General features: G+C 63.9%; 60 protein-coding genes and 1 tRNA gene (2 of these 61 only partly in view). 16 read left to right on the top strand and 45 right to left on the bottom strand.

Features of this window, described 5'->3' with window-relative positions; all coding sequences use genetic code 11:
* Positions 1-2,291, top strand: the 3' portion of a protein-coding gene (locus NZK81_RS12040; RefSeq protein ID WP_260046330.1) for a phosphoenolpyruvate carboxylase. It extends 496 nt beyond the left edge of the window; only the last 2,291 of its 2,787 coding nucleotides appear in the window; the start codon falls outside the window, past its left edge; its stop codon occupies positions 2,289-2,291.
* A gap of 156 nt (positions 2,292-2,447) precedes the next feature.
* Here NZK81_RS12040 and NZK81_RS12045 read toward each other — a convergent pair whose 3' ends face one another.
* Positions 2,448-3,479 carry a glycosyl hydrolase gene (locus NZK81_RS12045; RefSeq protein WP_260046331.1) on the bottom strand — a complete coding sequence of 344 codons (1,032 nt, stop codon included), beginning with the start codon at positions 3,477-3,479 and terminating at the stop codon, positions 2,448-2,450.
* A gap of 1,218 nt (positions 3,480-4,697) precedes the next feature.
* Entirely contained in the window at positions 4,698-5,501 is an 804-nt protein-coding gene (locus NZK81_RS12050; protein WP_260046332.1) for an NAD(P)-dependent oxidoreductase, read from the bottom strand.
* 220 nt (positions 5,502-5,721) lie between these two features.
* Here NZK81_RS12050 and NZK81_RS12055 point away from each other — a divergent pair, with 220 nt between their 5' ends.
* The 6 genes from NZK81_RS12055 (at position 5,722) to NZK81_RS12080 (ending at position 14,473) form a co-directional block, all read left to right on the top strand.
* On the top strand, positions 5,722-6,753 hold the full coding sequence (locus NZK81_RS12055; RefSeq protein WP_260046333.1) for a 2-oxoadipate dioxygenase/decarboxylase family protein: 1,032 nt from the start codon (positions 5,722-5,724) through the stop codon (positions 6,751-6,753).
* The gene (gene astD, locus NZK81_RS12060; protein WP_260046334.1) at positions 6,753-8,168 is read left to right on the top strand and encodes a succinylglutamate-semialdehyde dehydrogenase; all 1,416 of its coding nucleotides are present in this window, start codon (positions 6,753-6,755) and stop codon (positions 8,166-8,168) included. Before NZK81_RS12055 ends, astD begins: the two co-directional genes overlap by 1 nt.
* Before the next feature lie 136 nt (positions 8,169-8,304).
* Positions 8,305-9,513 carry a hydrolase gene (locus NZK81_RS12065; RefSeq protein ID WP_260046335.1) on the top strand — a complete coding sequence of 403 codons (1,209 nt, stop codon included), beginning with the start codon at positions 8,305-8,307 and terminating at the stop codon, positions 9,511-9,513.
* Positions 9,510-10,529: an arginine N-succinyltransferase gene (locus tag NZK81_RS12070; protein WP_260046336.1), complete on the top strand. Its 1,020-nt coding sequence runs from the start codon at positions 9,510-9,512 to the stop codon at positions 10,527-10,529. Before NZK81_RS12065 ends, NZK81_RS12070 begins: the two co-directional genes overlap by 4 nt.
* A gap of 406 nt (positions 10,530-10,935) precedes the next feature.
* Entirely contained in the window at positions 10,936-12,960 is a 2,025-nt protein-coding gene (locus NZK81_RS12075; RefSeq protein WP_260046337.1) for a TonB-dependent receptor, read from the top strand.
* Positions 12,961-13,210: 250 nt separating this feature from the next.
* Positions 13,211-14,473, top strand: coding sequence for an N-succinylarginine dihydrolase (locus NZK81_RS12080; protein WP_260046338.1), 1,263 nt, complete (start codon positions 13,211-13,213; stop codon positions 14,471-14,473).
* Between the two features lie 140 nt (positions 14,474-14,613).
* Here the strand turns inward: NZK81_RS12080 and nifA are convergent, their stop codons facing one another.
* The 11 genes from nifA to NZK81_RS12135 all read right to left on the bottom strand — a co-directional run bounded on the left by nifA (position 14,614) and on the right by NZK81_RS12135 (position 24,967).
* The gene (nifA, locus tag NZK81_RS12085) at positions 14,614-16,314 is read right to left on the bottom strand and encodes a nif-specific transcriptional activator NifA (RefSeq protein WP_260046339.1); all 1,701 of its coding nucleotides are present in this window, start codon (positions 16,312-16,314) and stop codon (positions 14,614-14,616) included.
* A gap of 238 nt (positions 16,315-16,552) precedes the next feature.
* Positions 16,553-16,858 carry a ferredoxin family protein gene (locus NZK81_RS12090; RefSeq protein ID WP_260046340.1) on the bottom strand — a complete coding sequence of 102 codons (306 nt, stop codon included), beginning with the start codon at positions 16,856-16,858 and terminating at the stop codon, positions 16,553-16,555.
* Positions 16,859-16,894: 36 nt separating this feature from the next.
* Positions 16,895-18,208, bottom strand: coding sequence for an FAD-dependent oxidoreductase (locus tag NZK81_RS12095; RefSeq protein WP_260046341.1), 1,314 nt, complete (start codon positions 18,206-18,208; stop codon positions 16,895-16,897).
* Between the two features lie 10 nt (positions 18,209-18,218).
* A complete protein-coding gene (locus tag NZK81_RS12100) occupies positions 18,219-19,319 on the bottom strand; it encodes an electron transfer flavoprotein subunit alpha/FixB family protein (RefSeq protein WP_260046342.1) in 1,101 nt (366 codons plus the stop codon).
* 14 nt (positions 19,320-19,333) lie between these two features.
* Positions 19,334-20,191 (bottom strand): electron transfer flavoprotein subunit beta/FixA family protein, encoded by an 858-nt coding sequence (locus NZK81_RS12105; RefSeq protein WP_260046343.1) that lies wholly within the window; start codon positions 20,189-20,191, stop codon positions 19,334-19,336.
* 2 nt (positions 20,192-20,193) lie between these two features.
* Positions 20,194-20,535 carry a nitrogenase stabilizing/protective protein NifW gene (gene nifW, locus NZK81_RS12110; protein ID WP_260046344.1) on the bottom strand — a complete coding sequence of 114 codons (342 nt, stop codon included), beginning with the start codon at positions 20,533-20,535 and terminating at the stop codon, positions 20,194-20,196.
* On the bottom strand, positions 20,532-21,230 hold the full coding sequence (gene cysE / locus NZK81_RS12115) for a serine O-acetyltransferase (RefSeq protein ID WP_473087538.1): 699 nt from the start codon (positions 21,228-21,230) through the stop codon (positions 20,532-20,534). The genes nifW and cysE overlap by 4 nt, the downstream gene beginning before the upstream one ends.
* A 68-nt stretch (positions 21,231-21,298) precedes the next feature.
* Complete coding sequence (nifV, locus tag NZK81_RS12120) at positions 21,299-22,441, bottom strand: homocitrate synthase (RefSeq protein ID WP_260046345.1); 1,143 nt, start codon at positions 22,439-22,441, stop codon at positions 21,299-21,301.
* 15 nt (positions 22,442-22,456) lie between these two features.
* Positions 22,457-23,677 carry a cysteine desulfurase NifS gene (gene nifS, locus NZK81_RS12125; RefSeq protein WP_260046346.1) on the bottom strand — a complete coding sequence of 407 codons (1,221 nt, stop codon included), beginning with the start codon at positions 23,675-23,677 and terminating at the stop codon, positions 22,457-22,459.
* 38 nt (positions 23,678-23,715) lie between these two features.
* Positions 23,716-24,633 (bottom strand): Fe-S cluster assembly protein NifU, encoded by a 918-nt coding sequence (gene nifU, locus NZK81_RS12130; RefSeq protein WP_260046347.1) that lies wholly within the window; start codon positions 24,631-24,633, stop codon positions 23,716-23,718.
* 13 nt (positions 24,634-24,646) lie between these two features.
* Positions 24,647-24,967, bottom strand: a complete 321-nt coding sequence (locus NZK81_RS12135) for a HesB/IscA family protein (RefSeq protein WP_260046348.1) — start codon at positions 24,965-24,967, stop codon at positions 24,647-24,649.
* 263 nt (positions 24,968-25,230) lie between these two features.
* Here NZK81_RS12135 and NZK81_RS12140 point away from each other — a divergent pair, with 263 nt between their 5' ends.
* The gene (locus tag NZK81_RS12140; RefSeq protein ID WP_260046350.1) at positions 25,231-25,839 is read left to right on the top strand and encodes a hypothetical protein; all 609 of its coding nucleotides are present in this window, start codon (positions 25,231-25,233) and stop codon (positions 25,837-25,839) included.
* 21 nt (positions 25,840-25,860) lie between these two features.
* On the opposite strand, the gene NZK81_RS12145 is transcribed toward NZK81_RS12140, so the two are convergent.
* The 13 genes from NZK81_RS12145 to nifH all read right to left on the bottom strand — a co-directional run bounded on the left by NZK81_RS12145 (position 25,861) and on the right by nifH (position 36,499).
* Positions 25,861-26,436, bottom strand: a complete 576-nt coding sequence (locus NZK81_RS12145; protein ID WP_260046351.1) for an NAD(P)H-dependent oxidoreductase — start codon at positions 26,434-26,436, stop codon at positions 25,861-25,863.
* A gap of 67 nt (positions 26,437-26,503) precedes the next feature.
* A complete protein-coding gene (locus NZK81_RS12150) occupies positions 26,504-26,914 on the bottom strand; it encodes a Rieske (2Fe-2S) protein (RefSeq protein WP_260046353.1) in 411 nt (136 codons plus the stop codon).
* Positions 26,911-27,333, bottom strand: coding sequence for a group III truncated hemoglobin (locus tag NZK81_RS12155; protein ID WP_260046354.1), 423 nt, complete (start codon positions 27,331-27,333; stop codon positions 26,911-26,913). The genes NZK81_RS12150 and NZK81_RS12155 overlap by 4 nt, the downstream gene beginning before the upstream one ends.
* On the bottom strand, positions 27,330-27,953 hold the full coding sequence (locus NZK81_RS12160; RefSeq protein ID WP_260046355.1) for a nitrogen fixation protein NifQ: 624 nt from the start codon (positions 27,951-27,953) through the stop codon (positions 27,330-27,332). Before NZK81_RS12160 ends, NZK81_RS12155 begins: the two co-directional genes overlap by 4 nt.
* A gap of 73 nt (positions 27,954-28,026) precedes the next feature.
* Positions 28,027-28,329, bottom strand: a complete 303-nt coding sequence (gene fdxB / locus NZK81_RS12165; protein WP_260046356.1) for a ferredoxin III, nif-specific — start codon at positions 28,327-28,329, stop codon at positions 28,027-28,029.
* A complete protein-coding gene (locus tag NZK81_RS12170; protein WP_260046357.1) occupies positions 28,326-28,529 on the bottom strand; it encodes a CCE_0567 family metalloprotein in 204 nt (67 codons plus the stop codon). Before NZK81_RS12170 ends, fdxB begins: the two co-directional genes overlap by 4 nt.
* Positions 28,530-28,544: 15 nt before the next feature.
* Entirely contained in the window at positions 28,545-29,003 is a 459-nt protein-coding gene (locus tag NZK81_RS12175) for a NifX-associated nitrogen fixation protein (RefSeq protein WP_260046358.1), read from the bottom strand.
* 1 nt (position 29,004) lies between these two features.
* Entirely contained in the window at positions 29,005-29,409 is a 405-nt protein-coding gene (gene nifX / locus NZK81_RS12180; RefSeq protein WP_260046359.1) for a nitrogen fixation protein NifX, read from the bottom strand.
* Positions 29,406-30,791 (bottom strand): nitrogenase iron-molybdenum cofactor biosynthesis protein NifN, encoded by a 1,386-nt coding sequence (gene nifN / locus NZK81_RS12185; RefSeq protein WP_260046360.1) that lies wholly within the window; start codon positions 30,789-30,791, stop codon positions 29,406-29,408. Before nifN ends, nifX begins: the two co-directional genes overlap by 4 nt.
* A gap of 2 nt (positions 30,792-30,793) precedes the next feature.
* Positions 30,794-32,296, bottom strand: coding sequence for a nitrogenase iron-molybdenum cofactor biosynthesis protein NifE (gene nifE, locus NZK81_RS12190; RefSeq protein ID WP_260046361.1), 1,503 nt, complete (start codon positions 32,294-32,296; stop codon positions 30,794-30,796).
* A gap of 142 nt (positions 32,297-32,438) precedes the next feature.
* Positions 32,439-33,998: a nitrogenase molybdenum-iron protein subunit beta gene (nifK, locus tag NZK81_RS12195; protein WP_260046362.1), complete on the bottom strand. Its 1,560-nt coding sequence runs from the start codon at positions 33,996-33,998 to the stop codon at positions 32,439-32,441.
* Between the two features lie 35 nt (positions 33,999-34,033).
* Entirely contained in the window at positions 34,034-35,536 is a 1,503-nt protein-coding gene (nifD, locus tag NZK81_RS12200; RefSeq protein ID WP_260046363.1) for a nitrogenase molybdenum-iron protein alpha chain, read from the bottom strand.
* A gap of 81 nt (positions 35,537-35,617) precedes the next feature.
* Positions 35,618-36,499, bottom strand: a complete 882-nt coding sequence (gene nifH, locus NZK81_RS12205) for a nitrogenase iron protein (protein ID WP_260046364.1) — start codon at positions 36,497-36,499, stop codon at positions 35,618-35,620.
* Between the two features lie 366 nt (positions 36,500-36,865).
* Between nifH and NZK81_RS12210 the strand changes: the two genes are divergently transcribed.
* Positions 36,866-37,297 (top strand): response regulator, encoded by a 432-nt coding sequence (locus tag NZK81_RS12210; RefSeq protein WP_260046365.1) that lies wholly within the window; start codon positions 36,866-36,868, stop codon positions 37,295-37,297.
* Positions 37,298-37,359: 62 nt separating this feature from the next.
* A complete protein-coding gene (locus tag NZK81_RS12215) occupies positions 37,360-37,566 on the top strand; it encodes a TOBE domain-containing protein (RefSeq protein WP_260046366.1) in 207 nt (68 codons plus the stop codon).
* Between the two features lie 33 nt (positions 37,567-37,599).
* Here NZK81_RS12215 and NZK81_RS12220 read toward each other — a convergent pair whose 3' ends face one another.
* The 16 genes from NZK81_RS12220 to NZK81_RS12295 form a co-directional block, all read right to left on the bottom strand.
* Positions 37,600-38,070, bottom strand: coding sequence for a TOBE domain-containing protein (locus tag NZK81_RS12220; RefSeq protein ID WP_260046367.1), 471 nt, complete (start codon positions 38,068-38,070; stop codon positions 37,600-37,602).
* A 2-nt stretch (positions 38,071-38,072) separates the two neighbouring features.
* On the bottom strand, positions 38,073-38,387 hold the full coding sequence (grxD, locus tag NZK81_RS12225; protein ID WP_260046368.1) for a Grx4 family monothiol glutaredoxin: 315 nt from the start codon (positions 38,385-38,387) through the stop codon (positions 38,073-38,075).
* Between the two features lie 2 nt (positions 38,388-38,389).
* The gene (locus NZK81_RS12230; RefSeq protein WP_260046369.1) at positions 38,390-38,638 is read right to left on the bottom strand and encodes a BolA family protein; all 249 of its coding nucleotides are present in this window, start codon (positions 38,636-38,638) and stop codon (positions 38,390-38,392) included.
* Positions 38,639-38,650: 12 nt separating this feature from the next.
* Entirely contained in the window at positions 38,651-38,932 is a 282-nt protein-coding gene (locus NZK81_RS12235) for a 2Fe-2S iron-sulfur cluster-binding protein (protein ID WP_260046370.1), read from the bottom strand.
* 19 nt (positions 38,933-38,951) lie between these two features.
* Entirely contained in the window at positions 38,952-40,130 is a 1,179-nt protein-coding gene (locus NZK81_RS12240) for a DegT/DnrJ/EryC1/StrS family aminotransferase (protein WP_260046371.1), read from the bottom strand.
* Positions 40,127-40,402, bottom strand: coding sequence for a hypothetical protein (locus NZK81_RS12245; protein ID WP_260046372.1), 276 nt, complete (start codon positions 40,400-40,402; stop codon positions 40,127-40,129). Before NZK81_RS12245 ends, NZK81_RS12240 begins: the two co-directional genes overlap by 4 nt.
* A gap of 15 nt (positions 40,403-40,417) precedes the next feature.
* Complete coding sequence (locus tag NZK81_RS12250) at positions 40,418-40,786, bottom strand: DUF3024 domain-containing protein (protein ID WP_260046373.1); 369 nt, start codon at positions 40,784-40,786, stop codon at positions 40,418-40,420.
* 14 nt (positions 40,787-40,800) lie between these two features.
* Positions 40,801-41,058, bottom strand: coding sequence for a nitrogen fixation protein NifZ (locus tag NZK81_RS12255; protein WP_260046374.1), 258 nt, complete (start codon positions 41,056-41,058; stop codon positions 40,801-40,803).
* The gene (locus NZK81_RS12260) at positions 41,055-41,384 is read right to left on the bottom strand and encodes a nitrogen fixation protein NifZ (RefSeq protein ID WP_260046375.1); all 330 of its coding nucleotides are present in this window, start codon (positions 41,382-41,384) and stop codon (positions 41,055-41,057) included. Before NZK81_RS12260 ends, NZK81_RS12255 begins: the two co-directional genes overlap by 4 nt.
* A complete protein-coding gene (locus tag NZK81_RS12265) occupies positions 41,377-41,919 on the bottom strand; it encodes a hypothetical protein (RefSeq protein WP_260046376.1) in 543 nt (180 codons plus the stop codon). The genes NZK81_RS12260 and NZK81_RS12265 overlap by 8 nt, the downstream gene beginning before the upstream one ends.
* A gap of 7 nt (positions 41,920-41,926) precedes the next feature.
* Positions 41,927-42,145 (bottom strand): 4Fe-4S dicluster domain-containing protein, encoded by a 219-nt coding sequence (locus NZK81_RS12270; protein WP_260046377.1) that lies wholly within the window; start codon positions 42,143-42,145, stop codon positions 41,927-41,929.
* Between the two features lie 6 nt (positions 42,146-42,151).
* A complete protein-coding gene (gene nifB, locus NZK81_RS12275; RefSeq protein WP_260046378.1) occupies positions 42,152-43,741 on the bottom strand; it encodes a nitrogenase cofactor biosynthesis protein NifB in 1,590 nt (529 codons plus the stop codon).
* Positions 43,742-44,047: 306 nt separating this feature from the next.
* Complete coding sequence (locus NZK81_RS12280) at positions 44,048-44,890, bottom strand: SIR2 family protein (protein WP_260046379.1); 843 nt, start codon at positions 44,888-44,890, stop codon at positions 44,048-44,050.
* 4 nt (positions 44,891-44,894) lie between these two features.
* Positions 44,895-45,110 carry a putative nitrogen fixation protein NifT gene (gene nifT, locus NZK81_RS12285; RefSeq protein ID WP_260046380.1) on the bottom strand — a complete coding sequence of 72 codons (216 nt, stop codon included), beginning with the start codon at positions 45,108-45,110 and terminating at the stop codon, positions 44,895-44,897.
* The gene (locus NZK81_RS12290; protein WP_260046381.1) at positions 45,107-45,967 is read right to left on the bottom strand and encodes a 4Fe4S-binding leucine-rich repeat protein; all 861 of its coding nucleotides are present in this window, start codon (positions 45,965-45,967) and stop codon (positions 45,107-45,109) included. Before NZK81_RS12290 ends, nifT begins: the two co-directional genes overlap by 4 nt.
* Positions 45,968-45,994: 27 nt before the next feature.
* On the bottom strand, positions 45,995-46,189 hold the full coding sequence (locus NZK81_RS12295) for a 4Fe-4S dicluster domain-containing protein (RefSeq protein WP_260046382.1): 195 nt from the start codon (positions 46,187-46,189) through the stop codon (positions 45,995-45,997).
* A gap of 266 nt (positions 46,190-46,455) precedes the next feature.
* On the opposite strand from NZK81_RS12295, the gene NZK81_RS12300 reads away from it, so the two are divergent.
* Together NZK81_RS12300 and NZK81_RS12305 are read left to right on the top strand one after the other, a co-directional pair.
* A complete protein-coding gene (locus NZK81_RS12300; protein WP_260046383.1) occupies positions 46,456-48,342 on the top strand; it encodes a bifunctional diguanylate cyclase/phosphodiesterase in 1,887 nt (628 codons plus the stop codon).
* Between the two features lie 129 nt (positions 48,343-48,471).
* Positions 48,472-48,858: a DUF302 domain-containing protein gene (locus tag NZK81_RS12305; RefSeq protein ID WP_260046384.1), complete on the top strand. Its 387-nt coding sequence runs from the start codon at positions 48,472-48,474 to the stop codon at positions 48,856-48,858.
* An 83-nt stretch (positions 48,859-48,941) separates the two neighbouring features.
* On the opposite strand, the gene NZK81_RS12310 is transcribed toward NZK81_RS12305, so the two are convergent.
* Together NZK81_RS12310 and NZK81_RS12315 are read right to left on the bottom strand one after the other, a co-directional pair.
* A tRNA-Leu gene (locus NZK81_RS12310) sits at positions 48,942-49,028 on the bottom strand.
* A 185-nt stretch (positions 49,029-49,213) separates the two neighbouring features.
* Positions 49,214-50,098 carry an MJ0042-type zinc finger domain-containing protein gene (locus tag NZK81_RS12315; protein WP_260046385.1) on the bottom strand — a complete coding sequence of 295 codons (885 nt, stop codon included), beginning with the start codon at positions 50,096-50,098 and terminating at the stop codon, positions 49,214-49,216.
* A 149-nt stretch (positions 50,099-50,247) separates the two neighbouring features.
* On the opposite strand from NZK81_RS12315, the gene ftsE reads away from it, so the two are divergent.
* Genes ftsE through NZK81_RS12335 form a run of 4 tightly spaced genes read left to right on the top strand, consistent with a single transcriptional unit; the run spans position 50,248 to position 53,120 of the window.
* On the top strand, positions 50,248-50,961 hold the full coding sequence (gene ftsE, locus NZK81_RS12320; protein ID WP_260046386.1) for a cell division ATP-binding protein FtsE: 714 nt from the start codon (positions 50,248-50,250) through the stop codon (positions 50,959-50,961).
* On the top strand, positions 50,961-51,863 hold the full coding sequence (locus NZK81_RS12325) for a cell division protein FtsX (protein ID WP_260046387.1): 903 nt from the start codon (positions 50,961-50,963) through the stop codon (positions 51,861-51,863). Before ftsE ends, NZK81_RS12325 begins: the two co-directional genes overlap by 1 nt.
* Before the next feature lie 28 nt (positions 51,864-51,891).
* Positions 51,892-52,425 carry a YdcF family protein gene (locus NZK81_RS12330; protein WP_260046388.1) on the top strand — a complete coding sequence of 178 codons (534 nt, stop codon included), beginning with the start codon at positions 51,892-51,894 and terminating at the stop codon, positions 52,423-52,425.
* A complete protein-coding gene (locus tag NZK81_RS12335; RefSeq protein WP_260046389.1) occupies positions 52,425-53,120 on the top strand; it encodes a lysophospholipid acyltransferase family protein in 696 nt (231 codons plus the stop codon). Before NZK81_RS12330 ends, NZK81_RS12335 begins: the two co-directional genes overlap by 1 nt.
* Positions 53,121-53,124: 4 nt before the next feature.
* Here NZK81_RS12335 and NZK81_RS12340 read toward each other — a convergent pair whose 3' ends face one another.
* Positions 53,125-53,989 carry the 3' portion of a prephenate/arogenate dehydrogenase family protein gene (locus NZK81_RS12340; protein WP_260046390.1) on the bottom strand. 56 nt of this gene lie beyond the right edge of the window, so 865 of the gene's 921 nt are visible here — the last part of the coding sequence; its start codon lies beyond the right edge, outside the window; the stop codon is at positions 53,125-53,127.

Here is a 53,989-nt window from a genome sequence, read left to right on the forward strand (position 1 = left end):
TCGCCCGTGGCCACAAGGCGCGAGACCGCATCTGCGCGCGCCTGCTCGACATTGCCGCCATCCGCTGGCCCAAGCGCTGGAAGAGCCTGCAACCGATGCCGGTGCGCTTCGCCAGCTGGGTCGGGTACGACATGGACGGACGCACCGACATCTCGTGGTCGACCTCGATCCGCTACCGCCTGCAGGAAAAGGCGATGCGCCTCGAAGGCTATGCCGCGAGCCTGGCGGAGCTGGAGCCGGAGATCGCCGAAAGGCTGGAACGCGCCGCCGCGCATACCAGCGAAATGGCCGTCAATTTCAGCAAGGACCTTTCGGAACCCGAAGCGCTTTCCGAGGCGGCCAACGCGCTGACCACCGATCATCCCGACAAGCTGATCAGCCTGTCGGGCATCATCGCGGAACTGGAAGAGGAAGCCCGGTACGGCGGGAAGGATGCGGCCCGGCAATTGCTCGTCGTAGCCGCCGCGATGCGCGCCGATGGCCTTGGCATGGGCTGGATTCACTTCCGCGTGAACTCCTCGCAGCTCCAGAACGCGATCCGCCGCCGCATCGATCCGGACGGCAAGCTCAACCTTGCCAGCCAGGCCGCGCTGGTGCGCATGCGCGAACTGCTCGCCGAGGTGAAGCCGCTCAAGTCCAACTTCGCGGCCCTCGCCATCGAGAACAGCACCGCCGTGCGCCAGTTTCTCGCCATGGCGCAGATCCTCGGCCATATCGACGCCGATGCGCCGATCCGCATGCTGGTGGCCGAATGCGAACAGCCGACCACGGTGCTCGCCGCGCTCTATTTCGCCAAGATGTTCGGGATCGAGGACAAGGTCGACGTCTCGCCCCTGTTCGAAACCGAAAGCGCTCTCGAACACGGCGGCCGCTTCCTCGATGCGGTGCTGTCCGAGCCCGCCTATCGCGAATATGCGAAGAAGCGTGGCCGCGTCTCGATCCAGACCGGCTATTCGGACGCCGGCCGCTTCGTCGGCCAGATTCCCGCTGCCCTCGCGATCGAACGCCTGCATGGCCGGCTGGCCGAGGCCATGGCCGCCAACGGCCTCACCGATGTCGCCGCACTGATCTTCAACACCGGCGGTGAATCGATGGGCCGCGGCTGCCATCCCTCCAGCATCGACGACCGCTTCAACTGGCAGATGCCCCCCTGGGCACGCCGCCGCTTCCTGCGCGCGGGCATCCGGCTGGAACCCGAAGTGAGCTTCCAGGGCGGTGACGGCTACCTGTGGTTCGGTTCGGACGAACTGGCGCTGGCAACGCTGACCCGCATGGCCGAAAAGCCGATGTGGGGCGCCGATCCCAAGGCGCCGACCGATGTCTTCTATCGCCGCACCGACCTCAGCCTCGACTTCTACCGCGCGATCCGCCGGGTTCAGCACGAGCACCTCGAAAGCGCGACCTACAGCCGGGCCATTACCGCCTTCGGCCTCGGCCTGCTCAACGATACCGGCAGCCGCAAGTCGCGCCGCCAGTCGGACCTTGCCGCCGACCGGACGATGAGCCTGCGCCAGATCCGCGCGATCCCGCACAATGCGATCCTGCAGCAGCTCGGCTACCCTGTGAACGTGATAGCCGGCGTGGGCAGCGCATCGGACGGCAACCGCGAGGAAATCGCCGAGATGCTGAGTGGCAGTTTCCGCGGGCGCCAGCTCATCCGGCTGGTGCGCGCAGCCAATGCGCTCGCCTCGATCAAGACGGTGGCGGCCTATGGCGAACTGTTCAACTCGGCCTACTGGGCCAGCCGCCCTTATCGCGGGCACGAGCAGCACATTTCGGACGCCTGCCTGAAACTGGCAGAATACCTCACCAAGGACGATCGCACGGGCGTGTTCCGCCGCCTCGCCTCGCGGCTGCGCGTGGATGCGATGAAGCTGTACAAGCTGCTCGAACTGATCCCCGACGAGGCCCCGCTCGACGACCGCGAACACACCCGCCGCAGCCTGGGCGCGCTGCAGAGCCTGCGCATCGCCTTGTTCAAGCACATGTTCCTGCGTGCGGTGATGGTCCCGCCCTTCAGCCGCGCCAACGACATCAGCCGCGACGACGTGCTGGAGATGTTCTTCAGCCTGCGCGTGGAGGACGGGCTTGCGCAGCTACGCCGCGCCTTCCCCATCCACTTCCCCTCGATCGGCGACTTCGCCGTGGACGAGCCCAGCGACTATCCTGATTCCAGCGCGGCGGGCTATGCCCAGATCCACAAGGACTACATCGACCCGATCGCGCGATCACATGCCCTCAGCCTGCGGATCACGACGGCACTGGCAAACGAGTTCGGCGCGCACGGGTAAAGTTGCCCCCTCCTTTCCGAAGGAGGGGGCCAGCGCCGGCACGGGATGGCGGCTTTTTCGGACAAGCAGCCTTTCCTGTCGTTCGGCGAGCATTCGCCGCTATCCCATAGCGGTTAGTCGTTCACGTTTGAATTTGTCTATATGCCTAAGTCGATTTCACAATAAACCAACCACAATTGCACTGTTTGGCACTTTAAGCGTTCCATTTTTCAGATCTCCCAAATCGCCATATGGAATTGCTTCAAGGGAGCGAAAACGCCAATTAGTCGGCAGCTTCACAATAGCATCACCAAACTCAGGCCACATCACTACGAAATTTTTCTTATTTTTTCTTAGGAGAATAAAATAAACTCCCTTTTCAATATAACTCTTTGAAATCACGGATCCAGAAAGCAAATTTACCACTTTTGCATATTCCTGCCCAACAGGAGATAGCGATAAATAATTTGGTTCGGACAACGATATTGGAGCCTGAGGAAGGCGGCGCTCCCAATTATAAAAACTCATATTTTTTACCCCCTTCGCAGCAGAAAGGAATATTGCTTTTAATATATTGAGTTCGGCTGTCTGCTCCTCTTTGGTGGATTTAGCGCATGACGCAGGCCTTTGGGGACAGTTTATGCCGAATTCCGTGATCCATATGGGGATATCACCGATTTCATGCCCCCTAATGACAGAACGCACATTATCTAATATTGGCAATAAATCACTTATTTTATTTTCATTAATATAATAATGAAATGATATATATTGAAGGTATTTTGACTGAGGATGGGACAGAAACCTGTCAAGAAAATTAATACCACGAGGGGTAATTGCAGGACCGATTAGAACACTATTTAAATTCCGCGCATGAATTTCTTCTGATGCTATTTTTGCCATGTCGGCCAGCATTTCAGGAGAGCCCCGCCAAAAGCCAGAATAATCAGGCTCATTCCATAACTCCCAGTAACGGACCTGCGCCCCATACCGCTCAACAAGCTTTCTCACATAGGCGCGCCATAGACGAAGATCGCTAGGTTGCGAACAACCTGATCCATAAGTACATGCTGCATGAGGATATTTGGCCGCCCAAGACGGCGTCTGACCCAAAGTGAAGATGATGTCGGCATTGTGTTGCCTAGCGTACTTTACGTAGTAATCGGCCCTCTTAAAATCCCATTCATTTGGAGCAGGCTCTAGGTCCATCCATCGCGTGCCTGTATCCCAAAGCCGAATAACGCCTGTGTGAAGACCGGGCCAGTTGTTGTGGAAACCTAACTTATTTATAGTCATACCGAAAAAGGTAGGGGGGACTGAAAGCAACGAATTTGAATATGTTAGGGGTGGCAAGTTCACCTCTCGCAACGAACCTCCAGCTAACTCAACCGGATTTGCTGACTGCGTTAGCATAAGCTTGATGTTTGCTGCCTGGTCCGCGAACGGCGACCGCCCTTCAACGTATATGTCTTGCCACTTTCTCCCTAAAGTGACTGTTGTCGATCCGAAGTATTGATAACCACGGGTACCTTGCAATGCGAAAGTAGCCGTCACCGCCCCGTTTGGTGCTCGAGCACGAGCGCGAAAGCTGTAACGGCGTCCAAATTTTGCGGCGAACGCGTGCGCCAATTCAGCATTCCCGCTGCCCCTAGCGATGATGGAGAAAACTTGCACCGAACCCGACGCGGGGGACGGCAATTTTATGGTCTTGATCGCATATTTCGTGGGGACCCCCCCCCAGGCAATTACGCTCCAACCGCGGGCTGGGCCGTCGTGCGTCGCTTCCTCGATGTCAGAAAATACGACGCGCGGATTTGATGAAACTTCAATGGAAGCGGTCTGATTTTGAACTGATGAATTTGAATTATCGGCCGCAGCACATTGCACATGCGATAGAAAGAAACACAAAATACAAAAAAATGCAGAAAATATCACTCCAAATCGGAGCGATGGAGAGGGTGAAAATCCCAAATTTTGCAGCATTCTACACTACCTTGCCGTCATCATATTATATAATATCACCCTAAAATCACTCATCGATGTGTCACTTATTTCTACTATTTCCACATATACTTCCAAACAGGACAAGAGATCCAGCATTTAGTCAGCAGGCGCGCTTCCACCAATGAAGGAAATGAGACAAACGTCATGCCTCCCCAAGGATGTGTGCGAGCGGCTCTCGGTGAGCCCGTATGCCATGCCTTGATCTTGGCCGGTGGTAAGCCTTTATCGACGAGCAGGCGATCCATCACTTCGCAACCTGCTCCCCTTGATTCCCTGATCAATCTCGAAGCTATGCGCAGACTAAGCCCGACGCAAGCCGATGACAGCCACCGTGGTTTTCTCAGCCCAGGCTTCCGCCCATAAATCGCCTCTACGCCCTGCCATCCGAGCCCTGATCCGCCCCTCCGAAAAGGGCGAGCCCGCTCACCCCTCCGTCGCCAGCAGCAGGAAGGACTTGGCGGCATTCTCCAGCATGGTGGTGTCCGCACTGTCCGGCAGGATTGCCGCCAGCAGGTTGGTATCCTTGAGCAGCATCTTCGCGCCGTGTTCGAACATGCGCGGTTCGGGGATGCGGGCATAGACCTCGAAGCCAAAGCTTCGGCCCGAGCTCGCGTTGACGAGTTCGGCCAGCGCCTTGCGGTCGACGCCCAGCGCCTCGCCCGCCTGCAGCGCCGCCTGTGCCAGCCCCATGTTGGCGGCCATCAGCGTGTTGTTGACGATCTTGGCTTTCTGTCCCGCGCCGGCTTCGCCCAGAAGGACGATCAGCTTGCCGAAGCTGTCGAACACCGGCCGGGCCTGATCGAAGGCCGCCTGCGATCCCCCGCACATCACCGTCATCGTGCCCGCCTCGGCACCCGGCGCACCTCCGCTGACCGGTGCATCGACCATGGCGACACCGTGCTTCGCACAGAGCGTCTCGACCTGCGCGGCGGTTTCGGGCAGGATCGTGGAATGAAGAGCCAGCAGACTGCCCGCCTTCATCGCCGGCACCAGTCTGCCGCAGATTTCCAGCACGTCCGCATCGTTGACGACGCACAGCCCGACGTGATCGCAGGCCGCGCCCAGATCCTCGACACTCGCGGCGATATTCGCGCCCTTTTCCGCGAATTCCACTGTCGCTTCCGGCCGCCGCGCCCAGACCGTCAGCGGAAAGCGCATCAGCATGCGAAGCGCCATTGGCCCGCCCTGGCTGCCGATTCCGATAAAGCCCGTGTTGATCGCCGACATATGCCCTCTCTGCCATTCCGTTCGTGCGCGTATCGAAACGATTGGCAGGCGCACTGTCCAGCCATTCGCGCACAAGATCACCCAACCGTGCATTGGCATCGTCGGGGCGACGTCGGCATGGAGTCGCATGGTCCGGACCCGTTGCCGGAGCCAGCATGGACATTCCGAACAGCGTTTCTTATGTTGCTTTCAAGCGTAATAATTTAACAACGAGGGTGTCGTGGATTCCACTTCCAGCACTACCGCCGACAAGCATGATACTCTTGCCTGCCTGCTTGCATCGACCGTTGGCGAAACGCGCGCCGACTGGGCGCTGACGACGCTGGCAATCGCTCCGCAGCTTCGGGGAACATCGAACCGGCCGGGCCGTGCGCAGGTTGCCATGGCGCTGAACGCGGCGCTGTTCCTCGATCTGGTGGATCGGGTGCCCACGGCCGCACGCTATGTCGAAAACGAGCGCAAGGCCGGAGCCCCCATCGTCTTCGATCACGGCGCCCTGCGCACGATCGACGGGCCTTGCGGTGATCTGCCTTCCGGGCATGGCGCCTTTGCCCGCTTCCTGGAGCCGATGGGTTACGAAGTCGGCGGGCTCTATCCCCTGCCCGCGCTCAGAATGACCGGACGGGCTTTCGTCCACCGCGACTTTCCCGAAGCGATCCCGCAGTTCTTCGTTTCGGAACTTCACATTGCCCAGCTGCCGGACACGGCGCAGGCGGCTGCCGGGCGCATCTTCGGCACGTCGCGCGATCCGCTCGACGCGGCCGTCCGCAATGCGCTGGACGGGCTTGCCCGCGACGGCGATTGCACGATGCGCGAGGCCGAGACGATCGTGAAAGGCGCGCTCAAGGCCTTCGAACGGCAGCATGCCATCCCCGCGCTCGACGACTATCGCACGCTGCTCGACGCCAGCAAGGAAGGCGGCTGGATCGCGACCGAGGGCAATGCCTTCAACCACGCCACCACCCGCGTTCCCGACGTCGTTACCCTCGCCGACGCCCTCAAGGCCGAGGGCTATCCGATGAAGCCGGCAGTCGAGATCTCGCAGAACGGCCGCGTGCGCCAGACCGCGATCCTCGCCGACAAGGTCCAGCGCCCCTTCCGCCTGCCCGACGGTTCGGAAACCATGATGGAAGTACCGGGTTCCTTCTACGAGTTCATTACCCGCGACATCGATCCGGCCAGCGGCATGCTCGACCTCACGTTCGACAGCGGCAACGCCACCGGCATCTTCGCGGTAACGAGGGACAAGTGATGAAGCTGCAATCCTTCGACCCGGCCAGCGGCGACCTCGTCTGGGAAGGCGAGATCGACGGCGCGGGAGCAGTCTCCGCCGCGCTGCACCGCGCGCGCAAGGCCTTTCCGGGCTGGGCCGCGCTGCCCGTGGAGGCCCGTGTCGAAGCCGTGCAGCGCTACAAGGCCTTGCTCGAAGCGCGCAAGGAGACCATGGCCGAGGTGATCTCGCGCGAGACCGGCAAGCCCTTGTGGGAAAGCCGCGCAGAGATCGGATCGATGATCGGCAAGGTCGGCATCTCGATCACCGCGCAGGCCGAACGCGCCGGCGAGAAGCGTTCAGACATGCCCTTCGGCCAGGCCGTGCTGCGCCACCGCCCGCACGGCGTGATGGCAGTGCTGGGCCCCTTCAACTTCCCGGGCCACCTGCCCAACGGCCACATCGTCCCCGCCCTGCTCGCCGGCAACACCGTGGTGTTCAAGCCCTCCGAAATGACCCCGGCGACCGGCGCGGCCATGGCCGAAGCCTGGGCCGAGGCGGGACTGCCCGAGGGCGTGTTCCAGATCGTCCAGGGCGGACGCGAGACCGGCGAGGTGCTGGTTGCCGGGCAGATCGACGGTCTGCTCTTCACCGGCTCTGCTGCGGCTGGCGCCCATTTCCGGCGCATCTTCGCAGACCGGCCCGACGTGATCCTGGCCTTGGAACTGGGCGGCAACAACCCGCTCGTCGCCTGGGACGGCGATGTCGAGGAAGCCGCCTCGGTCGTCATCCAGTCCGCCTTCGTCACCACTGGCCAGCGCTGTTCCTGCGCGCGGCGACTGATTGTGCCCGACAATGATTTCGGCACGGCGCTGCTTGAGGCCGTCGATGCCCTTGCCGGAAAACTGACCATCGGCGCGTGGGACGAGACTCCCGAGCCCTACATCGGCCCGCTGATTTCCGAAGCCGCAGCCACCTCCGCCAAGGCGCGGGTCGAGGGGCTTGGTGCTCACGGCGCCAAGGTCATCCGCCCGTTCACCGGCATCGAAGGCCGCAGCGGCGCCTTCGTCACCCCCGCCATTCTCGATGTGACGGGCGTGGGTGTGCCCGACGAGGAAATCTTCGCGCCCGTTCTGCAGGTCCGCCGCGTCGGCGATTTCGACGCAGCGCTGGCAGCGGCCAACCACACGCGCTTCGGCCTCTCCGCCGGCCTGATCAGCGCCGACGACGCGCTATGGGAGCGCTTCATCCACGAATGCCGCGCCGGCGTCGTCAACCGCAACCGCCCGACCACGGGCGCGGCGGGCTCGATGCCCTTCGGCGGTCTCGGCGACAGCGGCAACCACCGCCCGAGTGCCTACTACGCCGCCGACTACTGCGCCTACCCGGTCGCCAGTTTCGAGGCCGCAAGCGCCGATGGCAACAGCGGCGCGCTGGCCGGAAAGCTGCGCGCATGATCACCCTTTTCCCGTTCGTCATTGCGAACGGCCGCCGGCCGCGCGGCAATCCAGAGCCGAAGCGAACCGCCCTGGATTGCTTCGCCCTGCGGGCTCGCAATGACGAAGGTGGGGCGCTGGCTTGCGAGGATCCCCGATGAAAACCGGCCTCACCCCCGAAGAACAGGGCCTGCTCGCCCCGGTCGAACGCGGCCCGATCCTTGAACGCACACTGGAATGGGCCGCGATCAACAGCGGCACCGCCAACCTCGAAGGCCTGAGCGCGATGGCCGCACGGCTGGCCGATGCCTTCGCCGCGCTGCCGGGCGAGGTGCGCCTTGTCGAACCCGCGCCGGTCGAGAAAGTCGACAGCGAAGGCCATATCCGCGAGATCGCCCATGGCCGCCACCTCGTCCTCTCGGTGCGCCCCGAGGTCGAACGCCGCGTGATCCTGACCGGCCACATGGACACCGTCTATGCCAAGGACCACCCCTTCCAGACATGCGACTGGCTCGACGAGGACACCCTGCACGGCCCCGGCACCGCCGACATGAAGGGCGGCCTCTCGCTGATGCTGGCGGGCCTCGCTGCCTACGAGCGGGGCCATCCCACGCTCGGCTACGACGTGATGATCAACAGCGACGAGGAGACCGGCTCGCTCTCCTCCGCCGCGCTGATCGCCGAGCTGGCGCAAGGCAAGATGGCCGCCCTCACTTACGAGCCCGGCCTGCCCGACGGCTCGATGGCCCGCGCCCGCCCCGGATCGGGCAACTACGCCGCCATCGTCCACGGCAAGTCGGCCCACGCCGGGCGCAATCCCGAGGACGGGCGCAATGCCGTGGTCGCCGCCGGAGACCTCGCCCTGCGCCTTGCCGCCGGGCGGCGCGAGGGGCTCTCGGTCAACCCGGCCCGGATCGAGGGCGGCGCGCCCAACAACACCGTGCCCGACCTCGCCATTCTCCACTTCAACCTGCGCCCGCGCACGCCCGAACTGGCGGACGTGGCGCGCACCCTGATCGACGAGGCCATTGCCGAGGTCTGCACCGCGCACGATGTCTCGATCCACCTGCACGGCCGCGTCTCGCGCCCGCCCAAGCCGGTGGGCGCGGAGACCGAGGCGCTGTTCGGTCTCGTTTCGAAAGCCGCCGCCGACCTCGGCCAGACAATGCGCTGGAAAGACACCGGCGGCGTGTGCGACGGCAACAACATCGCCGCCTGCGGAGTGCCGGTGCTCGATACCATGGGCGCGCTCGGCGGGGCGATCCATTCGCCCGACGAATTCATGCTGGCCAGTTCGCTCGATGCCCGTGCGCGGCTGACGGCGCTGGTCATGCACCGCCTCGACAGGCACGGAGTGATACTATGACGTTTGTCCTGCGCACCGCCCACGAGAAGGATCTCGATGCGCTCTACCGCATGGCCAAGGGCACCGGCGGCGGCTTCACCAACCTGCCGCCCGACAAGCCCACGCTGCAGGCCAAGCTGGCCAGCGCCGCCAAGGCCTTCGCCCGCGAGGACAACACGCTGAACGACGACCTGTTCGTCTTCATTCTGGAGGACACCGAAACCGGCAAGGTGCGCGGCACCTGCCAGATCATGTCGCAGGTCGGCACCGAACTGCCGTTCTATTCCTACCGCATCGGTCGCATCACCCAACATTCCAAGGAACTCGACCGCACGTTCCGTGCCGAGATGCTGACGCTGTGCACCGACCTCGACGGATCGAGCGAAGTGGGCGGCCTCTACCTTGATCCGACCGAGCGCTCCTCCGGTGTCGGCAAGCTGCTGGCACGCAGCCGCTACCTGTTCATCCGCGCCCACCGCGCCAAGTTCGCCGACCGCACGCTGGCCGAGCTGCGCGGGGCGATCGACGATGCCGGCAACTCGCCGTTCTGGGACGGCCTCGCCGGCCGCTTCTTCGACATGAGCTTTCGCGATGCCGACGAGTTCAACGCCCGCCACGGCAACCAGTTCATCGCCGATCTCATGCCCAAGCACCCGATCTACACCGCGCTGCTGTCCGAAGGCGCGCGGCAGGTCATGGGCCAGCCGCACTTTTCGGGCCGCCCCGCCATGCGCATGCTCGAGGACGAAGGCTTCACCTTCCAGAACTACGTCGACATCTTCGACGGCGGCCCCTCGATGATCGCCGACACCGACCGCATCCGCACCGTCCGCGAGGCGAAGGACGCCCCCATCACCGCGCTCACCGCCACGGGTGACGAAAGCCCCACGCACATCGTCTCCCACGGCCGCCTCGCCGATTTCCGCGCCTGCCTCGCGCAAGTCGGCGAAAGCCCCGAAGGCGTGACGCTGGACGAACGGGCGGCCTGGCTGCTGGGCGTCAAGGTCGGCGACACGATATCCTTCGCGCCGGCTTGAGGGGAGTTGAGGTCGAGGTCCCGCCTTCGCTGGGATGACGTTTCACAGGCCGGTTCAGATACCGCTCAGGCTGAGCTTGTCGAAGCCCACGAAGGCGTGGTGCTGCCATCCCATCCTTCGACAGGCTCACGATGAACGGAGTGAGTCACCGCTCCTTTTCAAGATTTTAATCCGAAATCCGCCTTTCCAGACGCGCAGCCATGGCAGTAGTACTATGGGCCAGCATCATCCTCCCAAGACCGGGCCTTTGCATTCGACATTTCGCGCCAACCGTCGCGGCGACAAACGCGCATCGGCAGCGCTTTGACGGGGCTGCGCAAGACCTTCCCGTCATTATTCAAGTCATTGACAGCATGGCTGCAATTGGATCAGTTCTGCGGGCTGGCATAGGGCCGAAGGAAACGTAATGCCTGCCGCCGATCAGCCCAGCACCGTCCAGGCCGCCCCCGCAGAAGCTTCCTCCGACGTCATCGAGGTCATCGGAAAGCGTACGGACAATACTATAGAGATCGACCGGCGGACCTATCAGGTTCGCGAAACCGCGCATTCCGCCCAGAAGGATGCGCTTCAGTTGTTACGCGGACTGCCTGCGGTTACTGTCACCCCGGATGACCGCATTCTCGTGCTGGGAGGCGGGATGACGCGGCTCTACATCGATGGCCGTCCTTACCTCGGCAATGTCAGCCAGTACCTTCGCACCCTTCATGGCAGCGATATCGAGCGGATCGAAGTGGTCACCAATCCTTCCGCGCAGTTCTCCTCGGAAGGGGCTGGCGGCGTGATCAACCTGTTCTTGCGCAAGACCTTGGACGAAGGCCTGTCGGGCGATGCAAGCCTGGAGGAATCGAGCTATGGGTTTGGCCTTGTCGATACGACCTTGAACTACAAGCACGGCGACTGGACCTACCAGCTGAAAGGCGGAGGCAACGTCGGCACCATGGCTCGCCGGTCTTACCACGTACGGCGCAGCGTTCAGTCGCAGGACAGCGCGGAGCCCACGGTCAATCGCGAGAATGGCGCCTACAGGTATGATGGCACTGTTGGTCGTCTCAGCCTGAAGGCGACCTACGAGCTGGATTCGAAGACAAGCCTGTCCGGGCAAATAGGTGGTGGCGGCGGTCACGATATCGTGACCAACAAGGTTGACTATACGGCTGTAACCCCCGACTTCCAGCCTTTCTTCGAGCACCGTCGTCTCAGCAGTCACGCCAGTTATGTCACCGGCCAGTTCAACCTGGATCATCGCGGTTCCAGAGATGGCGAGACGCTGAGTGCCAGCGTACAGTTCTACACCAATCCCCAGGTGCACGATGTCACCAAGGCTCGCTTCAGCAATGACCGTCGGTACCTGATCGACCTGCGCAAACCGAGCCATTCCATCGACACGAAGCTCGATTGGAAACACCCGATGGCAACAGGACAAATGCTCTCGCTGGGCGGTTCCTGGCATGTCGACGGCACCTCGCAGGACTATCAGTTCACGAGCAATGACAGCGCATCGCTGGGCGAAGACACGACCGACGCCTATGACGCGCGCAGCAGCACGCTTGCGATCTACACCTCGCTCCAGCAGACTTTCGGGGCGCTGACGCTTGCTCCAGGCCTGCGCGGCGAGGCCAACAGCAGGCGCATATCCAGCCCGGGCATGGAAGACGTGCACCTCGACCGCGCGCAGCTCTTCCCCAGCTTTCATGCAAGCTACAAGGCCAGCAAGACGCTTCAGATCGGGGCAAGCTACAGCAAGCGCATAGAGCGCGTTCCGCTGGAATACTTGCGGCCCTACGGATCGGTGGAGGGCGCCTATACCCTCTTTGAAGGCAATCCCGGCCTCAAGGACCAGAGTACCGACGCCTACGAGCTGAGCGTTCAGTTTCACCCCGGCAAGATCGAGGCGAGTGCCACGGTCTACTTGCGCGAGACCTCTCGATTGTGGAGCAAGAGTTATTCGGTCAATGCCGCAGGAACGAGCGTCTACACATACGTGAACGCGGGCAGCAGTTGGAAAAGGGGCGCCCAGTTCGATCTCGGCATGCCGGTCCTGTCCCGGCTCAAGGCGCGGGCAAGCGTGAGCCTGTTCGATGAGCAATCCCCGGTCGACACATACGAAGGTTCGGACCTACAGCGCAATTTTCGCTATTCGACAAACGGCACACTCGAATGGAACGGCAAGGAGCGCGACAATGCGCCTGGCGATGTCGCGCAAGTGCAGTGGTCCTACAACAGCCCCTCGCGCGAATACCAGATCCGGAAATCATCCTGGTTCGACCTCAGCGCCTCATACACGCACAGTTTTGACCGCACGCTCTCGCTCACGGGAACGTTTCGGTATGCGGGACGATCGCGCCAGCGCCTCATCGCGCCATCGGTCGAGGAGATGTCATCCCGCCAGAGGACGCCGGAATTCCAGCTGAAACTCCACAAGACGCTGTAAGGAATTTCGGCAGCCCACTCCCCCGACAAGACCTTTCCTACAGTCCCAGCCTTGCGCTAGACTCCCCGCATGAGCCCGGCCTACAGTCTTCCCCCTGCCGCGACGACACCGCAAGGTGACACTTCCCCCGCGCAAGGTTACACATCGCTCCTGCAAAGTGACACTTCCGGCGCAAGGTGACACGCTTTCCCCTGGACCGTGTCACCCGTGTCAACCTGTCACCTTGTAGCGCCCCCATGAAAGCCTCTGCATGATTACCGAAATCAACTTCGACGGCATCGTCGGCCCCAGCCACAACTATGCCGGCCTCAGCCTCGGCAACCTCGCCTCGGCGCGCAATTTCGGCAAGGTTTCGCGGCCGCGCGACGCGGCGCTGCAGGGGCTGGCCAAGATGCGCGCCAATCTGGAGCGCGGCCTTGCACAGGGCTTCTTCCTGCCCCAGCGCCGCCCGGACGAAGGCTGGCTGCAGCAGCTCGGCTCGACCATGGCGCAGGCGAGCGCGGGCCTGCAGGCCAATGCCCTGTCGGCCTCCTCGATGTGGGCGGCCAATGCGGCGACCGTCTCGCCGGCGTGCGATGCCGCGGACGGGCGCTGCCACCTCACCGTCGCCAATCTGGTGACGATGCCCCACCGCAGCCACGAATGGCGCGAGACGCTGGCCCAGCTCCAGCTGGCCTTTGCCGATCCCGCGCACTTCGCGGTGCACGCCCCGGTGCCCGCCCCGTTCGGCGACGAGGGCGCCGCCAACCACATGCGCCTGTGCGCCGCGCATGGCGCGCCGGGCGTCGAGGTCTTCGTTTATGGCGAGAGCGGCGGCCCCTTCCCCGCGCGCCAACACCGCGAGGCAAGCGAGGCTGTTGCGCGCATCCACGGCCTCGATCCGGCGCGTACGATCTTCGCGCGGCAATCGGACGAGGCGATTGCCGCCGGGGCCTTTCACAACGATGTCGTCGCCGTCGCCAACGAGCGGGTGCTGTTCGCCCACGAACAGGCCTTTGCCGAGCGCGACGCCTTATACGCGGACCTGCGCGCAAAGCTGCCCGAGGTCGAAATCGTCGAAGTGCCGGCGAGCGCGGTTAGCCTCGAAGACGCCATCGCCTCCTACCTGTTCAACGCACAGCTGGTGACGCTGCCCTCTGGCGAGATGGCGCTGGTGCTCCCCTCCGAGGCGCAGGAGACCGCCAGCGTCTGGGCATGGCTGCAGACGCATATGGCCGGAAACGGGCCGATCCGCCACCTGTTCGTCCACGACTTGCGCGAATCCATGGCCAACGGCGGCGGCCCGGCCTGCCTGCGCCTGCGCGTGGTGGCCGATCCCGCAACGATCGACCAGCGTTTCATCGCGACGCCTGAAAAGCTGGACCGGATCGAGGCACTCATCCGCCAGCACTGGCCCGAGCAGATCGCGGCGGAGGACCTCGCCAGCCCGGCGCTCTGGCGCGACCTCGTGGCGGCACGTTCCGCCCTGTGCATGGAACTGGACCTGCGCGAACTGGACCGGGATTTCTTCTGAGCAGAACGCTGGACCTTGATCACACAGACCGTTCGTCATTGCGAGCGAAGCGAAGCAATCCAGGGCGGTTCCATACGGCTCTGGATTGCCGCAGCCCTGCGGGCCTCGCAATGACGATTCGAAGTAGAGGACGATCCGCGCTAGAACTTGCGCACTTCTATCCCGTACTTGCGGATCGCGTAACCGATCTGGCGCGGCGTCAGGCCCAGCATGCGCGCGGCCTTGGCCTGAACCCAGCCGGTCGATTCAAGCGCCTTGAGCAGGTCGCGCTCGGCAACCTTGACGTTGTCGACCGGCGCATCCCTGACGACATCGCCTTCGGATGGCGCAAAGGCCGCGGGTTCGATCGGTGCCGGGGGCGGAGGCGGCGCCATGCCTCCACGGGGCTGGACGATGGGGAAAGGCGCCGACACGGCGGACTTCCACAAGGTGGACGACAGGCACTCGCCATTGCGGCAGGCGAAGTCCTCCTCGCCGATGCGATCCTCGTGCGCGAGCGTTGCCGTGCGGCGGATGCAGTTTTCCAGTTCGCGCACGTTGCCGGGGAAATAGCAACTTTCCAGCACGCGGACCGCCGAGGAGGAAAGCTGGTGTTCGGTATGATGCTCTTCGTCGAAGCGGCGCAGGAACTCCCGCGCGAGCTGGGGAATGTCCTCGCGCCGGTCGCGCAAGGCCGGCAGGCGGATCGAGACGACATTGATGCGGTAATAGAGATCGGCGCGGAACTCGCCCTTGGTGACCAGTTCCTCCAGATTGCGGTTGGTCGCGCAGACCAGCCGGACATCGACCTTGATCGTCTGCGTCCCGCCGACGCGCTCGAACTCGCCCTCCTGCAGCACGCGCAGCAGCTTCACCTGGAAGGCGGGCGTGGTGTCGCCGATTTCATCGAGGAAGAGCGTCCCGCCGTCGGCCAGTTCGAAGCGGCCCTTGCGCTGCGCGACGGCGCCGGTGAAGGCGCCCTTCTCGTGCCCGAACAGCTCCGATTCCAGCACGGATTCGGGCAGCGCGGCACAGTTGAGCTTGATGAAGGGCTTCTTGGATCGCGGCGAGAAATCGTGCGTGGCGCGCGCGAACAGCTCCTTGCCCGTGCCCGATTCCCCGCGCAGCAACACGGCCGAGTGGCTGCGGGCAACGCGCTGTATCTGCTGCAGCGCGTCCTGAAGCGCCGGGCTCGTGCCCACGATCCCGATGTCCTTGACGTTGCCCCTCTTCGCGCTGCCCCCCTTGGGCGCCGTATCGCGAACAAGGCCCTTTTCCAGCAGGCGTTGTTGTTCCATCAACCGCTCACGGTCGCGCTGGACCATCTCGAGCAGGCGGACGGTTTGGCCGATCAGGTTGGCAACCATGGTGAGGAAGCGCACATCCTCGTCGGCGGCATGATAGGTCGTGCTCTCGTCCCAGATCTGCTCGATGGTCAGCGTGCCAATGACATTGTTGCGGTCCTTGATCGGCACGCCGATGAAGGACACCCGGCTTTCCGCCCCCCGCGGCCCGTCAAAGCTCCAGTCGGGGAAGAGCGAGCTGTTCTCCATGTTCTTGACGACGACGGGCATACCCGTCTGGAAAATGCGGCCCACCGCCCTTTCGGGAATGCGGCCGAACCAGGCCCCGGCCCTCTCCTCGCTCCAGCCGATGCCCACGACATTGACCGGCGTCCCCTCCTCGTCGACCAGAGTGACGAGGCCGTGACGCATGTCGAGAAAGCTGGACAGCAGCGTGAGCACATTGGCCAGAGTGTCTTCGAGACGCCCGGGCACCGCCAGCACCTTGGAAATCTCGTAGACGCCCCGCAGCGCCATGTCCGCGCGCGTATGGTTGGGTTGCCGGCTATACGTGTTCACATGGAATCCAGACGCTGGCGTGTTCGAGTGGCTGATGGCGTGACTGACCATGACGGAAACCTTTCTGCCGTCAGGACATCTTCCCCACTACCTGCCGCTTTCAATCCGCCCGATCGGATGCCGGGAAATTTTGCGTCGAAGTGAAAAAGTCTCAGATTTCCGCCGATTCGACAAGCAATGAGTATGCTTTCCTACAATTAATAACGGCTCGCAATTGCACCTTTGCAAAGTCGTTGTTTTATCCGAACTTGTAGAGAACGCCGAAACCGCCGCGCGGATAGTTCCACTCGATTTCACCCGTCTTGCGGGTGACGATGCGGCATGTCCCGCATTCGAGGCATCCGTCGGCGGCAACCTCGACCTGACCCGATTCGGTCTGCGTGTAGCAACCGGCCGGGCACAGCGTGGTCATGGCCATGAGACTGGGCGAAGGCACGGTGTGCGCCTTGACCTTGATATGCGGCCTGCCCGCATCGACCAGATAGCGGTTCTGGAAGAGCTTTTCCTCCACCTTGGCGCGCGGCGCCATCATCGCATCACTCATAAGCCCGCTCCTTTATGTGTCGTGAAATCGTGCCTGTCAGCGCCATGCCCTGACGAGCTTGAAGGCATCGCCCATCATGCCCCACAGGGTGCGCGTCTCGCGGAAATTGCGGAAGATCGACTTTTCCTTGGAAACCTTGTCGATGCCGTCGACGCGGAACCATGTCTGCATCGCCTGGCTGATCAGCCTGGGGTAGGTGCCGAAGAAGTTGCCCTTGTTCTTGTGCAACAGGTCCGGGATGCCCTTGTACTTCTTGAGGTCCTTCATGACAAAGGTCTGCCCCAGCCGCTTTTCATACTCGGCAAGGTTCGCCGCCGACATTTCCTCACGCTTGCGGGTGAGCGAAACGACGGTTTCGGCGGCAACGCGCCCCGTGGTCATCGCAAGGTTGGAGCCTTCCCGGTGCACGGCATTGACGAACTGGCCTGCATCGCCGACCACGATCCAACCCGCGCCGGTAAGCTGCGGTATCGCCTTGTAACCGCCCTCGGGAATGAGGTGCGCGGCGTATTCCTTGCACTCGGAACCGGCCAGCAACGGCTTGATCGAGGGGTGGTTCTTGAACGCTTCGAGCAGCTCGTTCGGCGTCACGTTGGTCTCGGCGAAATCCGAAACGATGCAGCCGATGCCGACCGAGATCGATTCCTCGTTGGTGTAGAGGAAGCCGGTGCCTGTCATGCCCTTGGTGATCGTGCCCATCGCCTCGATCACCACGCCTTCGTTGCCGGTGAGGTTGAAGCGCGCCTCGATCGTCTCGCGCGGGAGAAAGTGCATTTCCTTGACCGCGAGCGCGACGCTCTCGGGCGAAACCTCGTTACGCAGGCCCGAGCGCTGGCCGACAAGGCCGTTTACACCTTCGGCCAGGACCACGACATTGGCCATGATCGGCGCGCCCTGACGATCGGTGCGCACGCCGATGACCTTGCCCGAGAGATCCTTCACCAGTTCGGTCACGGTGGTCTCGTAGAGCACCAGCGCGCCGGCTTCCTTCACCTTGGAGGAAAACCACTTGTCGAACTGCGCGCGCAGGATCGTGTAGCGGTTCGGCTTCTCCTCGTTGAAGTCGTCCGAGCGGTAATGCATGCCGGTGTGCGACTTGTCGTCCATCGTCCACATGCGCTGTTCGATCACGTGGCGTTCCAGCGGCGCTTCGTCGCGGAATTCGGGGATGATTTTTTCCAGCGCGTCGGCGTAAAGGATCGCGCCCTGCACGTTCTTCGAACCGGCATATTCCCCGCGCTCGATCTGCAGTACGTTGAGGCCTTCCCTGGCCATCGTATAGGCGGCGGCATTGCCGGAAGGGCCCGCGCCCACGACGATGGCGTCGAACGGTTTGCTGAATTCGCCCATGGCTTCCTCCTCAGCTTGCAAGACGGTTGACGCGCAGCCGCGCCGCGAAGGCGTCGGTCAGCGCGGGCAGCAGGGTGACGGCATCGGCCACGATGCCCAGATGCGCGAATTCGAAGATCGGCGCGTTGGGATCGGTGTTGATCGCGACGATCAGGTCCGCCCCTTCCACGCCGACGCGGTGCTGGATCGCGCCCGAAATACCGGCGGCGATGTAGAGTTTGGGCCGGATGGTCTTGCCGGTCTGGCCGATCTGGCGGTCCGAGGTGATCCAGCCCTTCTGCACCAGCGGACGCGAGCCACCGTATTCGGCGCCGAGCACCTCGGCCAGTTCCTTCACGAGCTGGAAGTTCTCGACCGAGCCGAGGCCCAGACCGCCGGCCACGACGATGTCGGCATAAGGCAGGTTGGCCTTGTCGGTATCGCGGTCGGCGATGAAATCGAGCACCTTGGTGATCACATCGTCCTCGACCAGCTTGGGATCGAACTCGACGATCTTGCCGGTGCGGCCTTCCTCGCGCTCCGGCATGGCGAGAACACGCGGGCGCACCGTGGCCATCTGCGGGCGGAAGTTCAGCGTGAAGATCGTGCAGAGCAGCGATCCGCCGAAGGTCGGGCGGGTAGCCGCCAGCGAACCTTCATCGTCGATCGCCAGTTCGGTGCAGTCGGCGGTAAGGCCGGTCTGCAGCGTGGTCGCCACCGAACCCGCGAGGTCGCGGCCGAGGTTGGTCGCGCCAAGCAGCAGGATCTCGGGCTTGTAGGTGTTGACGATGTCGGTGAGGACCTTGGTCGAGGTCTCGTTGCGGTAGTGCTTCAGCGCCGGGTCCTGCGCGACATAGACGCAGTCCGCGCCGTATTCGAAGCAGGCGGCCGCTGCTGCATCAAGGCTGGCGCGATCATCGCCCATGACGACGGCGGCCAGTTCGACGCCGCGCTTGTCGGCCAGCTTGCGCCCTTCGCCCAGCAGTTCGAACGAAACCGAATGGACCTGGCCATGCTCGATTTCGACCGCCACCCAGACGTGCTTATACGCCTTGAAGTGTTCGGGCAGTTCCTTCTTCGTATTGGCGCGGCTGCCGCCGGCTGCGGGAGCGGGCTTGTTGTCTTCGGCCATGATAAACGCTCCTTTCAGACGTAGTGGTGCGCGGCCTGTTCGAGCAACTCGTGCTCGACAGACGGGGCTTTTGCGAAAATCGCCTCGACCAGTGCGGCGGCCCTGGCATCGGCCTTGCCGTCGACTTCGACGATCTCGGCCTTGTCAGTACGGGCCGTGGGCGCGAAGACCTTCTTCACGATCGTCGGCGAGCCGCGCAGGCCGCACTTGGTCAGGTCTTCGATGCCGACAGCGGCGGCATTCCAGGTGACGACCTCGGCGCGGGCGGCGATGAGCGCGTTCTCGATCGAGCCGCGCCGCATCTCGTTGCTCGCCTCAAGCATGGTGATGAGGACCGGCAGTTTGGATTCCAGCACCTGCAAGCCGCCCTCGGCGCGACGTTCCACCTTGATCGTGCCGGCCTGCAGGTCGGTCTCGACGATCCGGGCGATGTAGGTAAGCTGGTTGTAGTCCAGCCGCTTGGCGATACCGGGGCCGACCTGGGCGGTATCGCCATCAATGGTCTGCTTGCCGGTGAAGATGATCTCGGGCTTGCCGAATTCCTCGGCCACCTTCTTGAGCGCCATGGACAACGCGAAGCTGGTCGCAAGCGTATCCGATCCCGCGAAGTAGCGATCGGTCAGCAGGACCGCGCGATCGGCGCCGAAGGTCAGAGCCTTGCGCAGCGATTCCGCAGCGGTCGGCGGGCCCATGGTCAGCACGGTGACGGTGGCGCCGAACTTGTCCTTGAGCCGCAGCGCCTCTTCGAGCGCGAAGAGATCATAGGGGTTGATGATCGTCGGCACACCCTGGCGCATGATCGTGTTGGTCACGGGGTGGACCCTGATCTGCGCGCTGTCGGGAACCTGTTTGATGCAAACGACGACATGCATGGTCACTCTCCTGTCAGAGCGGTGAGAGGAACGAAGGGACGGTTGGGTTCAGGCTTCGGTTCGACCGCTTCCTTGTGAACCTTGAACACCCGCTCTTCGATCGGGCTGGACGCCACGAAATCGGCATAGGCCTGGGCCAGATGATCGCGGCACAGCGCGAAAAGCGCGGCATCGTCGGCCTGTTCGAGCACGCCTTCCACCTCGCTGCCGCGCAGGTACTGGCCCATGCGGCGCATGATATGCAGGCGGGCGACATGGACCACCTCGGGCTCGTATTCGACGCCGAGGAAGGCGAAGAATTCTTCCGCGCTCGAAAGGTCCTGCAGATCGTCAAGCAGGCTCATTGCAGCATCTCCTCTGCGGGGATTTCAGCGGCCCGGTTGCCGGTGGCTTGCGCGTCGCGCCGTTCCCGGTGGGCAAGGCGCGCCTCGAGAAAATCGATCCGGTCAAGCAATTCGGAAATCGCCTCTCCCACCGGGTCGGGCATCAGGTGATGATCGAGATCGATCCGCCCGGAAAGGCGGCGGCGATCCGCGAGGGGTCGGACGATACGACCGGGAATGCCGATCACAGTCATGCCCGGCGGCACCGGATCGACGACCACGCTGTTGGCCCCGATGCGCGCGCCCTTGCTCACAGTGATTGGACCCAGGATCTTGGCCCCGCAGCCGACGAGGACACCGTCTTCGAGCGTGGGATGGCGCTTGCCCGGCGACCAGCTCGTACCACCCAGCGTCACCCCGTGGTAGAGCGTGACATCGTCACCGATCTCTGCGGTCTCGCCGATCACCACACCCGCACCGTGATCGATGAAGAAGCGCCGGCCGATGGTCGCTGCCGGATGAATGTCGACATTGGTCAGCAGGCGCGCGAACCAGGACAGGAAGCGGGCCGGGAACCGCAGCCCCCGCCGCCACAGCCGGTTGGCGACGCGGTGCCAGACGATGGCGTGGACGCCAGGATAGGTCAGCACGATCTCGATCGTCCCGCTGGCCGCCGGATCGCGCGCTGCAACGCAGGCGATGTCGCCGCGGATCATCTCCAGCAGCGAAGGCCTGTGCACCGGTTTGGTCGGCTCGACCTGATCGAGAAGCGTCGAGAACGGCATCACGCGCTTCCTTCCATCACCGAGGCACTGTGGAGCAGGGCAAGTTCGCTCAGCTCCACCGGACGCTTGGTCAGGCTGGCGCGTGCGCGCACTTCGGCAAGCAGGCGCTCGATCCGCTCATGATCGCATTCGAGGCCGATGGAACGCAGCGTCGAGCGCAGCGCGGCGCGACCCGAGTGCTTGCCCAGCACGATCGTGCGCTCGCGCCCGAAGCGGGCCGGATCGAGCGCTTCATACGTCGCCGCATCGCGCAGCAGCCCGGAGACATGGATACCGGATTCGTGGCTGAACACCATCGAGCCGACAATCGGCTTGTTCTCGGGAATGGCGCGGCAGGATGCCTTGGCCACCAGAGCCGCCAGACCGGGAAGCCTGGCAAGATCGACCGCCGTGGCGCGGCCGAGCGTTTCGCCCAGTGCCGTCACGACCTCCTCAAGCGGCGCATTGCCCGCCCGCTCGCCGAGGCCCAGCACGCAAACGCTCACATGGGTGGCACCGCCGCGCACGGCGGCGAGCGTGTTGGCCGTGGCAAGGCCGAGGTCATCGTGGCCATGAAATTCGAGCTCGATGTCGGTCTGGCGCGCGAGTTCGCGGAACAGCTCGCAGGTCCCGAACGGATCGAGCACGCCCAGCGTATCGGCAAAGCGGAAGCGGTGACCGCCGGCTTCTTCAATGGCGACGACGACACGCTTGAGGAAATCGATGTCCGCGCGGCTGGCATCCTCGCCGCCGACCGAAACGCGAAGGCCCAGTTCGCGAGCATAACCCACCACGTCGGCAATCCGTTCCAGCACGTCCGCCCGGCCCGTGCCGAACTTGGCATGGATCTGGCGGTCCGAGACGGGCACCGAAAGGTGCACTCGCGATGCGCCGGTCAGTGCGGCGGCCTCCACGTCGGCGCGCGTCATCCGGCACCAGGGGATGATCTCGGCCTTGTTCGCCTGTGCGACCATGGCCGCGATCGCCTCGATTTCCTGTCCGCCCATCGCTGGCGTACCCGCCTCGATCTCGTCGATCCCCGCCGCTTCGAGCGCGGCGGCAATGGCGAGCTTTTCCTCCAGCGTGAAGGCCACGCCCGGCGACTGCTCGCCATCGCGCAGCGTGCTGTCGTTGATGAGGACGCGAGGCTGATAGGCGGGCATCGTGACGATCCTTTCCTAGGCGTACGTGGGCTTGAAACCGGCCTCGTCTCCGGCGGCGATCTTGTCGCGCTCGCGCCAGAACGGGCTCATCTCGCGCAGGCGGTCGATGATCTGCGGCATCACCTCCAGCACCCGGTCGACGTCGCTCTCGTCGTTCTCGCGGCTGAACGAGAAACGGATCGCGCCGTGCGCGGCGGTGTAGGGCACGTTCATCGCCCGCAGCACATGGCTGGGCTCCAGCGAGCCCGAAGTGCAGGCCGAACCCGAACTTGCGGCCACGCCCTCGCGGTTCATGAACAGCAGGATCGCCTCGCCCTCGATATATTCGAAAGCGACATTGGCGGTGTTGGGCAGGCGATTGTCCGGATCACCGGTCACGAAGCTGTTGCCGATGCGCTGGAGCAGGCCCTTTTCCAGCCGGTCGCGCAGCCCGGCAACGCGGGTCTGCTCGTCGGCCATGTGCTCCATCGCTAGCTCGGCAGCCTTACCGAGACCGATGATGGCCGGCGCATTCTCCGTGCCAGCACGGCGACCGCGTTCCTGATGGCCGCCGCGGATCAGCGGGCGCAGGCGCGTACCCTTGCGGGCATAGAGCGCGCCGATACCCTTGGGCCCGTGCAGCTTGTGACCCGAGAGCGAGAGCATGTCGATTTCGCTTGTCGCCATGTTGATCGGAATTTTGCCCACCGCCTGCACCGCATCGGTGTGGAACAGCGCGCCTGCCTGATGGGCAAGCTGGGCGAGTTGTTCGACCGGGAAGATCGTGCCGGTCTCATTGTTGGCCCACATGATCGAGACGATGGCCGTCTTGGGGCCCAGCGCCTTGCGGTAGGCCTCCATGTCGAGCCGGCCCTTGGCATCGACGCCGATGATGTGGACCTTGGCACGGCCGGTCTTTTCGAGATGGCCGACCAGGCTGAGCACGGCGGGATGTTCCACCGCCGAGGTGATGATCTCATCACGCCCGGTCTGGGTTTCGAGCGCGGACATGATCGCCATGTTGTCCGCCTCGGTCCCGCCCGAGGTATAGACGATCTCGTGATCGAATTCGGCCCCCAGCAGCGCCTGCAGCTGCTTGCGCGCCTTGGCCAGCGCGCCGCCCACCTCGGCACCGAAGGCATGCATCGAAGAGGCATTGCCGAACTGTTCCGAAAAATACGGGATCATCGCCTCCACGACTGCCGGATCGCAGCGGGTGGTGGCGTTGTTGTCGAGGTAGACGGGCGCATGTTCCATGGCGGGGGCCTTTCCTTGGAGCGATCAGTTTCCAGTCATCAGTGAACGGGCGCGGCGGGGACCACGATCAGCGGCACGCCGACCGCCTCGACGAGACGGGCCTGCACGCCTTCGATCGTGGCGCTCGACAAGTGGCAGCCGACACAGGCACCGGTGAGCTTCACGATCACCCGGTTGCCCTCGACGTCTACCAGTTCACAGTCGCCGCCGTCGCGCTGCAGCGAAGGACGGATTTCCTCTAGCGTCTGCTCGATCAGGCGGATCTTCTGCAGCGTGGTGAGCGGCTGCTTCTCGTCGCGCGTGGCCACGACCTTCTTCGGCTTGGCAAGGACCGGAACGGCGCCCGGCACGAAAGCCTCGGCAGCAGCGATCAGGCCGTCTTCCACCATCTCGGCATTGACGCGTTCGAGAACCGTTTCGATGCCCTCGGCGCAAGTCGCACAGCCGCCTCCGGCCTTGGTGAAGTTGGTGATGTCCTCGACCCGGGTCAGGGTGTTGGAGCGGATGGTGCGCTCGATCATGCCTTCGTCGATACCGAAGCACTTGCAGATCAGCGCGCCTTCCTCGTGATCGTCGACCCACTCCTCGCCGCGGTAGTTGGCAACGGCCGCCTGCAGCGCCTCGTAGCCCATGACCGAGCAGTGCATCTTCTCGGGTGGCAGGCCGCCGAGGAAATCGGCGATGTCCTGATTGGAGATCTTCATCGCTTCTTCGATGGTCTTGCCGATGATCAGCTCGGTCAGCGCCGAGGAGCTGGCGATGGCCGACCCGCAGCCGAACGTCTGGAAGCGGGCATCGGTGATGACCTGGGTTTCCGGGTCCACCTTGATCATCAGGCGCAGCGCGTCGCCGCAGCTGATCGCGCCGACGTCGCCGATGCCGTCGGCATCGTCCAGCACGCCGCTGTTCTTCGGATTGAAGAAGTAGTCTTTGACCTTCTCGCTATATTCCCACATGTGCCGGTCTCCGTCAGCCAAATGACTTGCCGCATGAGCAGCTGTTCGTTGCGTTGGGGTTGTCGAAAGTGAATCCCGAGCCTTCGAGCGCGACCACGAAGTCGATCGTGGTGCCCGCGATGAGCGGCTGGCTGGTCGGGTCCACGAAGACGCTGACACCGCCGCTCTGGATCACCGCGTCGTCCGCATCGGGGGAACCGACGAGGCCCATCATGTATTTGTAGCCGGCGCACCCGCCGGCCTCGACCTGGATGCGCAGGCCCGCCGGCTGGGCTTCAGCCTTCTCGATGGCACTGCGGACGGCCTGGACTGCACTGTCGGTGAGTTCGATCATGTTGAGCCACTCTCGCTAGGGGGTCTCGTGAGAGCAGTGCAGCAAACACCGTGCCAATTGCAGACACGCGCCGAAAACTGCGTTTCATAGGCGGGAATGCGACGCGCGCGTGTCAGCTTTGGCACAATCGCAACAGCGCAAATGTTGCGATGCACACAAAGCCGTCACGCTCACGCCCTGTCGGCCCCGGCAGGACAAAACGGCCCGGTTCTTGCGTGGAAGGCGCGCGCACGAACCCCGCGCAAGTCCAGCAGGAGACCACAATGACCACACTCGATACCGTGCGCCTTGAAGACACGGCCTTCGGCACGCTCGCCGCCCAGCACCGCCTGTTCAACGCAGTGCTCAAGGAACCGCTGCCCAAGGCCGGGACATTCGGCTTTCGCGGCGACATCGCGCTCGCCTTCCAGGACCAGGTCGCCGACGAAGCGCGCCCGCCGGCCTATTCGATCGAGCAGGTGCTGGCCGTGGCCGATACCGCAACCGGCAAGATCCCCGTCATGGCCGGCTACCTCCACAATTTCGCCTGGCTCAAGGAGGTCGGCGAAGTGCTGGGGGACATGCTGACGCCCGGGGGGACCTACGTCTTCTTCGTCAACAACATTGATTTCCTCAAGACCTACACGATCGCCCTGCCCGGCGGCGTGACCGCGAAGATCCTGCCTCTGGACGAATCCACGGTCTGGAAGGAAACGCTCGACCTCATCGGCCTCGACAAGAACGACGTGAAGAAGATGAACGGCGCGCAAAAGCTCGAATTCGTGCTCAATGCCATGACCGAAACGAAGATGCCCTTCCCCGAAATCACCTATGAGGAAGGCGTCGCGACCATGGAGCCGGTGCGCAACCGCAACGAGAACCGCCCGGTCTGACGCACAGCGCGGACGCGATGGTCAGCGGGTCTGCTCGCCCCAGCGACGAAGTCTGGCCAGCCATCGCGTCCGATGCCTTTCCGATCCCGAAACGGATCCGATGATCGCATAGCGCACGGGGTGGATTCCCACCAATTCCAGGATATTGCGCTTGAAGCTCTTCACGCTGTGGGCACGGTAGTAGAGCGAATAGACCGGCGCAGGCATGCCCATCGTCACGATCACCCGGGCCGATCGCCCTGCCAGCATTCCCTTCGGAAAACCGCGCTTGTTGGGCGCGAATGCGAAATCGGGGCGCGCCACCTGCTCTAGGAAGGCCTTGAAGAAGGCCGGGACCTCTCCCAGCCAGAGCGGATAGAGCAGCACGATATGCTCGGCCCACAAGAGCGCCTGCTGCGCCTCGGCTATGTCGTCGGGCAGGTCAGGCCCATAGTACTGCTGTTCCGAGCGGATCAGGGGAAAGTTCAACACGGCTACGTCGATACGCCGCACCTCGTGCCCGCCTGCCTTGGCGCCCGCGGCATAAGCATCCGCCGCCGCATGGATGAAATGCGGGCCGTTATCGGGGTGACCGTCGAGAATCAGAACGCGAGTCATCACGGCGATGCTACCGCGCGATGGGAACGATACGATGACAGGGATCAATCAGGCGGCGCCGGCACGCCTATTCCGCGCCCTGCCCGCTGTCGAAATCGTCTTCCTCGACCAGATTGAAGCCGGAAAGGCAGATGTCCCCTTCGGGATCTATGACGACATCGATCGCCGCGAGACGCTGTCCCACGCAAGGCCCCTCGACGCACTCGCCACTGCCCAGATCGAAAAGCGCACCGTGCTTGCCGCACTGGATGCGCGTGCCGTCGCCATCAAGGAACTCGCCCGGCTCCCAGTCGAGGTGTGTGTCCTGATGCGGACAGCGGTTCTCGAAAGCCCGCACATTGCGACCCCAGCGCAGAATGAAGATCGGCCAGGGCACGACATCGCCATTCTCGTTACGGCGCGCCAGCACGAGCGGCACCGCGCGGCGGTTGGGAATGTCCTCCAGCCCGCAGATGGCGAACAGTTCGCCCGCCATCATGCCGAAGCGCCTGTCGGGCGGGCCCTCGCCGCCGCATCGGGGGCTTTCAGCGGCAAGAGGCCCATCTTGAAGCTCTCGGTCATGTGCAGCGCACGTTGCATGGCGGGGCCGGCCAGTTCATCCGGCAATTCCTCGTCCACGGCCTGCGCGAAGGCGACCATCCAGCGGTCGAAATGCGCTTCCTCCACTTTCAGACCGGTGTGGTGGACATAGGGCGTGCCCCGCTTGTAGCGATCGGTACCGAGCAGTGCATGCGACCAGAAATCGGCGACGATGCCGTAGTGCTCGTCGAAATCGTCGATCTCGGCACGAAACATCGGCCCCAGCAGATCGTCATCGAGCGAGAGGGTATAGAAACGGCGTACCATCGCCATGATCGCCACTTCCGGGTCCTGGCCCAGGGCTCTTGCTCCGCTCACTGGTGCAGCTCCTGTCCGCCCGTCGTCTTACCATTGGCGATCCGAGCCAGCAGCGCCTCGCCGTCTTCCGCCCCGAAGCAGGCCTCGAAGTCATCGCACTCGGTGCAGACCGGCGCGGAACACAGACGGAAACCTTCCGAGGTGCACATCATACGGTAGAAGAACTTCTTCCACTTCATGTCGGCACTGTTCTTCATCGCAAGACGCGGGAAGTGCTGCTCCATGAGCATCGACAGCTCCGTACGATTGGCAAGACCCAGGTCCTGCCAGAGATGATTGGGCCGCAGGCTGCGCCGGGCGATGAGCCGGACCAGCAGCAATTCGAAGACCGAGGCTTCAGCGCAGTTCATCCAGAGGATGTCGCGCAGCGCCTGCTCCTCCTTGCCGACCTGCGGTTCCCCTGCCTCGGGCAGATCGGCGCGGGGGAAGACGATCCGGCACAGCTCGTTCAGTTCCTCGCCGTCGAGCCCGGTGGCATCGGCAAGGCTGGTGCCTTCGCACTCGGCTTCGAACATGGACAAGGCAAGGATGCAGGACGCGATATGAACGTCGAAAGCCGGCACGCGCGCGCTTCCGCCCTGCCAGAGAAGCTCCGCGTAGAAAGATTCGGCACGTCCCATCATCGTTCTCCTTGCCACGTCATCGCATATGAAGGCCCTCTCCCATCGGCTTTGCGCCGTTGTTTTCGTTATGTCAGGCGGCCAGCGCGTGCGTCTGGCAATTGGTCGGACAAACGCGCGCGCAGGCGCCGCAACCGATGCAGGCATCGGCATCGTTCATCGCCATCACGCGCTTTTCGATTTCATCGTCGTCATCATCGTCGAGTTCGACGATGTCGCCGTCCTCGTTGACGCCCTTGAGCGTCATGACGTCCCGCCCGCAGACCTTGAAGCAGCGGCCGCAACCGATACAGACCTCGGGATCGATGGAGACAAGATAGTCGGGCGTCCATTCGCGCCCGCCCCGGGTCAGGTGGGGGGTGAGAACCTCGGTCACGATGCCGCCTCCAGCGCCTTGAGCTCAGCCCGCTTGGCATTCAGCGCATCATAGGCGGAGCAGACGCGTTCTGCCGTCGCCATGACATTCTCGACGCCGACCGGCAGTTCCTCGGACAGGTCGTGCAGGTCCATCTTCGCCTGCATGGCCTTGGCCGAAAGCTTCTTTAGTTCGGCCTTCAGGGTTTCGACATCGGACATTTTCCGCGTTCTCCCTCAGTAATCGGCGACGGCCGGGAATTTCTCGATCATCTCGACGGCCTGACCGATCATCTTCTCGGCATCGGCATTGAGCTTTTCGAGGCTGTCGAAGCCGAAGCGGTGCACGTCACGAAGCTGCTTGTTGACGACGATCAGGCGCCCGGCGATCAGGACCATGCGGCCAAAGCCCTCGTGGCTCATCTTCATCATCGGCTGCACCATGCGCCTGGTGCGCCGCTCGATCTCCAGGCACATCGCACCGTAGAACAGTTCGAGACGCCAGAGCGTGTCGGGATCGGGATCGCCGATGATCGGGATCGCGCGCCGCTTGGCCTTGTCGACAATGTAGGGTTCGAGCAGGTCGAGATCGCTCTTGCGCTCCCAGTGGCCATGCGTGTCCTGCGCGCGGACCTGACGCACCAGCGCGGCGGCAAAGCCCTCGACCCTGGGTTCCTCAACGACGGCTTCAGTCATCTCACGCTTCCTCTTCTTCGAAATCGAATGTGCGCGCGCCGTCCTTGGCCAGAACCTTGCGCAGCCACGGCGGTGGCGTGCCGTTCAGCACCTCGCGCAGCTTTTCGAGCATGCCCTCGATCGGTTCCGGCTCGGGAACCTTCATCGGGTGGATGTTCTGCGCGACGACGCGCGCTGCCCCCGAACCGCCAATCGCGGCCACCACCAGAATGGCAACACCCTTCAACGCTTCGAGCTTGGGCGCGAGCTTGTCCTCGTCGCCGTCCTCCTGAAGGTCTCCGCTGAATTCCTCGACCCGGTCGAGCGACCAGCCTTCGGGGGTGAGATCGTAGATCGCGAGGTTTCTGGCCCAACCGAAGTGGGCGTCGATCCGTTCGAGATCCTGCGTGGCAAAGGCGACTTTCATGGGACAAGCTCCTTTTCGGGCTCGGGTGAAATCTGCGGCCCTTCGCTCGAGGGCCAGGCATTGCGCCAATCGTCGGGCGAAGGCTCGTGGTGGCGGTGCATCAGCATGTTACCGAGCGCGAAGATCAGATCGCGCGTGCCGCGGTATCCCACCGTCACGAGATGCGCGGCGCCCAGCGTGTCGAACATCGGGATGCCGATGCGGAAATGCGGCAGATGCAGCCGCTCGGCCGCTTGTCGGCCATGGCTGTGCGTCACCAGAATGTCTGCGTCGGCCGCGCCGTTCTCCAGATCCTCCAGATCGCCCAGCATCACGCTTTCGCAAGGCAGCTTTTCGAGGATCGGCGATGTCGTGGTGGTTACGGCCGAGGCAACGATCCCGCCGACTTCGGTAAGCGTCGAGACCAGCGCGAACAGCAGGTCCGGCTCGGCACCGATCGCGAAGCGGCGACCGCCGATGTGGAAGTGCCCGTCGAGCATGGCATCGACAAGCTGGCCGCGCTGGCGGCGATACTTGCGCGGCACCGGACGGCCCGAGATCTCGCTCAGGAACAGGATCAGCTCGTCGCAGGCGGCAAGCCCGGTGAGGCGCTCGAACAGGCGGTAGGGGACACCACTAAGCCGTTCGAGCGCCTCTGCTGGGGTTCGCATCTGCTCGCCCACGGCGATGGTCCATCCCGCATGGCCCATCGCCCGCGCTTCCTCGCAGCCGGTCCCGCCCAGCGTGGTCGGCGTGAAATCGTCGGGAATATGTCCGTCGAGCGAACCGGAAAGGTCGGGCAGGAAGGTCGGCTCCAGCCCGAACGCCTCGATCATGTCGCGCAGTTCGTCGATGTCGCCGGGCGTCAGGTGGCAGCCGGGCAGGACATTGACGCGCTTGGCATCGCGCTTGGCCACCGGCACATCGGGGACGAGTTCCTCGATCATGGCGGTGACCGCCTTCGACCAGCCATTCTCGAACGCACCGGAGAAATCGGGAGTGGAGCACTGCACGATTGCAACCCCGTCGAGTTCGGGATGGCGTTGCCGGATGCTCTTCACGAAGCCCTTGAGGTCATCGCCCTTCACTTCGGTCACGCCGGTGGAGCAGATGCCGATGATCTCGGGCTTGGTGCGCTTGACGATATTGAGCGCGGCCTGTTCCACGTTCTCGAACCCACCGAGCACGGTCGCGACTTCGGACATGGCCGTCGTCTGCAGCGGGATCGCCTCGCGGAAGTGGCGCACGAACAGGACGAGCCCAAAACTGGTGCACCCTTGCGAGCCGTGCAGCAGCGGCATTGCCCCGCGCATGCCCATGAAGGCAAGCGCGCCGCCGATCGGCTGGCTCATCTTGAGCGGATTGACCGTGCAGGCCTTCGAAGATTTTACGACCTGCGCCATGGCTATGCGGCCTCCTGACCCGTGATTGCGGGGCCTGTTGCGGAAGGTGGAGTGCCGTCTACCCCTGCCTCGGGGCTCGATCCGTCTTCGGACATTGCCCGGTCCTGCCATGACGCCGCGCCCGCCCTCTCCCATGGCGCCGGGCGACGAACTTCCTGCCAGACCGGGTTTGACAGGGTTCGGTCTATCTCTTTCACCATCTCGACCATGCCGTGATAGCCGGCAAAGGCCACGTGCCGCTCCTGGTTGATGTCCATCCACGGCATCGAGGCCTTGAGCGCGACGAACTGCGAACGGCCACCCGAAAGCATGATGTCGGCCTCGGCGGTCTTGAGCTTACGGTACATCTCGCGCGGGGTGAGATCGTCGAACATGTGGGCATCATCGCCCATCAGCTTCTTGATCTTGTCCTTGTCTTCCTTGGTGGACTTCTTGATCGAGGTGCCGACGATCTCCATGCCCGCTTCCTGCAGCGCGGCGACCACCGACCAGCTCTTCACGCCGCCGGTCACGAGCAGGACCTTCTTGCCCGACAAGCGCTCCTGATAAGGCGCGATCGCGGCCCAGGCCTTGGCTTCCTCGCGGGCGATCACCGCTTCGGTGCGGTCCATCAGCTCGGGATCGGCGCCGCGCTCGATGAGCAGGCGGGCAATCTCGCGCAAGCTGTCGGACATGTCCTCGATGCCGTAGAACGAGCCTTCGAAGAACGGGATCTCGTAGCGCTCCTCCATCTTGCGGGCGACGTTGATCATCGCCTTGGAGCAGACCATCATCGCCGCCCGCGCGCGGTGCGACCAGGCGACTTCCTTGTACTTCGCATCGCCCGATATGCAGGAGAGGATGCGGATGCCCAGCTCGTCGAGCAGCGGCTTCACCTGCCACAGTTCGCCGGCCAGATTGTATTCGCCGATGATGTTGATGTCATAGGGCGTCGTGTATTCGGGCTCCTCGGTGCCGATGACGTGCTTGAGCATCGCCTCGCCCGCGAGCTTGTTGCCGAGGTTCTTGGGGCCGACGAAACCGGGCGACTGGATCGGAATGCACGGCGTGCCGAACTTGGCGGCCGCGGCCTTGCAGACCGCGTCGATGTCGTCACCGATCATGGCCGGCACACAGGTCTGGTAGACGAAGACCGCCGGCGGCGCGTACTTCTCGACGATCTCGCGGATCGCCTTGAACAGATGCTTCTCCCCGCCGAAGACGATGTCGTTCTCGGTCATGTCGGTGGTGAAGCCGGTGCGGTAGAGAGAGGAGCCAGAGGACTTGGCGCCCCGGTTGTCCCAGGAATTGCCTTCGCAGGCGATCGGCCCGTGCACCAGATGGGCAACGTCGGTGATCGGCTGGAGCGCGATCTTCGCCCCGTCGAAGGCGCAACCGCCGGCCGCGCCCCCGGGCTGGAGCTGCTTGGTGCAGCCTTTCTTGCGTTCCTTTTCCGACTTCGCCTGGTTCTTGCCGCAGCCGGGCTCGTTGAACACGTCCTGGATGGTCTGGGACAACGATGTCATCGTCTGGGCTCCTGCAAGCCCCTCCCCTTCAGGGGAGGGGTTGGGGTGGGGGCTATCAATGCGGCGCAGCGCCCGGGGAGAGCCCCCACCCCCGGCCCCTCCCCTGAAGGGGAGGGGAGATTCCAGGCGCTGCCGACAGACATCAGCGGATGATGTCGTACGAGTAGTCGGTCTTGGACGGGATATTGGTCGTCGCATCCATGTGCTCGAAGATCCGGTCGAGGATCGTCACGAGGACGTTGAGACCACCCTGATAGCCCCACACCGGATAGCGGTGCTTGTGGTGCCGGTCGAAGATCGGGAAGCCGATCCGGATCAGCGGCACGCCGGTGTCGCGCTCAAGGTACTTGCCGTAGGTGTTGCCGATCAGGAAGTCGGGCTTCTCGGTGAACAGCAGCGAGCGCATGTGCCACAGGTCCTTGCCCGGATAGGCCTTGCAGTTCGCGCCGAAGGGCGAGGAGTCGAACAGGTCCTGCATCTTCGCCGCCCAGGCCTTGCCGCCATTGGTGGAGAGCACCACGACCGGCTCGCCGCCCAGTTCCATCACGAACTTGGCGAGGCCATAGGCAAGGTCGGGATCACCGTAGATCGCGAATTTCTTGCCGTGGATGTGGGCGTTGGAGTCGGCGATCGCGTCGACCAGACGGCCACGTTCCTTGGCCAGTTCATCGGGGATCTCGACCCCGGCGAGACGGGCAACTTCCATAACGAAGCTGTCGGTCGCCTCGACCCCGATCGGGTGGTTGAACGCAGCCGTTTCCTGCCCGTGGTTGGCGATGAAGGGCAACGTCTTTTCGGTGCAGTATTGCTGCATCGAAACGGTCGCCTTGGCGTGGAGCGCGTTCGCCGCATCCTCCAGCGTGGTGCCGCCGTCGTACATGCGGAACTCGCCGTCGGTCGGGGTATCCCAGACGTCGGACTGGTCGCCCAGGATCGTGTATTCGATCTTCATCATGTCGAAGATGCGCTTCACTTCACGCAGGTTGCCGACCGCATAGCCGTCGAACCCGTTGAGGAAGTTGATCTTCCCGTTGGGCTCGCGCACCATCTTGTCGACGGTATTGGCCTTGCCGTCCCAGAAGTGCTCGAGGATGCCCTTCATGGCATTGTCGTAGCCGGTGATGTGGCTGCCGACGAAAGCGGGGGTGTGGGCGAAGGGAACATCGAATTCCTGCGGAAGCGATTCCTTTTCCTTCGCGGTCTTGATGTAGGCGTTGAGGTCGTCCCCGATGACTTCCGCCATGCAGGTGGTCGAAACCGCAATCATCTTGGGCTTGTACATGTTGTAGGCGTTGGCGAGGCCGTCGACCATGTTGTTGAGCCCACCGAACACCGCTGCGTCCTCGGTCATCGACGAGGAGACGCACGAGGTCGGCTCCTTGAAGTGGCGCGAGAAGTGCGAGCGGTAGTAGGCAACGCAGCCCTGCGATCCGTGAACGAACGGCAGCGTGCTCTCGAACCCGACGGCGGCGAACACCGCGCCCAGCGGCTGGCAAGCCTTGGCCGGGTTGATGGTGAGCGCCTCGCGGCTGAAGTTGAGGTCCTTGTATTCCTCGGTCTTGGCCCATTCGCGAACCCGGGCCACCTCTTCGGCGGGGTGCGGGTTTTCGAATTCGGCCTTCTTCTTGGCGAGCATGTCGGTGTATTCTTCACCGCGGAACAGCTCGAAGTGGTCCTTAACCTGATTAGCGTCCTGGGGCATATGAGCCTCCTGTCAGAATATGGGGGTGAAGCCGGTCACTCGGCCGCGATCGCGAGATAGTCGCCGTCGTCCTTCTTCCAGGGCGTCGGGGCCATCTTCCAGACGGGCGAGTTGATCGCCATGTCCATGTCACGGGCGAAGATCGCGAAGCCGTCGTAGCCGTGGTAGGGGCCCGAGTAGTCCCAGCTGTGCATCTGGCGGAACGGCACGCCCATCTTCTGGAAGACGTACTTTTCCTTGATGCCCGAACCGACGAGGTCGGGCTGGATCTTCTCGACGAACTTCTCGAACTCGTAGCCGGTCACGTCGTCGTAGATCAGCGTGCCGTCCTTGACGTAGTGCTGGGCAGTGCGCTGGTAGTCGTCGTTGTGGCCGAATTCGTAGCCGGTGCCGACCACTTCCATGCCGAGGTCCTCATAGGCACCGATCACGTGGCGCGGACGCAGGCCGCCGACGTAGAGCATGACCTTCTTGCCTTCGAGGCGCGGCTTGTACTTGGCGATGACCGCTTCGGTCAGGGCCTTGTACTTGGCGATCACGCGCTCGGCGCCTTCCTGGATGCTCTCATCGAAGTAGCTGGCGATCTTGCGCAGCGATTCCTCGATCTTGCTCGGGCCGAAGAAGTTGTATTCCACCCAGGGAACACCGTACTTTTCTTCCATGTGGCGCGAGATGTAGTTCATCGAGCGGTAGCAGTGCAGGACGTTGAGCTTGGCCTTGGGCGTCGCTTCCAGTTCGGCGATCGAACCGTCGCCCGACCACTGGGCGATCACGCGAAGGCCCATTTCCTCCAGCAGGATGCGGCTGGACCAGGCATCGCCGCCGATGTTGTAGTCGCCGATGATCGCCACATCGTAGGGCGAGGGTTCGAACAGCGGCTCCTTGTCGCCGGCCTTGTCGAAGACCCAGTCGCGCACGGCGTCGTTGGCGATGTGGTGGCCAAGCGACTGCGAGACGCCGCGGAAACCCTCGCAGCGCACCGGAACGATGGTCTTGCCCTCGTATTCCTTGCTTTTGGACTTCGAAACCGCCTCGATGTCGTCGCCGATCAGGCCGATCGGGCATTCGGACTGGACAGTGATGCCCTTGTTGAGCGGGAAGAGCATCTCGATCTCGTCGATGATCTTGGCCAGCTTCTTGTCGCCGCCGAAGACGATGTCCTTCTCCTGGAAGTCGGAGGTGAACTGCATCGTCACGAAAGTGTCGATGCCGGTGGTGCCGATGTAGTAGTTGCGGCGGGCCGCCCAGGAATACTGTCCGCAGCCGACGGGACCGTGGCTGATGTGGATCATGTCCTTGATCGGGCCCCAGACCACGCCCTTCGAGCCGGCATAGGCACAGCCGCGGATGGTCATCACGCCGGGGATCGACTTGATGTTCGATTTCACGCCGCAGTCGCTCTTGCCCTCTTCGGAGACGTTGAGGTGCTTGGCGCGGCGCTTGGCGGCCTTGGCCGGATAAACTTCAAGGACTTCCTGGATCAACGCCCGGTTGCGTTCCTTGACAGCTTCGATGTCGGTGGTGGTCGAGACACTCATGGTTATGCACTCCTGGTGTGATCCGTGGGTCCCGGACCTGCGTGAGAGGTTGGTTGCGCAGGCCCGGGATCTCTCGGAAGATCAGCCGGCGGCGAGTTCCGCAGCCGACTTGCCGACCTGGGTTTCGTCGACAGCGCTCATGATGCCGTGCTCCATCAGCAGGTCTTCCAGCTCGTCCATCGTGATGGGAGTGGGAATGATGCCCTGGCCGGCGTTGTTGTGGATCTTCTCCGCCAGCTGGCGGTATTCGTTGGCCTGGTTCGATTCAGGCGCATATTCGATCACCGTCATGCGGCGCAGCTCGGCGTGCTGCACGATGTTGTCGCGCGGCACGAAGTGGATCAGCGAGGTGCCCAGCTTGCCGGCGAGCGATTCCGCCAGTTCCAGTTCCTTGTCGGTCTGGCGCTCGTTGCAGATGAGGCCGCCCAGGCGCACGCCGCCGGAGTTGGCGTACTTGAGAATGCCCTTCGAGATGTTGTTCGCCGCGTACATGGCCATCATCTCGCCCGACATGACGATGTAGATTTCCTGGGCCTTGTTCTCGCGGATCGGCATGGCGAAGCCGCCGCAGACAACGTCGCCGAGCACGTCGTAGGAAACGTAGTCGATGTCCTCGTAGGCGCCTTCTTCCTCGAGGAAGTTGATCGAGGTGATGACGCCGCGACCGGCACAGCCGACGCCCGGCTCCGGACCGCCCGATTCAACGCAGCGGATGTCCTTGTAGCCGATCTTCATGACGTCCTCGAGCTCGAGGTCCTCGACCGAACCGGCCTCGGCGGCGAGCGAGAGGATGGTGTCCTGCGCCTTGGCGTGAAGCATCAGGCGGGTGGAATCGGCCTTGGGGTCGCAGCCGACGATAAGGATACGCTGGCCGAGATCGGCGAGCGCGGCGAGCGTGTTCTGCGAAGTCGTGGACTTGCCGATGCCGCCCTTGCCGTAGAAGGCGATTTGACGAAGTGACATTGCATGCTCCTAAGCTGTTGCGCGGTCTATTCCGGAGCGGTCGCCCGGCCCGGACTCTCCCCGTCGCTTATGTGTGCTCCTGCGGCGGGTCAGCGGGCGAAACGCCGCTGCGCCAGCCCTTCTGCAATGGCTGTGCCAAATGCTCGCAGCCGCAACAAAACGGCACAAATCCGGGCGTCTCGAGGGAATGTCGCGTCCTGTCGGGCCATGTGACAAAGCGGACAAACACGCCGCAATGTCGCAAAGGACACATGCAACGGGCGCGTTCCCGCAGACAAAGCCGCACACAATGCGCCGTTTTTGCAGCGCAGCAGGATTGGCGCGCGACTTGCTTGGGAAAGACCGTCCCAAATGACGGAGAAGCCCATGCAAATCGGTGTCGAAACATCCAAGGCGGTCGACCAGCGGCGCGTGTTCGTCGTCGACGAAGACGAGATCACCCGCGCCGCGCTGCAGTTCATGCTGCACGACGAGATCGAGACCCACGAACTCACCAGCCTCGCCGAAGCGTTCGAAAAGGGGCAGGACTGGCTGATGCCGGACGTGTTCATCCTGGGCATGTCGGTTCTGCAGGCCAACGGGATCGAGGTCATTGGCGAGATCGCCACCCGCTACCCGGCCGCACGCGTGTTGATCGTCGCCGGCCAGGAGGATGAGGAACTGGGACTTGCCGCGCTCAAGGCCGGTGCCGCGGGCGCGCTGATGAAGCCGCTGCGGATCGAGGCCGTGCGCCAGAAAGTAGATACGGTTCTGGGGCGCGCGGGCGGCGCAACGCTGGTACAACTGGGGGGCCTGTAACGGCTCCCTCCGCTCGGGCAGGATGTCTGCAAGGCACAACCTTCAACAAGGAGTGCCACCAGATGAAGATCAGTGCACGAAATCAGATTGCCGGGACGATCACCGCGATCGCCCCCGGCGCCGTGAACGGCTCGATCAAGGTCGATATCGGCGGCGGCAACGTCGTCACCTCGAACATCACCGAGGAAGCCATTGCCGAACTGGGCCTGGCGGTGGGTGATACAGTGACGGTGATCATCAAGGCCAGCGACGTGCTGATCGGGAAGTAGTCGGCCGCTTCTGCCGGCCGGCGCATTCTTCCGTCAGTATTCGGCGGCCAGGATGATGTGGGCGGCCTTGAAGCAGGCCAGCGTCTGCGCGCCGGGGACGAGATCAAGTTCCCGGCGCGAATGACTGGTCACGATCGCGGCCAGCTCGCGCCCGCCGCCGATGTCCAGTACGACTTCGCTTTCGACGGGGCTGTCGGTCACGTCGACCACGGTCCCGCCGATCAGGTTGCGCGCCGACAGGCGCAGGCCGGGCGTATCGGCCAGCAGCGTGACGAAGCTGGCGTTGATCAGGGCCACCGCGCGGCCGCCGGGCCTGATGTCCAGCGCGGCGATGCAGGAATTGGTGACAAGCGCATCGATCACGATGCTGTCGTTCACCAGCAGGCCGACTTCGGCATTGATCGGGCCGTGAACAACGGCCGTCACGATACCGTCGAGCATGTTGCGCGCACTGGTGCGCAACCGCCGCTGGGCCGGCATGGCCAATGGGCTGAGGCTGGCCATGGTCAGGCGCTTTCTGAGGGAAACAGCGCCTGCAGTTCGCCGCTGGCGTACATGTCTCGCACGATGTCGCAGCCACCGATGAACTCGCCGCCGACATAGACCTGGGGCAGTGTCGGCCAGTCGGAATATTCCTTGATCCCTTCGCGCAGGAACGGGTCATCGAGCACGTTGATGCCGACATAGGGACGGCCGATCGCGTCAAGCACTTTCACCACGCCGGCGGAAAACCCGCACTGGGGGGATTCGGGAACGCCTTTCATGAACACGACAATCTCATTCTCGGTGACGAGCTGGCGGATACGGTCGGAGGTGGCCATCGCTATTCTCCTGTCTGGGGTTCGGGAACGAAAGTCTGCAGCGCGAGGGCGTGCAGTTCGCCGCCCATGTCGGTGCCGATCGCGGCGTAGACCATCTTGTGCTGCTGGATCCGGCTCTTGCCGGCGAAGGCGGCGGAGGTGACGCGCGCCGCCCAGTGATCGCCGTCACCGGCCATGTCGACCATCAGCACCTTGGCATCGGGGAAGGCCTCGGTGATGCGGCTTTCGATTTCGGCTGCGTCCATCGGCATGGCCGGATCTCCTCAGACGAACGTGAGGACTTCGACGGTCACGTCCTCGGTGCCGAGGATCGTCGCGTCGCACGCCATGCGCGACTTCGAGCCGACACCGACGATCATGTCGAGCTTGCCGTTTTCCTCGGCACCGATCTTCGAGAGGCCCTTGCGGCCTTCGAGCACGAAGAGGTGGCAAGCGTCCGAGCAGGTGTGCTCGGCCGGATCGACACCGTTGATGAGCTTGAGCAGGGAAACACCCTCGGGCGCGTCCACGGTCTTTCCTGAAGGCATGATGGTAAGCGTAGTCATGGCAGTGGTCTTCCTGTCTTCAATAAATGGCGGCACCCGCGCCGCTGTTGATCGAGGCGTCCTTGAGGCGCGCGACCATGAAGGCGACTTGCTCGGGCGTGAGATGGGCGTGAAACGGCATGGCGATCGCGCGGTCGGCAACCTTTTCGGTCACGAACAGATCGCCCTTCTTCCAGCCGCGCTCGCGGTAGGCGCGCTGAAGGTGCAGCGGGCTGGAATAGGCATGGGCGTCCACACCTTCGGTGTGCATGTCGTCCAGGATCGCATCGCGCGAGGACTTGCTGAAGCGCGTGCCGAGATGGACGACGTAGAGGAACCAGTGCACCTCCTCGACATCGGGCGAGATGTAGGGCGGCTTGATCCCCTCAAAGCTCTGCATGAAGCCGTCGTACATAGCCTGAACCCCGCGCCGCCTTTCCAGCAGCACGTCGAGGCGGGACAGTTGCGAGAGCGCCAGCGCGGCGGTCACTTCCCCCAGCGCGGCGCCGAACGGGGCATCGACACCGGCGGACACCGATGCGCGGTCCGACAGCGAGCGCGCGCGCAGGCGGCGCATGGTCATGGCGAGCGTGGCATCGTCGGTGACGATCATGCCGCCCTCGCCGCAGCAGATCACGCCCGGCTGGGCAAAATCGAACAGCGCGACATCGCCAAAACTGCCGACGATCCCCGCCTTGTGACGCGATGCGATCGCCTCGCTCGAATCCTCGATCAGAAACAGGCCATGCGCATCGGCCAGCTCGCGCAGCGCGGGCCAGTCCGCAGGGTGACCAGACGTGTTGCCAGCGATGATCGCGCGGGTGCGTTCGGTCACCTTGTCGGCGGCCTTGCCGGCAGAGAGGCAACCGGACCAGTAGTCGATGTCGGCGAAGACCGGGGTGGCACCAGTGCGCAGGACCGCATGCCCCAACTCGCGAAAGCCATGCGCGGACAGGATCACTTCATCACCCGCGCCGATGCCCTTGGCCGTGAGCGCGATCAGCAGGCCCAGCGCGGCGCTGGAAACGGCGATCCCCTTGGCACGGCCGCAATGCGCGGCGAACTCTCGCTCCAGCCGTTCGGCCATGGGGCCTTCGCCCAAGCGGTCTCCGCACAGCACGGCGCTGACCGCGTCGAGATCTCCCTGCGTCAGGTCCGGATCGCAGAGCGGGATCTGCAACGGTTCGCCATTGGCGATCGAGACGACTTCGGCACTCATGCCACCACCTTCGCCGCCAGCAGGATGCCGGTCGCCTCGGCCGGGCTATCCATCACCCGGATGCAGTGGTTGGAGGTGTCGAGCAAGTGCAGGTCGCAGGCCCCGGCAGAGCGGAACGGATCTTCCAGAACATCGGACGCGTCGCACTGGCGCAGCCCCACCCCGGGGACCAGGCACTGGAGCGCATAGGCCACGGCATCGGGTTCGGCGCCGGTTCCCAACGCCTCAAGCAAGGCGTCGATTCGGGCGATGTCTTCTACTGCAAGTGCCATGGGTATGCCCTTCCGCTACTGCCAGAACTGCCGTGCCGGATCGGCATTGAGCCGCATCAGCAACTCACCCAGCCGGGCGAAACGGCCATCCTCGATCCAGCACTGCGCCTCGTGGTCGCGGCGCGAGAGCGACCATTCGCCGCGCGCCTCATCCCAGGTGAGCAGAGCCACGTCGATTTCGCCCCCTTCGGGATCGACATTGCGCGAACAGCAGGGGCTGCGCACGAGGTAGCCATCAACGACCGAAACGACGCTCGGCGTGACGTAGCGATAGCGCTCGCGCTGCTGCAGCGTGCGGGTCACGCGCATGAGGTCGATCTCGTTGGGCTGACGGGCCACGGCGGGTTCGGCAGTCCGGCGGCGCATGGCGGAAGCGATGGACATGTCCCCTTCCCTCCTCAGACCCGGACAAGCTCTTCCTCGAGACATCCGACGACCACCTGGGTGCCGGATGCTGCAAGGAACTCCACGAGATAGACGGGGATGTTGGCGTCGGCGTGGTGACCGACGTTGACGATCTCCCCCACGCTGCCCGCTTCTGCCAGCACCGCTTCGGCAGCAACGCCGGGATAGCTGCCGTCGTTGACGAGATCGACCGCGGCGGCAACGCGCTCGCCCCAGCCGAAAACGGGTTCGCGAATATCCATCATCGTCATTGCGCGATCTCCCTTGCCGGAAGCGCACAGGGCAGTTCTTCGTCTTCCTCGTCGCCGAAGAGCGGATCGAGCTCGCGCCGTTTCATGCCGACGCGGTTGCCGCTGTCCATGAACTCGACGCCGTAGATGTAGAACTGCTGGAGGAAGGTTCCGATCGAGACGACCACCCCTTCCTCGCCTTTCTTCACCAGCAAGTCTCCGATTTCCTTGCCGGCATAGGTGCCGTCGTTGCGCACCATGCGCCTTGCGCGCACCCGCTCGCCGTAGCGAAAGGCGGGCGGGCCGTTGAGCTCGACGACTTCGCTGTCGCGTACGATCTTAGCCATCGTCCTCCTCCATGCGGTCGAGAACGTCGAGCAGCACCTTCGCTCCGATCCGGTCGCGCGGGTCGAGTTCGAGCAGCTTCTCCGCTGCCTCGCACCCTTGCTCCAGCTTGCCGAGGCGCAGCGAGAGATAGGCGTAGCCCTTGAGGCTGAAGAGCAGGAAACGCGGCAGGAGCGCTTCCCACTCGCCGAACGGCGCATCCTCGGGCGAGACCTTGCGCCAGTCTTCGTCCAAGACGTTGAGCCGCAGCGCCTTTTCGACGCAGACGCGGGCGACGTCGAGCGCTTCGGACAGGCGGCCCTTGTAGAAGTAGAAGCGATAGAGCGCGATCAGCACGGCGGCGTGATCGGGCGCTATCGACTCGGCCTCGAACAAGTGCGTCTCGGCCACGTCGGTGAGGTGATAGCGCTCGGCCGCCCGGTCGAGATGGGCGCGCGCTTCGGCAGGCAGCCCGCCGCCCAGCAGCGGGCTGGCAAGGATCGAACGCTCCACCGCGTCCGATGCCCCACCAAAGCCTTCGAAGAGCGGCCCGTTCATCACACCCTCACGCCTCGTACCGGGGATAGGCGCTGTCGATCACGCAGGTCTCGTCCACCGGACAGATGGCGACACACTGCGGCGTATCGAAATGGCCGATGCACTCGGTGCACTTGGCGGGATCGATGACGAAGGTGCCCTTCGCCTCCGATATCGCCTCGTTCGGGCACAGGGCCTCACAGGCGGTGCAATTGGTGCACTGGCTGCCGACGATCTTGTAGGCCATCGCCCGTCACCCCGCCTGCTGGATCAGGGCGCCCTGGCGGATAGCCGCATCGCCGCGATCGGTGTGAACGATCTCGCCCGCTGCCACCTTGACCAGGTAGTCCTTGAACCAGACCAGCGCCGACTGTTCGATGAACTCGTGGGCGTACTGGTCGACAGGCTCGATCCCGGCTTCGGTCAGGTCCGCCTTGGGGCAGCCCCCGATCTTGGCGACAAAGACCGCGTGACAGTCGTTGATCGCCTTGATGACGGTCTCCAGCGCGTCTTCCTCGCCGTAACCGCCCTGACAGTAGAGATCGACGCGGCGGTGGCCGACGAACTTGGCGCCCGTCTGCGAGAGTTCGTAGATCTGGAACTCCTTGGCGTGGCCAAAGTGTTCGTTGATTACGCCGTGCCCCTTGGTGGCGACGGCCACGAGCAGCTTCATGTCGCCGGCCGCTTCCAGACCGTCGAGCTGGCCCTTCTTGGCCTCGACCTTGGCCTGCCGTTCGCTTTCGACGGCCTGCTGATAGGCCTTGCGGCCTTCGGCGTCGTACTCGACTTCCATGGCCATGATCTTGTCGGTGGTGAACTCGGCCGAACGGTCCTCGCCCAGCAGGCCAACCGCGTCGGCGCGGCACTGGCGGCAGTGGCGCATCATGTTCATGTCGCCCTCGCACTCGTCCTGCAGGGCCTTCAGCTCCTGCGCGGTCGGGCCGCGCTGGCCGTTGAGGCCGAACACGGTGCCGTGCTCGGGCGCCGAGATCAGCGGCATGATATTGTGCAGGAAGGCACCGCGCGACTTCACCGCCTTGTTCACCTCAACAAGGTGCTTGTCGTTGATGCCGGGGATCATCACCGAGTTGATCTTGGCGAGGATGCCGCGTTCGGTGAGCATCTCGAGGCCGAGAAGCTGGCGCTCGGTCAGGATCTTGGCGGCCTCGTAGCCCTGCAGGCGCTTGTTCTCCCAGAAGATCCACGGATAGATATGCTGGCCCACTTCGGGATCGATCATGTTGATCGTAATGGTGACGTGATCGACCTTGTACTTGGCGATCTCATCCACCCAGTCGGGCAGCGCGAGGCCATTGGTCGAGAGGCACAGCTTGATGTCGGGCGCGACTTCGCTGATCAGACGGAACGTCTCGAAGGTCTTGCCCGGATTGGCGAGCGGATCGCCCGGACCGGCAATGCCGAGAACGGTCATCTGCGGGATGGTGGAGGCAACGGCCAGTACCTTCTTCGAAGCCTGCTCGGGCGTCAGGCGCTCGGAAACGACGCCGGGACGGCTCTCGTTGGCGCAGTCGTACTTGCGGTTGCAGTAGTTGCACTGGATGTTGCAGGCAGGCGCCACGGCCACGTGCATACGGGCATAGTGGTGGTGCGCTTCTTCCGAATAGCAGGGATGGTTCTTCACCTTCTCCCAGATTTCGGCGGGCATATCCTCGGGGCCGCCGCTGGAACCGCAGCTGGCCTTGCCGCTGCCGCCTTCGGTGCCGCAGCCTTTGTGCTCGGCCATCTTCTGCATGACGTCCGAGATGTCGACCGCAGGGTCGGCGCTGGAGGCGGAATCGACGGAACCGTTCGAATGGTCTTCCGGGAAAAAGGCTTCGGTCATGGAAACTCCCCGATCTGTTGCGTGACGGCGGGGGCTACCGCCCGCTTCATGATGATGGATGTTGCGTCGCAAGCAGCGTGCCAAACCGCGCATTTGCTGGATTTCGGGGATTTTCATGCCGCAATGCAGCACCGTATGTCGGGAATTGTCTGTGCGTTTTGTGCCATTGTCGCGACCACGACATGGCCGCGCCCGATGCATTCGCCGAAAGGCCATGCTCCAGATACAAGGGCACCGTCCTCGGAGAGCAAGGACGGTGCAGGCGTTCCACCCGGTCGCATGAAACCCGGGGCAGTGAGGTTCGGTTCAGGCCATCAGGCGTTCGAGCGCATCGCCCAGTGGCATGTCGATGACGTGGATCGACTGCTCGTCGAGGAAGCGACGCTCGTTGCGGGTCAGCGTTGCAAGATCGACGACGGCGTAATGCCGGTCGGACGAACGCTTCATGATCTGGCGCGCGTATGTGCGCAGGAGCTGATCGTGGAAATGACAGCCCATGAACACGAAGCCCATGCCCGTGCGGCGGCGGCGCACTTCCTCGGCGATCGGCGTCTGGATGTCGATCTCGGTCAGCACCTCGACATAGTCGGCATCGGAGATGAGGAAATTGGCATCGGGCGCGATCCCGCCATGCGGCGTGTAGAGCAGGGTTCTGGCCGCAGCAGCCTCGCCCGCGTCCACCGGATTACCGGCCGCATCGTAGAAGCGGAACCAGCGGTCCTCACCGATGCCGGCGCGGGTGATGCCCTGCACTTCGGCCCAGTCATCGCGTCCGGCCAGCGCCGCGCGCATCTCCCCCGCGTACCAAGTGTCGACGATCAGCGGCAACGGCAGCCCGGCCAGCCAGGCATGAAACGGCGATACCGGCACGGACGCGGAAAAGGCTTCCTGCATCCACAGCGTCACCGTGTCGCGGAAACGGTAGCTCTCGATGTACTGCGCCGCCGCCCAGGGATTGCCCTGCGCACGCTTGGGCAGCGTGGTCTTGGAGGCGAAGAAGTCCGCCAGCGCCCCCGGCGCCATCGGCACCCGTTGCGGCTCGAGCGCCGAGATGCCCGGGCCGATATAGGGCACCATCGTGCCCGCCTTGAGCCCGGCCGACACCTCGTCGAGCAGCACCAGCGGATTTTCGAGCAGGTCCTGGGCCATCGGATCAGTCCTCCGCACTCACGCGCTTGCGCGCATCGACAGTGATCGGCAGGCTGGTGTCATCCGCCATCTCAGGCAGTTCGAGCACCCAGCCATTGGCAAGCTTCGCCCATCCGCCCCAGAGCGTTTCGAGTTCGGTCTCGACGATCGGCTCCTCAAGGTCCTTCTTGGGAACGTAGGCGGATAGCACGCCGTCGGCGCGGCGGATCATGACTTTCATCGGCGTGGTTCCTTGGATGGTTGGTCAGGGGGCGATTGGTCCTCCGACGGGGAGGATGGGTCGAGCAGACGCAGCACTGTCGGCCTGGGCGAGAGCACATGGGCCAGGTGCGGGACTTGCGCGATGCGTTCGCGGGCAAGTTCCCGGATAGGGACTTCCGGGTCTTCGAGCAGCGGCACCAGCTCCTCCTCCGCGATCCGTTCGGCCACGGTGAAGCGCACGCGAAAATCGCTGTCGGTGACGAGCAGGCGCAACTGGTCGAGCGGCAAGCGCTGCGCGACCTCGCGGCGGACCAGCGGATCGATGTCGAAGCACATGTCCGGCAGCGCCCGCAGGTCGATGCGCCGCGCGACCCATGCCCGCACTTCGGGGTCAGGATCGTGGCGGACCAGCGGCAGCATTTCGATGGGCATGCGGCGCACCGCCGTGATCCTCACCATGTACGCTTCGTCGTCGATCGCGGGCATCAGGTCCGCTCCCTTGAGCCGAGAGGCCGCGGCGATACGCACGTCGGTGTCCTCGTCGCGGATCATGTGGCGGATCCGGTCTTCGGGCAGGCGCAACGTCGCCATGGCCCGCACTTCGGGTTCGGGGTCGCTGAGCAGCGGAGGCAACCGAAACAGATTGGCATAACGCGCAGCCCCCGCCCGCACTTCGAAGTAGGGATGGTCGAGATACTGGTCGGCCAGATCCGGGTTTCCCTTCAGAAACCGTTCCACCCGCCGGGCACGGCGATCCCGGATGCAAGCCTTGCCCTTGGCGCAAAGCCCCATCGCGTTGATCGCCTGATGATCGCACTCGCGGCAACGGATCGGCCGCCCCTTCCAGTCGAGAGCGACGGCAAGATCATCGTCCACCACCGGACTTCGCCCGGAACGTCCGGCTCAGGCCGGGACGCAGGTCTTGGGAACCGGGCAGACGGTGTCGCACTGCGGATGGTCGTATTGTCCCTCGCATTCGGTGCACTTGGCCGGGTCGATGATGAAGGTATCGCCCTTCATCGAGATCGCGGCATTGGGGCACTCGAACTCGCAGGCACTGCACCCGGTGCACTGCGAAGCGATGATCTTGTAGGCCATGGAAGGTCTCCTGCTGTCGTTTGCTGTCAGCAAAGCAGGAACCATGCCAGCGCCCGGATTGTCGGAAATTCGCACTTTTCGCGCGCCGGGCGATGTCGCGTCTGCGACAAAGCATGTCGAGATTCGTCCATCCCGCACGCGACGGCGAGAGCGGTCCGCCGTGCCGGAAAACCGGCCGGAGCGGCCCCGGGCGGAAGAAAATCTCAAGGGATGATTAACCTCAACCCCTTAGGACGAAAATACACCACGAACAGAACGGACGGCATGTGCTGGAATTCAAGGCCGAGATACTTGAATTGATCGTCAAGGGCTCCTCGCTTGCCGATGTGATGGATCATATCTGCCGGCACATCGAGGCGCGCTTTCCGGACGTTGCCTGCTCGGTCCTCACCGTCGATCGAAACGGCACGCTTCACCCCCTCGCCGCGCCCAGCCTGCCCAAGGCCTATTCGCAATCGCTGGACAACCTGTCGGTCGGCCCCAACGTCGGTTCCTGCGGGACCGCCGCCTACACCGGCAAGCCGGTGGTCATTACCGACATTGCCACCGATCCGCGCTGGATGCCGTTCCCCGCTTTCCAGGAAGCGACGCTCTCGATAGGCTTCAAGGCCTGCTGGTCTTCACCGCTGGTCGATACATCGGGCATAGTCCTGGCCACCTTTGCGCTCTATTTCAGGGCAAAGCGCGGCCCCACCGACGATGAGCGGGAGATGGTTAGCGCCTGCCTCCATCTGTGCGACCTGGCATTCGCCCGCCATCAGCGCGTGACCGCCCGCGAACTGCGCGCCAATACCGATGCGCTGACGTCGCTTCCCAATCGCGGCAGCTTCACCAGGGCCCTTGCACATCTGGACTGCGACAAGCCCGGTAGCTGGGCGCTGCTGGTGATCGACCTCGACAACCTGAAGACGATCAACGACACGTTCGGCCATGCCATCGGCGACGAGCTGATACAGGAAGTCGCCTTCCGTCTTGGCCAATTCGCCATTCCCGACAGTGCCTTTCGTATCGGCGGGGACGAATTCGTCATCCTGATCAAGGACCCCAAGCGTCTGAGCGATCTCGCGCAGACCGCCCAGGAGGTGTCCACGGTCCTCGCCGCTCCGGTCGAGTTCGCACATTTCTCGATCGTGCCGGAAGCGACGACGGGCGCTGCCATCGTGACGGGGGACGAAACAGACCCCCAGGCTGTGCTGCGCAACGCCGATCTCGCGCTCTACCATGCCAAGGAGACCAACCGGGGGGCCTTCGTGCGCTATTGGCCCGGCATCGACACCCGCATGACGGCCCGGCTCTCTTCGATGCAGAACGTCGATGCCGCGCTGAACGAGGGCCGGATAGAGGCCTGGTACCAGCCGATCGTCAGACTGGACGATCAGCGTATCGTCGGTCTGGAAGCGCTGTGCAGGATGATCTCGCCGGCCGGAGATGTCCTGCCGGCCGCAACCTTTGCCGAAGCCATGAGCGACGCGCATATCGCCAGCCTGCTGACCCACCGCATGTTCACGTCAGTCCGTGACGACATGCGCCGCTGGCTCGACCACGGCATCGATTTCGGCTCGGTCAGCGTCAATGTCACTGCCGCGGACTTGCGCGGCGGCCGCCTGCAGTCCGCGCTGGACGAGATCTTCGTGGAGAAGGCCCTGCTCGAACGCCTTGTTCTGGAAGTGACCGAAAGCGTCTACATCGACGACCACGACAAGACCGTGATCGATGCGGTTGTCGCGCTCAAGGACCGAGGCGTGCGAATCGCGCTCGACGATTTCGGCACCGGCTTCGCTTCGCTGACCCACCTCCTCGACCTGCCGGTGGACTTCATCAAGATAGACCAGTCCTTCACGGCCCGCCTTCCGGTCGACGAGGTCAGCGGAACGATTATCGCGGGGCTGGTCGCCATCGCCAGAAAGCTCGACGCGTCGATCACGGCGGAAGGCGTGGAAACGCCCGTACAGGCTGCGGCTCTGCTCGATCTGGGCTGCGAACTAGGCCAGGGCTTCCTGTTCTCGCCCTGCGTGAACCGCGGCGACGCGAGCCGTTTGCTGATGCACCACGCTGCCACCAATCCGCACGGCGTCCCGCTTCCCGGACAGCCCCTCCAGCCGCAGCGCGAATCCTCATCCTCGTCATCAGAGCCCGAACGCCTGCGGAAATGACCGTTCGGGACCTTTCCCGAACAGGCCCGAACTCGCCATGAGGAGCTGGCCATGGCACAAGAGCGCGCCCTGGAAGGGGGCCAAGCAAATAACCGGACCGGTGGAACCGGAACATATTGGGAGAACACAATGAGCTATTACCTGTCCACCGCGCTCGATGCGGGATTCGACGAGGCCATCGTGCGCGTCGAAGAGGCGCTGAAGAAGGCAGGGTTCGGCATTCTCACGCGGATCGACGTGCACGAAACGATGAAGGCCAAACTGGGCCTGGACCTTGCCCCCTACGTCATCCTGGGCGCCTGCAATCCAAAGCTGGCCTACGAAGCCCTGCAACTCGAGAACAAGGTGGGCACGATGCTGCCCTGCAACGTCGTCGTCCAGCAACTTTCATCGGGCAAAGTCGAGGTGGCCGCCATCGACCCCGTCGCCTCGATGCAGGCGATCGACAATCCGCGGCTGAAGGGCGCGGCACTGGCCGTGCGCGAGAAGCTGTCGCGCGTCATCGAGAAGCTGTGATCATCCGCCAGCGGCATACCAGCCAGAGAAAGGCGCAAAGCCGGGTGCCCGAAGGCAAAAATCAGTGCTGTTCCGAAACTGCCTGGTGCGGTCGAGAAGACTCGAACTTCCACGGGCTTTCGCCCACAACGACCTCAACGTTGCGCGTCTACCAATTCCGCCACGACCGCTAAATCAAACGGGGCGGATCAGAACCGCCCCGTGGCAGGAGCGCGCCCTTAGCAAAGGGATTCGGGGGCCGCAAGCGAGTCTCGCAAGATATTTTCGAGAATCTTCCGATCGCTGCGGAAAAGCCCCCGCAGATCGCGCCGCCGCCGCCTCTCGCCGCCCGGCACCGGGCGGCGGGAAAAGCGACTCAATCGGGCTTCCAGCCGATCTCGGCCGTGCGCGCGGCCTTGGGAATGTCGGTCAGGGCCTCGTTGACGGTAATCGTCTCGCCCGGGGCCAGCTTGCGCTTGGGCGGCACGATTTCCTTTTCGTAGACGATGCGGTTGCGCTCGTCGCGCAGCACGACCAGCAGCGACGGGACATAGCGCGCCTCGCGCCCGATGTTGCTCACCGTGCCGCTGACGCTGAAAAATTCCGTACCGTCTGGCAGCGGCTTGCGATCCTGCCGGTTTCGCGGGAAATCGATCTGCAGGTCCGGCTGCCCCTGCTGGAAGGTCGCGCGCGGGATCGGCACCCAGTCGGGCAATCCGCCCACGGCCACGGCGCCCGCCAGGCCCAGAGTGACCACGGCAAATACCCCTGCCGCATAAGTCCCGATCTTGGTCCAGTTGCGACGGGGCCGGAACGGTGGTGAGAAATCGAAGCTCGACGCCGCTTCATCGGCGTAGTGCATGGCCTCGGTATCGTCGTAACGGGCGGGCCTTATGCGATCGAACCGGCGCGGCGGCGGCGACGGTAGCGGGCCGATGTCAGGTTCGGATTCGGTGACCGGTGCAGACTCAGCGGGCGGCGCCTCAGCTGCCGGGGGCTCGGGTGCCCGCCGCGGAGCAGGCTCCGCATCGTGAAGCGGCGCAAACGACGTCCGGCGCCGCGGCGCCGGCGGCGCATCGGGCTCTGCTTCGGGTTGTGGCGGCGGCGAGGCCGCGCCGGCAGCCTGCACCGCTTCGAGCTCGGGGCCTTCCTGAAACCAGCTGTGACGGCACTTCGCACACCGTACGGTGCGGCCGTCCACACCGATCGCGCTATCCGGAACGGCATAACGCGTCGAGCAGGCTGGGCAGGCGATAATCATGACCACTCCCATAAGCACGGTTGACTTGCAGGCGACAAGCTTTCCAGCTGTGGGTTCGCGATCTGTTGCCCTTTTTTCCACATACATTGCTCGTTATATCCGCCGGTGTCGCCCGTTTCGAACCCAACGGACATAGTAACCAGACGAACATGACCGCGGACGGGGAAATCATCCACTTCGACAATGTCGGCCTTCGCTACGGCACCGATCGCGAGGTGCTGAGCGACCTGACGTTTACCCTGTTCCCGGGGCGCTTCTACTTCCTCACCGGGGCGAGCGGCGCAGGCAAGACTTCGCTGCTGAAGCTCCTGTACCTTGCCCAGCGACCCTCGCGCGGGGCGATCCGCATGTTCGGAACCGACGCGATCACCGTGCCCCGCAGCCGCCTGCCGCAGTTGCGCCGCCGGATCGGGGTGGTGTTTCAGGACTTCCGGCTGATCCAGCACTTGTCCGCGTTTGACAACGTGGCCCTGCCGCTGCGCGTGGCCGGACACCGCGAGGATGATCTTGTCGGCCCCGTGCGCGACATCCTCGACTGGGTTGGCCTTGCCGACCGAATGGATGCCCGCCCCGCCACGCTTTCGGGCGGCGAGCAGCAGCGCGTGGCCATCGCCCGGGCGGTGATCGCGCACCCGGCCATGCTTGTCGCCGACGAGCCGACCGGCAACGTCGATCCCGACATGGCGCTCAAGCTCATGCGGCTGTTCGAAATGCTCAACCGGCAAGGCACCACGGTGGTGGTCGCGACCCACGACCTCGACCTGCTGCGCAAGGTTCCCGACAGCCTGATCATGCGGCTCGACCGCGGCCGGCTCTCCGATCCGACCGGCGCGTTGCGCTATCCGCCCCGAAAGACGACGTGATGATACGCCGCCTGTTCACCGGAAACAAATCGGAACTGATCCCGCAGACCCGCATGTCCGGGCCGATGCCCTGGGTCATCGCAATCATGGTGGCGATGACCGCCATCGCGCTCGCGGCGGGCCTCGCGCTGGGCAACGCCATCTCGGCCGCGCGCGCCGAGATCGAGGGCGGCGTCACCATCCAGATCCTCGAGCCGCGCGCCGACGTGCGCGAGGCCGAAGCCCGGCGTGCGGTCCGCGCCATCAAGGTCATGCCGGACGTGGCCGGCCTGAGGCTGGTCCCGCAGGCCGAACTCGACGCGCTGATCGAGCCGTGGCTAGGCACCGGCATCGGCACGGCGACCGGATCGGCGATCCCCGTACCGGCCCTGATCGACGTGCGCCTGAAAAGCCCGGCAACGCCGAAACAGCTCGCGGCGATCGAACAGACGTTGAAGCCGGTCGCGCCCAGCGCACGCGTCGACGCACAATCCAACTGGCTGAAACCTGTGTTCGACGCCATGGTCTCGCTTCAAGTCCTGTCCATCGCCCTTGTCGTGCTGCTGGCCCTGGCTCTGACAGCGGCCGTGTTGCTGGCCGCGCGCACCGCGCTCGGGACCAATCGCGACACCATCGAGATCGTCCACCTGCTGGGCGGCACCGATGCCCAGGTGGCCCGCGTCTTCCAGCGCTCGATCGGCTACGACGCGGCCGGCGGCGGCACGGTCGGGCTGGCGCTGGCACTGGCGGTCATTCTCGTGCTGGCGCGGCGTTTCGCGGGACTCGGCGCCGGGCTGGTCGACAATGGCGCGCTGATCTGGAGCGACTGGCTGCTGCTGGCGCTGGTGCCGATACTGGCCACCCTGCTCGCCATGGTTACCGCGCGCCTTACGGTTCTCCACGCCTTGCGCAAGATGCTATAGTAGACACAAGTTCCTATATAGCTCACCCATGTTCCGCCGCATCGCCGCCTTTATCGTGCTCATCTGGCTCTTCGGGTTCCTCTGGTTCGCGGTCGCCTTGCCGCCGCCAGTGCCTTCCGACGTGCGCACCGACGCGATCATCGTCCTGACGGGCAGCCAGGGCCGGATCGAGCACGCGCTCGACGTGCTCAAGGCCGACGCGGCGCCACGCCTGCTGGTTTCGGGTGTCGACCGCGAAGTGACGCCGGGCGAATTCGCGGCCGAATTCTCCGTGCCGGACCAGCTGATGAAGTGCTGCGTCACGCTTGGCTATCAGGCCTATGACACGCATTCCAACGCCAAGGAGGCCGCGCAATGGGTCAGCGAGCACAAGGCCCGGTCGGTGCGGCTGGTGACCGCGGACTGGCACATGCGCCGCGCGGCCAGCGAACTGGGCCGTGAACTGCCGCCGGGCGTGACGCTGGTGCGTGACGCCGTGCCATCCCGGCCGAGCCTGGGCGCGCTGATCCTCGAGTACCACAAGATGTTGGCGCGCACCGCGCTCAATCTGGCCGGCCGCTAATGCGCACGACACCCGCCGACATCCTGCGCAGCCTGGCTTTCTACATGGCGTTCTATCCGGGCACGCTCTTCTTCGTGCTGGCGGCCTTCGCGGTCGCGGCAGCCGGCGACCGGCCGATGCGCCGGGTCGTGCGCGCATGGTCGGGCTACCATCGCCTCTGCGCGCGCATCTTTCTGCGAATCCGGGTGGTGATCGAAGGCGAACTGCCCAACGAAGGCGTGCTCGTGGCAGTCAAGCACGAGAGTTTCTTCGAAGCGATCGACCTGCCCGTGCAAATGGACTGGCCGGTACCCTTCCCCAAGGTGGAACTGGCCAGAATCCCCGGCTGGGGATGGGCCGCGAAGCGCTACGGCATTGTCGTGGTCGAACGCGGCGAAGGCGCGAAGGCCCTGCGCAGCATGGTCGCCAACGCCCGCACATTCGCTGCCAAGGATCGGCCGCTCGTCATCTTTCCCGAGGGAACACGTGTCCCGACCGGCGAGCGGCACCAACTGCAATCGGGCTTTGCCGGCCTCTACAAGCTGCTGAAGCTGCCCGTGGTTCCTGTCGCGGTTAACAGCGGACGGCTCTACCAGCGCCGCTGGAAGAAGCCGGGCACGATCACCATCCGCGTCGGCCAGCGCATCGAACCCGGCCTGCCGCGCGAGGAACTGGAAGCGCGGGTGCAGACGGCGATCAACGCGCTGAACGACTAAACGACTAGGCGCTGCCCCTCTCGTGATCGCCGCGACCGAAGTCGGGGCGCGAATCGTCCTGCCCTTCCTCGATGATCGAACGACGGATCGCGCGGGTACGCTTGAAATGGTCGAACAGGGTATCGCCATCGCCCACGCGGATGGCGCGCTGCAGCGCGGTCAGGTCCTCGGTGAAGCGTTGCAGCATGGTAAGCACCGCGTCCTTGTTCGAAAGGAACACGTCACGCCACATCGTGGGATCGGATGCGGCGATGCGCGTGAAGTCGCGGAAGCCGCCGGCCGAATACTTGATGACCTCGCTCTGCGTCACGTCTTCGAGATCGGAAGCGGTGCCGACGATGGTGTAGGCGATCAGGTGCGGCAGGTGGCTGGTCACGGCGAGCACGAGATCGTGGTGCTCTGCCGTCATGATCTCGACATTGGCGCCGAGCGCTTCCCAGAACTCCACCAGCGTCGAGAGCTTGAGCAGGTCGGTCTGTTCGGGCGGGGTGACGATGCACCAGCGGTTGCGGAACAGGTGCGCGAAACCCGCGTCCGGTCCCGAATTCTCGGTACCGGCAACCGGGTGCGCGGGAATTACGATATGATCGGGCAGCGCCTCGCCCAGTGCCTTCGCGATGGCCTGCTTGGACGATCCGACGTCGCTCACCAGGCAACCCGCGGGCAGCACGTCGCGTATGGCCGCTGCCGCCTCGCCCATCACGCCGGGCGGTACGCAGAAGATCACCAGATCGGCGTCCCTGGCGGCATCGACGGCGGTATCGCAGACCTTGTGGACGAGGCCCCGCTCGGCAGCACGCGCGCGGTTGTCGGCGGAAATGTCATAGCCGGTCGTGACGACTCCCGGCAGAAATTCCTGCACGGCAAGC

This window comes from Novosphingobium mangrovisedimenti, from assembly GCF_025153475.1.
Lineage (GTDB): Bacteria > Pseudomonadota > Alphaproteobacteria > Sphingomonadales > Sphingomonadaceae > Novosphingobium > Novosphingobium mangrovi_A.

What these genes read in the sequence shown, in the direction of transcription:
- NZK81_RS12215 (WP_260046366.1), top strand. Translation starts at nt 37,360, where the DNA reads ATGAAGATCAGTGCACGAAATCAGATTGCCGGGACGATCACCGCGATC.
- NZK81_RS12075 (WP_260046337.1), top strand. Translation starts at nt 10,936, where the DNA reads ATGCCTGCCGCCGATCAGCCCAGCACCGTCCAGGCCGCCCCCGCAGAA.
- nifB (WP_260046378.1), bottom strand. Translation starts at nt 43,741, where the DNA reads ATGACCGAAGCCTTTTTCCCGGAAGACCATTCGAACGGTTCCGTCGAT.
- nifU (WP_260046347.1), bottom strand. Translation starts at nt 24,633, where the DNA reads ATGTGGGAATATAGCGAGAAGGTCAAAGACTACTTCTTCAATCCGAAG.
- NZK81_RS12235 (WP_260046370.1), bottom strand. Translation starts at nt 38,932, where the DNA reads ATGACTACGCTTACCATCATGCCTTCAGGAAAGACCGTGGACGCGCCC.
- NZK81_RS12070 (WP_260046336.1), top strand. Translation starts at nt 9,510, where the DNA reads ATGACGTTTGTCCTGCGCACCGCCCACGAGAAGGATCTCGATGCGCTC.
- NZK81_RS12170 (WP_260046357.1), bottom strand. Translation starts at nt 28,529, where the DNA reads ATGTCCGATGTCGAAACCCTGAAGGCCGAACTAAAGAAGCTTTCGGCC.
- NZK81_RS12255 (WP_260046374.1), bottom strand. Translation starts at nt 41,058, where the DNA reads ATGACGATGATGGATATTCGCGAACCCGTTTTCGGCTGGGGCGAGCGC.
- NZK81_RS12295 (WP_260046382.1), bottom strand. Translation starts at nt 46,189, where the DNA reads ATGGCCTACAAGATCATCGCTTCGCAGTGCACCGGGTGCAGTGCCTGC.
- NZK81_RS12045 (WP_260046331.1), bottom strand. Translation starts at nt 3,479, where the DNA reads ATGGACCTAGAGCCTGCTCCAAATGAATGGGATTTTAAGAGGGCCGAT.
- NZK81_RS12250 (WP_260046373.1), bottom strand. Translation starts at nt 40,786, where the DNA reads ATGTCCATCGCTTCCGCCATGCGCCGCCGGACTGCCGAACCCGCCGTG.
- NZK81_RS12105 (WP_260046343.1), bottom strand. Translation starts at nt 20,191, where the DNA reads ATGCATGTCGTCGTTTGCATCAAACAGGTTCCCGACAGCGCGCAGATC.
- nifH (WP_260046364.1), bottom strand. Translation starts at nt 36,499, where the DNA reads ATGTCACTTCGTCAAATCGCCTTCTACGGCAAGGGCGGCATCGGCAAG.
- nifX (WP_260046359.1), bottom strand. Translation starts at nt 29,409, where the DNA reads ATGAAAGTCGCCTTTGCCACGCAGGATCTCGAACGGATCGACGCCCAC.
- NZK81_RS12260 (WP_260046375.1), bottom strand. Translation starts at nt 41,384, where the DNA reads ATGGCTAAGATCGTACGCGACAGCGAAGTCGTCGAGCTCAACGGCCCG.
- NZK81_RS12305 (WP_260046384.1), top strand. Translation starts at nt 48,472, where the DNA reads ATGAGCTATTACCTGTCCACCGCGCTCGATGCGGGATTCGACGAGGCC.
- nifW (WP_260046344.1), bottom strand. Translation starts at nt 20,535, where the DNA reads ATGAGCCTGCTTGACGATCTGCAGGACCTTTCGAGCGCGGAAGAATTC.
- NZK81_RS12080 (WP_260046338.1), top strand. Translation starts at nt 13,211, where the DNA reads ATGATTACCGAAATCAACTTCGACGGCATCGTCGGCCCCAGCCACAAC.
- NZK81_RS12050 (WP_260046332.1), bottom strand. Translation starts at nt 5,501, where the DNA reads ATGTCGGCGATCAACACGGGCTTTATCGGAATCGGCAGCCAGGGCGGG.
- NZK81_RS12265 (WP_260046376.1), bottom strand. Translation starts at nt 41,919, where the DNA reads ATGAACGGGCCGCTCTTCGAAGGCTTTGGTGGGGCATCGGACGCGGTG.
- NZK81_RS12315 (WP_260046385.1), bottom strand. Translation starts at nt 50,098, where the DNA reads ATGATTATCGCCTGCCCAGCCTGCTCGACGCGTTATGCCGTTCCGGAT.
- NZK81_RS12245 (WP_260046372.1), bottom strand. Translation starts at nt 40,402, where the DNA reads ATGGCACTTGCAGTAGAAGACATCGCCCGAATCGACGCCTTGCTTGAG.
- NZK81_RS12230 (WP_260046369.1), bottom strand. Translation starts at nt 38,638, where the DNA reads ATGCCGATGGACGCAGCCGAAATCGAAAGCCGCATCACCGAGGCCTTC.
- grxD (WP_260046368.1), bottom strand. Translation starts at nt 38,387, where the DNA reads ATGGCCACCTCCGACCGTATCCGCCAGCTCGTCACCGAGAATGAGATT.
- NZK81_RS12095 (WP_260046341.1), bottom strand. Translation starts at nt 18,208, where the DNA reads ATGGGCGAATTCAGCAAACCGTTCGACGCCATCGTCGTGGGCGCGGGC.
- NZK81_RS12280 (WP_260046379.1), bottom strand. Translation starts at nt 44,890, where the DNA reads ATGGCCCAGGACCTGCTCGAAAATCCGCTGGTGCTGCTCGACGAGGTG.
- NZK81_RS12270 (WP_260046377.1), bottom strand. Translation starts at nt 42,145, where the DNA reads ATGGCCTACAAGATCGTCGGCAGCCAGTGCACCAATTGCACCGCCTGT.
- NZK81_RS12175 (WP_260046358.1), bottom strand. Translation starts at nt 29,003, where the DNA reads ATGACTGAAGCCGTCGTTGAGGAACCCAGGGTCGAGGGCTTTGCCGCC.
- nifN (WP_260046360.1), bottom strand. Translation starts at nt 30,791, where the DNA reads ATGGCGCAGGTCGTAAAATCTTCGAAGGCCTGCACGGTCAATCCGCTC.
- NZK81_RS12220 (WP_260046367.1), bottom strand. Translation starts at nt 38,070, where the DNA reads ATGGCCAGCCTCAGCCCATTGGCCATGCCGGCCCAGCGGCGGTTGCGC.
- NZK81_RS12325 (WP_260046387.1), top strand. Translation starts at nt 50,961, where the DNA reads ATGATACGCCGCCTGTTCACCGGAAACAAATCGGAACTGATCCCGCAG.
- NZK81_RS12150 (WP_260046353.1), bottom strand. Translation starts at nt 26,914, where the DNA reads ATGATGGCGGGCGAACTGTTCGCCATCTGCGGGCTGGAGGACATTCCC.
- NZK81_RS12100 (WP_260046342.1), bottom strand. Translation starts at nt 19,319, where the DNA reads ATGGCCGAAGACAACAAGCCCGCTCCCGCAGCCGGCGGCAGCCGCGCC.
- nifE (WP_260046361.1), bottom strand. Translation starts at nt 32,296, where the DNA reads ATGACATCGTTGTCCCAGACCATCCAGGACGTGTTCAACGAGCCCGGC.
- NZK81_RS12335 (WP_260046389.1), top strand. Translation starts at nt 52,425, where the DNA reads ATGCGCACGACACCCGCCGACATCCTGCGCAGCCTGGCTTTCTACATG.
- NZK81_RS12065 (WP_260046335.1), top strand. Translation starts at nt 8,305, where the DNA reads ATGAAAACCGGCCTCACCCCCGAAGAACAGGGCCTGCTCGCCCCGGTC.
- nifD (WP_260046363.1), bottom strand. Translation starts at nt 35,536, where the DNA reads ATGAGTGTCTCGACCACCACCGACATCGAAGCTGTCAAGGAACGCAAC.
- NZK81_RS12210 (WP_260046365.1), top strand. Translation starts at nt 36,866, where the DNA reads ATGCAAATCGGTGTCGAAACATCCAAGGCGGTCGACCAGCGGCGCGTG.
- cysE (WP_473087538.1), bottom strand. Translation starts at nt 21,230, where the DNA reads ATGATCCGCGGCGACATCGCCTGCGTTGCAGCGCGCGATCCGGCGGCC.
- astD (WP_260046334.1), top strand. Translation starts at nt 6,753, where the DNA reads ATGAAGCTGCAATCCTTCGACCCGGCCAGCGGCGACCTCGTCTGGGAA.
- NZK81_RS12145 (WP_260046351.1), bottom strand. Translation starts at nt 26,436, where the DNA reads ATGACTCGCGTTCTGATTCTCGACGGTCACCCCGATAACGGCCCGCAT.
- NZK81_RS12160 (WP_260046355.1), bottom strand. Translation starts at nt 27,953, where the DNA reads ATGGGACGTGCCGAATCTTTCTACGCGGAGCTTCTCTGGCAGGGCGGA.
- nifK (WP_260046362.1), bottom strand. Translation starts at nt 33,998, where the DNA reads ATGCCCCAGGACGCTAATCAGGTTAAGGACCACTTCGAGCTGTTCCGC.
- NZK81_RS12135 (WP_260046348.1), bottom strand. Translation starts at nt 24,967, where the DNA reads ATGATCGAACTCACCGACAGTGCAGTCCAGGCCGTCCGCAGTGCCATC.
- NZK81_RS12330 (WP_260046388.1), top strand. Translation starts at nt 51,892, where the DNA reads ATGTTCCGCCGCATCGCCGCCTTTATCGTGCTCATCTGGCTCTTCGGG.
- NZK81_RS12140 (WP_260046350.1), top strand. Translation starts at nt 25,231, where the DNA reads ATGACCACACTCGATACCGTGCGCCTTGAAGACACGGCCTTCGGCACG.
- nifT (WP_260046380.1), bottom strand. Translation starts at nt 45,110, where the DNA reads ATGAAAGTCATGATCCGCCGCGCCGACGGCGTGCTATCCGCCTACGTT.
- ftsE (WP_260046386.1), top strand. Translation starts at nt 50,248, where the DNA reads ATGACCGCGGACGGGGAAATCATCCACTTCGACAATGTCGGCCTTCGC.
- NZK81_RS12240 (WP_260046371.1), bottom strand. Translation starts at nt 40,130, where the DNA reads ATGAGTGCCGAAGTCGTCTCGATCGCCAATGGCGAACCGTTGCAGATC.
- nifS (WP_260046346.1), bottom strand. Translation starts at nt 23,677, where the DNA reads ATGGAACATGCGCCCGTCTACCTCGACAACAACGCCACCACCCGCTGC.
- NZK81_RS12090 (WP_260046340.1), bottom strand. Translation starts at nt 16,858, where the DNA reads ATGAGTGATGCGATGATGGCGCCGCGCGCCAAGGTGGAGGAAAAGCTC.
- nifV (WP_260046345.1), bottom strand. Translation starts at nt 22,441, where the DNA reads ATGCCCGCCTATCAGCCTCGCGTCCTCATCAACGACAGCACGCTGCGC.